This window comes from Malaciobacter marinus (assembly GCF_003544855.1).
GTDB classification, from domain to species: Bacteria; Campylobacterota; Campylobacteria; order Campylobacterales; family Arcobacteraceae; genus Malaciobacter; species Malaciobacter marinus.
In genome coordinates this window covers 1,153,431-1,211,101 of the sequence record NZ_CP032101.1, presented here as the reverse complement: position 1 = coordinate 1,211,101, position 57,671 = coordinate 1,153,431, and the positions used below count along the sequence as shown (strand labels likewise).

At 27.8% G+C, this 57,671-nt stretch carries 56 protein-coding genes and 1 tRNA gene (2 of these 57 cut by a window edge); 12 read left to right on the top strand and 45 right to left on the bottom strand.

Annotation, left to right across the window (positions count from 1 at the left end; all coding sequences use genetic code 11):
- The 4 genes in view from AMRN_RS06000 to aroB are tightly spaced (each overlapping or abutting the next) and all read right to left on the bottom strand, a layout consistent with a single transcriptional unit that may run on beyond the window.
- Positions 1-40, bottom strand: partial view of an AAA family ATPase gene (locus tag AMRN_RS06000; RefSeq protein WP_099310639.1) — the start only. Its footprint begins 1,436 nt before the window's first position; the window shows 40 of its 1,476 coding nt (coding positions 1-40); its start codon is at positions 38-40; its stop codon lies beyond the left edge, outside the window.
- Positions 21-1,289, bottom strand: a complete 1,269-nt coding sequence (gene mtaB / locus AMRN_RS05995) for a tRNA (N(6)-L-threonylcarbamoyladenosine(37)-C(2))-methylthiotransferase MtaB (RefSeq protein ID WP_099310630.1) — start codon at positions 1,287-1,289, stop codon at positions 21-23. The genes AMRN_RS06000 and mtaB overlap by 20 nt, the downstream gene beginning before the upstream one ends.
- Entirely contained in the window at positions 1,286-2,962 is a 1,677-nt protein-coding gene (locus tag AMRN_RS05990) for a mechanosensitive ion channel domain-containing protein (protein ID WP_099310629.1), read from the bottom strand. Before AMRN_RS05990 ends, mtaB begins: the two co-directional genes overlap by 4 nt.
- A complete protein-coding gene (gene aroB / locus AMRN_RS05985; protein WP_099310628.1) occupies positions 2,962-3,999 on the bottom strand; it encodes a 3-dehydroquinate synthase in 1,038 nt (345 codons plus the stop codon). The genes AMRN_RS05990 and aroB overlap by 1 nt, the downstream gene beginning before the upstream one ends.
- A gap of 166 nt (positions 4,000-4,165) precedes the next feature.
- On the opposite strand from aroB, the gene AMRN_RS05980 reads away from it, so the two are divergent.
- Positions 4,166-5,812 (top strand): BCCT family transporter, encoded by a 1,647-nt coding sequence (locus AMRN_RS05980; RefSeq protein WP_099310627.1) that lies wholly within the window; start codon positions 4,166-4,168, stop codon positions 5,810-5,812.
- Positions 5,813-5,818: 6 nt separating this feature from the next.
- Here the strand turns inward: AMRN_RS05980 and AMRN_RS05975 are convergent, their stop codons facing one another.
- From AMRN_RS05975 to AMRN_RS05960, 4 genes are read right to left on the bottom strand one after another with little or no spacing between them, the layout of a single operon-like run.
- Entirely contained in the window at positions 5,819-6,409 is a 591-nt protein-coding gene (locus tag AMRN_RS05975; protein ID WP_099310626.1) for a TetR/AcrR family transcriptional regulator, read from the bottom strand.
- 1 nt (position 6,410) lies between these two features.
- Complete coding sequence (locus AMRN_RS05970; protein ID WP_099310625.1) at positions 6,411-9,509, bottom strand: efflux RND transporter permease subunit; 3,099 nt, start codon at positions 9,507-9,509, stop codon at positions 6,411-6,413.
- A gap of 1 nt (position 9,510) precedes the next feature.
- The gene (locus AMRN_RS05965) at positions 9,511-10,614 is read right to left on the bottom strand and encodes an efflux RND transporter periplasmic adaptor subunit (protein ID WP_099310624.1); all 1,104 of its coding nucleotides are present in this window, start codon (positions 10,612-10,614) and stop codon (positions 9,511-9,513) included.
- Positions 10,611-11,840, bottom strand: a complete 1,230-nt coding sequence (locus AMRN_RS05960) for a TolC family protein (protein ID WP_099310623.1) — start codon at positions 11,838-11,840, stop codon at positions 10,611-10,613. Before AMRN_RS05960 ends, AMRN_RS05965 begins: the two co-directional genes overlap by 4 nt.
- A 102-nt stretch (positions 11,841-11,942) precedes the next feature.
- On the opposite strand from AMRN_RS05960, the gene AMRN_RS05955 reads away from it, so the two are divergent.
- Positions 11,943-12,419: a MarR family winged helix-turn-helix transcriptional regulator gene (locus tag AMRN_RS05955; protein WP_099310622.1), complete on the top strand. Its 477-nt coding sequence runs from the start codon at positions 11,943-11,945 to the stop codon at positions 12,417-12,419.
- Here AMRN_RS05955 and AMRN_RS05950 read toward each other — a convergent pair.
- From AMRN_RS05950 to AMRN_RS05940, 3 genes are all read right to left on the bottom strand, one after another.
- The gene (locus tag AMRN_RS05950) at positions 12,416-14,581 is read right to left on the bottom strand and encodes a PAS domain-containing sensor histidine kinase (RefSeq protein ID WP_099310621.1); all 2,166 of its coding nucleotides are present in this window, start codon (positions 14,579-14,581) and stop codon (positions 12,416-12,418) included. The genes AMRN_RS05955 and AMRN_RS05950 overlap by 4 nt on opposite strands.
- On the bottom strand, positions 14,582-15,532 hold the full coding sequence (locus AMRN_RS05945) for a substrate-binding domain-containing protein (protein ID WP_228150803.1): 951 nt from the start codon (positions 15,530-15,532) through the stop codon (positions 14,582-14,584).
- Positions 15,533-15,595: 63 nt separating this feature from the next.
- Positions 15,596-16,330 (bottom strand): ion transporter, encoded by a 735-nt coding sequence (locus AMRN_RS05940; protein WP_099310620.1) that lies wholly within the window; start codon positions 16,328-16,330, stop codon positions 15,596-15,598.
- 234 nt (positions 16,331-16,564) lie between these two features.
- On the opposite strand from AMRN_RS05940, the gene AMRN_RS05935 reads away from it, so the two are divergent.
- Genes AMRN_RS05935 through AMRN_RS05925 form a run of 3 tightly spaced genes read left to right on the top strand, consistent with a single transcriptional unit; the run spans position 16,565 to position 18,733 of the window.
- The gene (locus tag AMRN_RS05935; protein ID WP_099310619.1) at positions 16,565-16,939 is read left to right on the top strand and encodes a RidA family protein; all 375 of its coding nucleotides are present in this window, start codon (positions 16,565-16,567) and stop codon (positions 16,937-16,939) included.
- 11 nt (positions 16,940-16,950) lie between these two features.
- Positions 16,951-18,045 (top strand): threonine synthase, encoded by a 1,095-nt coding sequence (locus AMRN_RS05930; RefSeq protein WP_099310618.1) that lies wholly within the window; start codon positions 16,951-16,953, stop codon positions 18,043-18,045.
- 49 nt (positions 18,046-18,094) lie between these two features.
- Entirely contained in the window at positions 18,095-18,733 is a 639-nt protein-coding gene (locus AMRN_RS05925; RefSeq protein WP_099310617.1) for a helix-turn-helix transcriptional regulator, read from the top strand.
- A gap of 11 nt (positions 18,734-18,744) precedes the next feature.
- On the opposite strand, the gene garR is transcribed toward AMRN_RS05925, so the two are convergent.
- The 11 genes from garR to AMRN_RS05870 all read right to left on the bottom strand — a co-directional run bounded on the left by garR (position 18,745) and on the right by AMRN_RS05870 (position 35,856).
- Positions 18,745-19,629, bottom strand: coding sequence for a 2-hydroxy-3-oxopropionate reductase (gene garR, locus AMRN_RS05920; RefSeq protein ID WP_099310616.1), 885 nt, complete (start codon positions 19,627-19,629; stop codon positions 18,745-18,747).
- An 89-nt stretch (positions 19,630-19,718) separates the two neighbouring features.
- The gene (locus AMRN_RS05915; protein WP_152031931.1) at positions 19,719-20,024 is read right to left on the bottom strand and encodes a hypothetical protein; all 306 of its coding nucleotides are present in this window, start codon (positions 20,022-20,024) and stop codon (positions 19,719-19,721) included.
- A gap of 280 nt (positions 20,025-20,304) precedes the next feature.
- On the bottom strand, positions 20,305-24,213 hold the full coding sequence (locus AMRN_RS05910) for an AAA domain-containing protein (protein ID WP_099310614.1): 3,909 nt from the start codon (positions 24,211-24,213) through the stop codon (positions 20,305-20,307).
- Positions 24,214-24,241: 28 nt separating this feature from the next.
- On the bottom strand, positions 24,242-24,628 hold the full coding sequence (locus AMRN_RS05905) for a hypothetical protein (RefSeq protein ID WP_099310613.1): 387 nt from the start codon (positions 24,626-24,628) through the stop codon (positions 24,242-24,244).
- Between the two features lie 11 nt (positions 24,629-24,639).
- Positions 24,640-25,578 carry a zinc dependent phospholipase C family protein gene (locus AMRN_RS05900; RefSeq protein WP_099310612.1) on the bottom strand — a complete coding sequence of 313 codons (939 nt, stop codon included), beginning with the start codon at positions 25,576-25,578 and terminating at the stop codon, positions 24,640-24,642.
- Positions 25,578-27,053 carry a DUF2779 domain-containing protein gene (locus AMRN_RS05895; RefSeq protein ID WP_099310611.1) on the bottom strand — a complete coding sequence of 492 codons (1,476 nt, stop codon included), beginning with the start codon at positions 27,051-27,053 and terminating at the stop codon, positions 25,578-25,580. Before AMRN_RS05895 ends, AMRN_RS05900 begins: the two co-directional genes overlap by 1 nt.
- Positions 27,054-27,061: 8 nt before the next feature.
- Entirely contained in the window at positions 27,062-28,261 is a 1,200-nt protein-coding gene (locus AMRN_RS05890) for an HNH endonuclease signature motif containing protein (RefSeq protein ID WP_099310610.1), read from the bottom strand.
- 16 nt (positions 28,262-28,277) lie between these two features.
- A complete protein-coding gene (locus AMRN_RS05885; protein ID WP_099310609.1) occupies positions 28,278-29,354 on the bottom strand; it encodes a PDDEXK family nuclease in 1,077 nt (358 codons plus the stop codon).
- Positions 29,355-29,363: 9 nt separating this feature from the next.
- On the bottom strand, positions 29,364-31,478 hold the full coding sequence (locus AMRN_RS05880) for an AAA family ATPase (RefSeq protein ID WP_099310608.1): 2,115 nt from the start codon (positions 31,476-31,478) through the stop codon (positions 29,364-29,366).
- A gap of 8 nt (positions 31,479-31,486) precedes the next feature.
- The gene (locus tag AMRN_RS05875) at positions 31,487-34,657 is read right to left on the bottom strand and encodes an AAA family ATPase (protein ID WP_099310607.1); all 3,171 of its coding nucleotides are present in this window, start codon (positions 34,655-34,657) and stop codon (positions 31,487-31,489) included.
- Positions 34,657-35,856: an exonuclease SbcCD subunit D C-terminal domain-containing protein gene (locus tag AMRN_RS05870; protein WP_228199135.1), complete on the bottom strand. Its 1,200-nt coding sequence runs from the start codon at positions 35,854-35,856 to the stop codon at positions 34,657-34,659. Before AMRN_RS05870 ends, AMRN_RS05875 begins: the two co-directional genes overlap by 1 nt.
- A gap of 493 nt (positions 35,857-36,349) precedes the next feature.
- On the opposite strand from AMRN_RS05870, the gene AMRN_RS05865 reads away from it, so the two are divergent.
- The 3 genes from AMRN_RS05865 to AMRN_RS05855 all read left to right on the top strand — a co-directional run bounded on the left by AMRN_RS05865 (position 36,350) and on the right by AMRN_RS05855 (position 38,104).
- Positions 36,350-37,273, top strand: coding sequence for a DMT family transporter (locus tag AMRN_RS05865; RefSeq protein WP_099310605.1), 924 nt, complete (start codon positions 36,350-36,352; stop codon positions 37,271-37,273).
- 477 nt (positions 37,274-37,750) lie between these two features.
- Positions 37,751-37,936 (top strand): type II toxin-antitoxin system RelB/DinJ family antitoxin, encoded by a 186-nt coding sequence (locus AMRN_RS05860; protein ID WP_191282171.1) that lies wholly within the window; start codon positions 37,751-37,753, stop codon positions 37,934-37,936.
- Positions 37,937-37,957: 21 nt separating this feature from the next.
- On the top strand, positions 37,958-38,104 hold the full coding sequence (locus tag AMRN_RS05855) for a type II toxin-antitoxin system YafQ family toxin (protein WP_228150802.1): 147 nt from the start codon (positions 37,958-37,960) through the stop codon (positions 38,102-38,104).
- 329 nt (positions 38,105-38,433) lie between these two features.
- Here the strand turns inward: AMRN_RS05855 and AMRN_RS05850 are convergent, their stop codons facing one another.
- The 14 genes from AMRN_RS05850 to AMRN_RS05790 form a co-directional block, all read right to left on the bottom strand.
- Complete coding sequence (locus tag AMRN_RS05850) at positions 38,434-38,868, bottom strand: hypothetical protein (protein ID WP_079580117.1); 435 nt, start codon at positions 38,866-38,868, stop codon at positions 38,434-38,436.
- A 527-nt stretch (positions 38,869-39,395) separates the two neighbouring features.
- Positions 39,396-39,471, bottom strand: a tRNA-Glu gene (locus tag AMRN_RS05845).
- Between the two features lie 77 nt (positions 39,472-39,548).
- Positions 39,549-39,992: a Sua5 YciO YrdC YwlC family protein gene (locus AMRN_RS05840; RefSeq protein ID WP_099310604.1), complete on the bottom strand. Its 444-nt coding sequence runs from the start codon at positions 39,990-39,992 to the stop codon at positions 39,549-39,551.
- The gene (carB, locus tag AMRN_RS05835) at positions 39,992-43,234 is read right to left on the bottom strand and encodes a carbamoyl-phosphate synthase large subunit (protein WP_099310603.1); all 3,243 of its coding nucleotides are present in this window, start codon (positions 43,232-43,234) and stop codon (positions 39,992-39,994) included. Before carB ends, AMRN_RS05840 begins: the two co-directional genes overlap by 1 nt.
- 114 nt (positions 43,235-43,348) lie before the next feature.
- Positions 43,349-44,029 (bottom strand): HesA/MoeB/ThiF family protein, encoded by a 681-nt coding sequence (locus tag AMRN_RS05830; protein WP_191282169.1) that lies wholly within the window; start codon positions 44,027-44,029, stop codon positions 43,349-43,351.
- A gap of 158 nt (positions 44,030-44,187) precedes the next feature.
- Complete coding sequence (gene hsdR / locus AMRN_RS05825; protein WP_099310602.1) at positions 44,188-46,560, bottom strand: EcoAI/FtnUII family type I restriction enzme subunit R; 2,373 nt, start codon at positions 46,558-46,560, stop codon at positions 44,188-44,190.
- On the bottom strand, positions 46,557-47,717 hold the full coding sequence (locus AMRN_RS05820; protein WP_099310601.1) for a restriction endonuclease subunit S: 1,161 nt from the start codon (positions 47,715-47,717) through the stop codon (positions 46,557-46,559). Before AMRN_RS05820 ends, hsdR begins: the two co-directional genes overlap by 4 nt.
- A complete protein-coding gene (locus AMRN_RS14265; protein WP_228150801.1) occupies positions 47,714-47,968 on the bottom strand; it encodes a hypothetical protein in 255 nt (84 codons plus the stop codon). Before AMRN_RS14265 ends, AMRN_RS05820 begins: the two co-directional genes overlap by 4 nt.
- Before the next feature lie 3 nt (positions 47,969-47,971).
- On the bottom strand, positions 47,972-49,168 hold the full coding sequence (locus tag AMRN_RS05815; protein WP_228150800.1) for a class I SAM-dependent DNA methyltransferase: 1,197 nt from the start codon (positions 49,166-49,168) through the stop codon (positions 47,972-47,974).
- Positions 49,169-49,402: 234 nt separating this feature from the next.
- Complete coding sequence (locus AMRN_RS05810) at positions 49,403-49,861, bottom strand: type II toxin-antitoxin system PemK/MazF family toxin (RefSeq protein WP_099310600.1); 459 nt, start codon at positions 49,859-49,861, stop codon at positions 49,403-49,405.
- The gene (gene radC, locus AMRN_RS05805; RefSeq protein ID WP_099310599.1) at positions 49,858-50,523 is read right to left on the bottom strand and encodes a RadC family protein; all 666 of its coding nucleotides are present in this window, start codon (positions 50,521-50,523) and stop codon (positions 49,858-49,860) included. Before radC ends, AMRN_RS05810 begins: the two co-directional genes overlap by 4 nt.
- A 57-nt stretch (positions 50,524-50,580) precedes the next feature.
- Positions 50,581-50,790, bottom strand: coding sequence for an exodeoxyribonuclease VII small subunit (locus AMRN_RS05800; RefSeq protein ID WP_079577276.1), 210 nt, complete (start codon positions 50,788-50,790; stop codon positions 50,581-50,583).
- A complete protein-coding gene (gene metX, locus AMRN_RS05795) occupies positions 50,787-51,896 on the bottom strand; it encodes a homoserine O-acetyltransferase MetX (protein WP_099310598.1) in 1,110 nt (369 codons plus the stop codon). Before metX ends, AMRN_RS05800 begins: the two co-directional genes overlap by 4 nt.
- A 90-nt stretch (positions 51,897-51,986) precedes the next feature.
- On the bottom strand, positions 51,987-52,433 hold the full coding sequence (locus AMRN_RS05790; RefSeq protein WP_099310597.1) for a protein tyrosine phosphatase family protein: 447 nt from the start codon (positions 52,431-52,433) through the stop codon (positions 51,987-51,989).
- A gap of 108 nt (positions 52,434-52,541) precedes the next feature.
- On the opposite strand from AMRN_RS05790, the gene AMRN_RS05785 reads away from it, so the two are divergent.
- The 3 genes from AMRN_RS05785 (at position 52,542) to AMRN_RS05775 (ending at position 53,790) form a co-directional block, all read left to right on the top strand.
- Positions 52,542-52,976: a copper resistance protein CopD gene (locus tag AMRN_RS05785; protein ID WP_099310596.1), complete on the top strand. Its 435-nt coding sequence runs from the start codon at positions 52,542-52,544 to the stop codon at positions 52,974-52,976.
- 61 nt (positions 52,977-53,037) lie between these two features.
- Positions 53,038-53,292, top strand: coding sequence for a hypothetical protein (locus AMRN_RS05780; protein ID WP_099310595.1), 255 nt, complete (start codon positions 53,038-53,040; stop codon positions 53,290-53,292).
- 3 nt (positions 53,293-53,295) lie between these two features.
- A complete protein-coding gene (locus AMRN_RS05775) occupies positions 53,296-53,790 on the top strand; it encodes a type II toxin-antitoxin system antitoxin SocA domain-containing protein (RefSeq protein WP_079577272.1) in 495 nt (164 codons plus the stop codon).
- Positions 53,791-53,814: 24 nt separating this feature from the next.
- Here the strand turns inward: AMRN_RS05775 and AMRN_RS05770 are convergent, their stop codons facing one another.
- The 4 genes from AMRN_RS05770 to AMRN_RS14320 all read right to left on the bottom strand — a co-directional run bounded on the left by AMRN_RS05770 (position 53,815) and on the right by AMRN_RS14320 (position 55,155).
- Entirely contained in the window at positions 53,815-54,372 is a 558-nt protein-coding gene (locus AMRN_RS05770) for an LOG family protein (protein ID WP_099310594.1), read from the bottom strand.
- Between the two features lie 61 nt (positions 54,373-54,433).
- Entirely contained in the window at positions 54,434-54,790 is a 357-nt protein-coding gene (locus AMRN_RS05765; protein WP_099310593.1) for a DCC1-like thiol-disulfide oxidoreductase family protein, read from the bottom strand.
- Between the two features lies 1 nt (position 54,791).
- Positions 54,792-55,001 carry a DUF2905 domain-containing protein gene (locus tag AMRN_RS05760; RefSeq protein WP_099310592.1) on the bottom strand — a complete coding sequence of 70 codons (210 nt, stop codon included), beginning with the start codon at positions 54,999-55,001 and terminating at the stop codon, positions 54,792-54,794.
- 25 nt (positions 55,002-55,026) lie between these two features.
- Positions 55,027-55,155: a hypothetical protein gene (locus tag AMRN_RS14320; RefSeq protein WP_265734374.1), complete on the bottom strand. Its 129-nt coding sequence runs from the start codon at positions 55,153-55,155 to the stop codon at positions 55,027-55,029.
- A 127-nt stretch (positions 55,156-55,282) separates the two neighbouring features.
- Here AMRN_RS14320 and AMRN_RS05755 point away from each other — a divergent pair, with 127 nt between their 5' ends.
- The gene (locus AMRN_RS05755; protein ID WP_099310591.1) at positions 55,283-55,660 is read left to right on the top strand and encodes a hypothetical protein; all 378 of its coding nucleotides are present in this window, start codon (positions 55,283-55,285) and stop codon (positions 55,658-55,660) included.
- A gap of 19 nt (positions 55,661-55,679) precedes the next feature.
- Here AMRN_RS05755 and AMRN_RS05750 read toward each other — a convergent pair whose 3' ends face one another.
- The 5 genes from AMRN_RS05750 to AMRN_RS05730 all read right to left on the bottom strand — a co-directional run.
- The gene (locus AMRN_RS05750; protein WP_099310590.1) at positions 55,680-55,943 is read right to left on the bottom strand and encodes a hypothetical protein; all 264 of its coding nucleotides are present in this window, start codon (positions 55,941-55,943) and stop codon (positions 55,680-55,682) included.
- Between the two features lie 106 nt (positions 55,944-56,049).
- Entirely contained in the window at positions 56,050-56,385 is a 336-nt protein-coding gene (locus AMRN_RS05745) for a hypothetical protein (protein ID WP_228145278.1), read from the bottom strand.
- A gap of 108 nt (positions 56,386-56,493) precedes the next feature.
- Positions 56,494-56,919 carry a hypothetical protein gene (locus AMRN_RS05740; RefSeq protein WP_079577266.1) on the bottom strand — a complete coding sequence of 142 codons (426 nt, stop codon included), beginning with the start codon at positions 56,917-56,919 and terminating at the stop codon, positions 56,494-56,496.
- 99 nt (positions 56,920-57,018) lie between these two features.
- A complete protein-coding gene (locus AMRN_RS05735; protein WP_099310589.1) occupies positions 57,019-57,225 on the bottom strand; it encodes a hypothetical protein in 207 nt (68 codons plus the stop codon).
- Positions 57,226-57,332: 107 nt separating this feature from the next.
- Positions 57,333-57,671 carry the 3' portion of a hypothetical protein gene (locus AMRN_RS05730; protein WP_099310588.1) on the bottom strand. 12 nt of this gene lie beyond the right edge of the window, so 339 of the gene's 351 nt are visible here — the last part of the coding sequence; the start codon falls outside the window, past its right edge — the gene reads right to left on this strand; its stop codon occupies positions 57,333-57,335.

Here is a 57,671-nt window from a genome sequence, read left to right as displayed (position 1 = left end):
TTAAATTTTTGTCTAACTTATTATTTGAATCTTGCGACATTTTTATCTTGCCTTCTTTCATAATCATCAAGGAAAATCCAATCTCCTGTTAAATCAACACTACTTTCAACTTCAATTTGATTAAAGAATTGATCTAATCCTATGTATTTTCCATTTTTTTCTTGTTCTATCAAGACCTCTAATGTTTGAGTATTATTTTTTCTAAACTCATAGTTTTTCTTCTCTATTATAAATGTTAATTCATTATATCTTTCTTTTGCAATATTACCTTTTACAATATCTTTCATAGATGCACTTGGTGTTCCATCTCTTTTTGAATATGTAAATGCATGAACATGAGTTAAAGGAAACCTTTTTAAGTTCTCCATAGCTTCAGCCCAAAGTTGATTAGTCTCGCCTGGATGACCTACAATAAAATCAGTTCCTAAAGCATAACCATTCTCTTTTAAAAACTCAAAAAGTTCTAAATCTTTTAAAACTTTATTTCTTCTGTTCATTATTTTTAACATCTCTTTTGAAGTATGTTGAAGTGCAATATGCAAGTGCTTTGCCATAAAAGGTTCATTTATAATCTCTTTAAATTCATCATCAATTTGAATAGGTTCAATACTTCCCATTCTAATACGTCTAACACCTTTTATTTGTGACATTTTCTTAAGAAGTTTAGCCAATGATGTATGTTGTTTTTTTCCATAACTTCCTACATTCGTACCAGTTAAAATAAACTCACCAAAACCATTACTTGCAAGTTTTTCTATTTGTTCTAAAATCTTATCTTCTTTATAACTTCTTGCATCACCTCTTACGTGAGGAATAATACAGTAGCTACATCTAAAGTCACATCCTTCTTGTATTTTTATAAAAGCTCTACTTTTACCTATAAACTCTTCAACAATAGTATCATCAATATGTTCTAAATCTCCAGCTTGAAAAAATCTCTCTTCTTTTTTCAAAAGTTCATTGATTTTCTCTTTTTCACTATGACCAAATAAAGAATCAACTTTATCTTCTTTAAATAAATTCTCACCTTTAGTCCATACTCCACATCCAGTAAAAATAACTCTTGGTTTTTTAGGAAATCTATTTAATTGATTTATATAACCCCTTGCAGTTGAATCTGCACTATTTGTAACTGTACATGAATTTATAACTACAATATCAGCTTGCTTTTCATCTTTTGTTACTTCAAAATCTTCTAAATTACTCATCATAACTTGAGTATCAAAAACATTTGTTCTACAACCAAAAGTTTTAAAATATACCTTTGGTTTAGTCTGTGAAAATATCATATAATTTTGCCCTCTTCTGGTAAATCTGCTGGTTTTTCTCTTTTTTCATTAAGATTAATACTTTGAGTAGGATAAGCAATATGGATATCATCTTCTGCCATAAATGCTTTTAAAATTTCAGGTGACATTGTACTTCTAAGCACCAATGCAGCATATGAGTTAGTAAGATACCAAGAAGATATTACAATACCATAAGGTTCAACAAAAGTATAAACTCTAGGTTCAACTCCTGTTGCTCTTAATTGATACTTACTTCTCATTTTTGATAACTGTTTTCTAGTAATATCAGTATATCCTTTAGAATAGTGTTTTAAAATCTCTTTTGCAATATGCTGAGCTTTTTTATGGTTTGAATCAAAGGTAATAGTAATATCAATACCATCCCAAACAGTTCTAAGACCTGAGTGTGTATAGTTTGCAATCATCTCTGAGAAAACATAATTATTAGGAATAAAAAATATTCTTCCCGTTCTTCTATTTACCATATATGATGTTAAAGTTATATCCTCTCTAATAGTAATTTTAAATAATGAAATATCTAAAACATCTCCTACAACTTCAAGACCATTTCTAGTAACTTTAATTCTATCTCCTACTTGAATAGAACCAGATGTTACAATTACAAGCCATCCAAATATAGACATAAACCAATCTTTTAAAGCAATCGCAATACCAGCTGATGCGAAACCTAAGATTGTTACTACATATGAAACATTATCTATATATGAAAATAAAACTATTAAAACTATTATAAATACAACTAGAAAATTGATAATTTTATTTGTGAGATAATAACTCTCATTTTGAGAAAAGTATTTTTTTAAACCTAGTTTTATTAAAAAAGATATAAAAAATAGTAAAAAAACAATTATAAAAATTGTAAAAATTTTCTCTATTTGACTTGAAATTTGTGATTTTATTTCTAATGTTACTTGTTCAACTTTTCTTGTATAAACTTCTTCTGTTGTTGATACAATTTCAAGTACCATATTAAAATCTTTTTTTTGCTTATCTAAAAAAGTCAATATCTCTTTATATTGAGTTTTTTGATCTAAATTATATAATTCCAAATATAAAAAAACTTTTTTTCCCAATAAAGATATAAGATTTGCGATATCTTTTTCTATTGTTATAAACTCTTTTTTATTGTTTTCAAGTTTTTTTATATATGACAATGCATTAATTATTCCAAAAGGATTAGTTATATCTTCATATTTTTCAACTTCTGGGGGACTTAATAAACTCCCAATTGGTGAACCTTTATACTCAGATATAAGTTCTAACTCATTTTGTTTAATTCTAATTTTATTATTTAATTGAGAATAATGTTCATCTGTTTTGCCTTCACTTTTTGCACTTTGTTTTAATAGTTCAAGCTCTTTAGATATTTTTCTATAAGCTAAATAATTACTATATCTTTTTAATAAAATATTATCTTTTAACTTTTCATTTAACTCTTCTATTCTTTTTTGCAATACACCAATTTGAGCAAGATCTTGCATACTTCTTTCTTTTAAAGCCGCTTGTCTTTGAGCTATTTCTTGGTTTGCTAAATCTTGTGCTGTTAACTCTTTTGGTTCATCTAAAATATCATCATCTAATTCATTTGCATAAACACAAAAGTTAAGAAGCAATAAAGCTGCAAAAATATAAGTAAAGAAACCTTTTTTCATTAATTAAAAACCTTTAAAACTTCTATTACGTCATCTTTATTTATTTCATCTGTAATTAGACAACTTCCTATTTTTTTTGGAAGAATAAACTTAATCTTATTATCAAGAGATTTTTTATCCAAAAAGAAATGCTCATAAAACTCTTCAACATCTACAATTTTGTAACTTGTAGGAATATTATACTTTTCTAGTAATTTTTTTACTCTTGAAGCTTCTTCTTGGCTTATATGACCTAACTTTACTGCAAGTTCATTTGCCATAACCATACCAATACCAACAGCTTCACCATGTAAATATGTTTTGTATTGGGTTTCATTTTCAATTACATGTCCAAAAGTATGCCCATAATTTAAAGCTGCTCTAATGCCATTCTCTTTTTCATCTTGAATAACTACATTTGCTTTTGTTTCAACTGATTTTTGAATTGCTATTTTAATATTCTCTTCTTTTGTTAAATCATTTTCTTCTAGCCATTGAAAAAAATCTTTATTAAAAGTTACAGCCATCTTAATAATTTCTGCAATACCTGCACCAAACTCTCTTTTTGGCAAAGTTGTTAAAAAATATGGATCAATTAATACCTCTTTTGGTTGATGAAAAGCACCAATAAGATTTTTCCCATACTTATTATTTATTCCTGTTTTTCCTCCAACACTTGCATCAACTTGAGAAAGCAGTGTTGTTGGAACTTGCACAAAATTAATTCCTCTTTGATAAATAGAAGCAGCAAAACCTGTCATATCTCCAATAACTCCACCACCAAAAGCAACTAAAAGTGACTTTCTATCAAGTCTATTCTCAAAACAATGATCTAAAATCATATCAATTGTTTGCATATTTTTATACTGTTCTCCATCTGGCACAGTAACAACACTTATCTCTTTTGCTGTAATTTTTTCTTTTAAATACTCTAAGTGAAATGAACTTACAGTTGGGTTTGTAACTATGACAACTTTTGTATCATAATATATTTCATTTAACCTATCAATTGTAATATCATAAGAAGTGTTATTTGGTAAAGTAATATTTACTATCATATATAAAATCCATTTAGTATAATTTGATAAATTTTATCTAAAAAGAGCTAATTCTAGCTTTAAAAATATGATTACCTAGGCATAGTTACACAAAAGTGATTTCTTAATTATATGTTAAGATATTTATGTTATCTTAAAAAATTCTATTTTAACTATAAGGAATCTTATGGAAATTTCAAATATTGGTATATTTAAAGGAATGAATAAGAAAATGTCAATACTAAGTATTTTTTTGATACTTTTAAGTGTTGCTATTACTGGATATTTTCCTTTAAAAAGTGCTATTTACTTAAAAGATATAAGGGAATTTTTAAACCCTTTTTTAGAGTGGTATTATGTTTTATTAGTAGCATTTTTATTAGCTTTTATGATTTGGCTGGGAATGGGAAGATATAAAAATGTAAGACTTGGGGGAGATTTAGAACAACCTGAATTTACATTTTTTTCTTGGGTTTCTATGCTTTTTGCAGCAGGAACAGGTGTAGGTATCCTTTTTTGGTCTGTAGCACAACCAATAATACAATTTCAAAATAATCCCTTTACAAGTTCAGCTATGACTCCAGAAGCTGCAATTACAGGAATGAGTCTTAGTTTTTTTCATTGGGGTTTAAATGGCTGGGCGATTTTTTCATTTATTGCACTTACAATGGCATATTTTTCTTTTCGTCATGACTATCCTTTGACTATTCGTTCTGCACTATATCCAATATTTGGAAGAAAAGTGGATGGAATTTTAGGTGATTTTGTAGATATTCTTGCAGTATTTGGTACTGTTTTTGGTATTGCAACAACTCTAGGCTTGGGAGTTGAGCAAATGAATGCTGGATTAAAAGAGGTTTTAAATATTAAGCCATCTTTATTTTTACAACTAGGAGTAATGACTGCAATTATGATTATTGCAACTATTTCTGTAGTCTCAGGAGTAAATAAAGGAGTAAAACTTTTATCAATTGGGAACTTTTGGTTAAGTATAATAGTATTGCTTTTTTTACTAGTATTTGGACCTACTCAATACTTAATTGGAGTAACAGTAGAAGCAACAGGTCACTACATACAAAATATAGTTAGATTAACTTTCCATACTAATGTAACACATGATACAAATTGGCAATCTGTTTGGACAGTATTTTTTTGGGGTTGGTGGATAGCTTGGTCTCCATTTGTTGGGATGTTTATAGCAAGAATTTCAAGGGGTAGAACTATTGGTGAATTTGTAGCAGGAGTACTACTAACACCAACACTTATCACAATTGTTTGGATAGGACTATTTGGAGGAACAGCTTTATATGAAGAGTTATTTTTAGGAAAAGATATAGTTGCAGCTGTAAACAATGATATATCTTCTGCACTATTTGTTATGCTTGAAAATCTTGAAGTTGGTATTCTTGGAGAAATAATGTCATTTTTAATGATTGTTTTAATTGCTACTTATTTAATCACTTCTGCAAATGCAGGAACATTAGTAATAACTACAATCTTATCAGCAGGCTCAACAACACCACCTGCTGTACATAGAGTTTTATGGGGAATAATTTTAACATTATTAACAGGTGTACTTATACTAGCAGGAGGATTAGAAACCTTACAAGCAGCAGTTATAACAGCTGCATTGCCCTTTTCAGTTATTATAATCATTATGATAGCTGGATTATTAAAAAGTCTAAGTTTAGAAAACACACCAGCACGATCTGGTAATGAACAATTAAGCGCAAGAGAACCATGGATTTTAGATGAAGATGTGGGTGAAGAACCAACAATAATGGATGAGTTTAATCCAAATATTAAAAAACTTGAAAAACCAGAGTATAAATAGTTTTATTTATACTCTTAGCATTAAAAAAAGATTATTAATATATGAATCAATGGAATTGATGGTCTTTTGTAAGTCTGATTTGGAAAAAGAGAGCATAAAGTATCCTACAAATGTACTCAAAATACTATCTATAAAAATAGTTGAATTCTCTTTAATCTCTTTATTTTTTATAGCTTTTTGTATATATTTATATAAAAGTTGATAATTTTGCTTATACCAATGATTTTGAAAAAGCATAAAAGCACAGTTTGTTTTGTAGTAAGAAACACCTATTAACTCTTTGAAAATTTTTCTATACTCAATAAATCTTTTTTCATAAGAAGTTAAAATCAACACTTTAATTTTATCTTCAATACTATTTTTTTTTGCTGCTAATTTGTAAACTTCGTCAAGATACTCTGTATGAAGTATATTTGCCAATTCTAAAACTATATCTTCTTTATTTTCAAAATACTCATAAATAGTACCTTTTCCAATATTAGCCTCTTTTGCTAAACTTGAAATTGTTAAATCTTTTAAGCCTTCTTGTAAGATTAAACTCTTACAAGAAAAGGCTATTGATTCTCTTTTTTGATGTTTACAAATTTTTTGTGCCATTTTATTTTTGTTTTTTACTTAACTTTGAGACTAGAATATAAAATAATGGAATAAATATAATAGCTATAAATGTTGCTGATATCATTCCACCAATTACACCAGTACCTAATGAATGTCTACTTGCTGCACCTGCTCCACTACTTAATGCTAAAGGTACTACTCCTAAAGTAAAAGCAAGTGAAGTCATAATAATAGGTCTTAATCTAATTTTTGCTGCTTCAACAGCAGAATCAACTAAACTTAAGCCCTCTTTTTGTTTTTGTAAAGCAAACTCTACAATCAAAATTGCATTTTTAGCTGCAAGTCCAGTTAGAACAAGTAATCCAACTTGGAAATATATATCATTTTCCAATCCTCTTAAATGTGTAGCTACAATTGCCCCAAAAATTGCAAATGGTACTGCAAGAAGTACAGAAATAGGCATTAGCCATTTTCCATATTGAGCAGCTAAGATTAAAAACAGTAAAACAATACCAAAAATAAATGCTTGTGCACTACTACTAGAAATTTGTTTTTCTTGATATGCTGTACCAACCCAACTAATTGTATATCCTTGAGGAAGTACTTCTTTTGCAACTTCTTCAATTGCATTTAAAGCATCACCTGAACTAAAACCAAATGCAGGTTGTCCAGAAACTTTAGCTGCTTGGAAAAGATTAAATCTTTCAACAATATCTGCACCAACAATTGGTTTTACAGTTACTAAAGAACTAATAGGAACTAGTTGTCCATCTTTGCTTCTTACAAGTACAAATTTAAGATCTTCTACACCTTTTCTATACTCACCTTTTGCTTGAAGATTTACTTTATATGTTCTTCCATATAAATTAAAATCGTTAACATAGTAACTTCCAAATGTTGCACTTAAAGTGTTATAGATTTCATCAACTCTTACACCTTTTGCTTTTGCTTTTTTAATATCAACTAATATTCTATATTGTGGAATATTTGGATTTAATGATGTTCTAACACCTTGTAACTCTTCTCTTTTGTTTGCTTTAGAAACAATCTCATTTACATATTTACTTAAATTCTCTATCTTTCCACCACTTCTATCTTGAACATACATTTCAAATCCACCAGAAATACTCATTCCCATAATTGGAGGTGGTAAAACACCAAATGTAAATCCATCTGAAGTAGCCATTAGTTGTTTATTGAATTTTTCATTAATTACAGTTGCATGTTGCATAGCATTAGGTCTTTCTTCCCAATCATTCAATTTAATAATTGTAGCTGCTGCATGTGTTCTTTGACCAAATGTAACTAAATCCAAACCTGCTAAAGAGACTACTTCTTCAACATTTTCATTATCCATTACTATTTGATTTATTTCTTTAGTTAATTTTTCAGTTCTACTTAAAGAAGCCCCTGGTGGGTTATAACTAAATAAGAAAATCGTTCCTTGATCTTCTTGTGGAACAAGTCCTGTTTTTAAATCTTTTAACATATCATAAGATACAAAAATTAATCCACCAAATAATAGAATACTCAATATTGAATATCTAATTGTTTTTTGAACCAAAACTGAATACTTTTGTGTTGCTTTGTCAAACATGTTATTAAACCATTTGAAAAAACCTTTTGGCTTAGTATGTACATCTTTAAGCATAATTGCACAAAGCGATGGAGTAAGTGTAAGTGCTACAAAACCAGAAATTGCAATAGATACAACAATAGTAATTGCAAATTGTCTATACATTTCACCACTTAATCCTCCCATGAATGCAACAGGAATAAATACAGATGACAATACTAATACAATAGCAATTAAAGCACTTGATACTTCTTTCATTGCCATAAAAGAAGCTTCTTTTGCACTTTTTCCTTCACTCATATGCCTTTCGACATTTTCAATAACAATAATAGCATCATCTACAACAATACCAATTGCAAGAACAAGTCCAAATAGTGTAAGTAAATTAATACTAAATCCTAAAGCATACATTCCTATAAAAGCACCAATAATAGATACAGGAACTGCTAAAACTGGAATTAATGTTGCTCTCCAATTTTGTAAAAATAAGAAAATAATTGCAATAACCAAAATAATTGCTTCAACAAATGTTTTTGCAACTTCTTTTATAGATATCTCAACAAACTCTGTACTATCATAAGGTATTTTATACTCTAATCCTGCAGGAAAAGTTTTACTTGCATTTTCAAGTACATTTTCAACAGCTTTTGCTGTTTCTAAAGCATTAGCCCCACTTTGTAAAAATATACCAATAGGAATAGCTGGTTGATTATTTAACTCTGTTGTCATATTATAACTTTGTGCACCAAGCTCAATAGTTGCTACATCTTTTAATGTTAAAGCACTACCATCTTCATTTGCTCTAATTATAATATTTCCAAACTGCTCAGGAGTACTCATTCTTTCTTGTGTTTGTAAAGTATAAGTAAACATTTGTTTATTTACAATTGGTTCTGCTGCAAACTTACCTGCTGCATATTGTGCATTTTGCTCTTTTATTGCATCAATAACTTCTGCTGTTGTTAGCTTTTGTTTTGCTAATTTTTGAGGGTCAATCCAAACTCTAATAGCATAATCTTTTGCACCAAAAATAGTAGCATCACCTACACCACTAATTCTTTTTAAATCATCAACTATATTGATTAATGCATAATTTGACAAATACTTAATATCATGGGCATTTGATGGTGAATGAAGCATAACAACTTGCAACATACTAGGAGATCTCTCTCTTACATTTACTCCTTGTCTTTGTACTTGTTCAGGCAGTTTAGACAAGGCTGCTTGCACTCTATTATTTACATCAATTTTTGCATCATTTGGATTTGTTCCAACTTCAAAAAAGACATTTATACTAATTGTTCCATTATCAGAAGCAACAGAGTTCATATAAATCATATCTGTTGCACCATTTATTTGCTCTTCAATTGGTGCAGCTACTGTTTTTGCAATAGTTTCAGCACTTGCACCTGGATAAGCAGCAGATACAATAATCTGAGGAGGAATAACTCTTGGGTACTGCTCTATTGGTAAATTTATCATAGATACTGTTCCTGTAAGTACAATAATTATAGAAACAACAGCAGCAAACACTGGGTTTTTAATAAAAAATGAAGAAAACATACTATTTACCTAACACTTGAACTTTTGTGTCAGGTCTTACTTTTGCTATATTACTAACAATTATTTTATCACCTGTTTTTAAACCTGATTTAACTACTACACCACTTTGTAATAAACTTCCAAGCTTTATTGGTTTAAGTTTTGCTATACCATCTTGTACTACATAAAGAAAATCCCCATTTGCAGTTTTTAAAATAGCCTCTTCTGGAATAATATGTACATTTTTAACTGTAATATTATTTAAACTGATTTTTGTAAATTCACCAACAATTAAGTTATTATCATCATTATTAAATTTTGCTCTTAAAAGTAAAGTATCTGTATCTAAATCTAATCTAGGAGATATATAATCAATCTCTCCTTTATAAGATTTTCCAAGAACATCTAATGTAACATATACCTTTTTACTTCTTACTTGTTCAATAAAACTTACAACATCATTTTTAGTTAGTGAAAACTCAGCATGAACTGGATTTATTGAAGTTATAGTAACTAATAGTGAATTAGATGCATTTGTTCCAACATAATCTCCAATATCACTCTGTTTTATACCAACTATACCACTAATTGGAGCTTCAACTGTTGCATAATCATACTCAATTTTTGCTTTTTCTAAACTAGCTTTACTACTTTCTAATTGAGCTTTCGCATCTTGATAAATATATACATATTCATCATACTTTTGAACACTAATAGCTTTACTTTTTAAAAGTTTATTTGCTCTTTGATAATCTTTCAATGATTTATTATAATTTGCTTGTGCTTTTTTTACATTTGCACTTGCCATATTTAAATTTGTTTTATAAACATCTTCTTCTATTTTATATAGAAGTTGTCCTTTTTTTACATATTGACCTTCTTTAAAAAACTTTTCTTCTAAAGTTCCTGAAACCCTTGCAATTACCTTTACCTCTTCAAAAGGTGTAATAACAGCAGGATACTCTTTTGAAATAGTTGGTGTTTCATTTTTAACATCAAATACTTTTACTGGTAAAGCAGGTCTTTGTTGCTTCGAGTTTGCTTGTTGCTTTGCTTGAGTATCATCACTGCAAGCATTAAAACCTAAAACTATTAAAACTATTAAGGGTAAAACTCTTTTTCTCATCTAATATATTCCTTTAAATTTTTTCCACTATGATAAATAAGATTTGCTTTTTTAACTTCTATATCATATAAAGCACTTTTTAATACACTTATTGCTTCATATTTTTCACTAAGAGATTCTAAAAAAGCAACATTATCAATTAGTCCACTTTGATATTTTGATTTTATTACTTCATATGCACTATTTGCTGCTTTTAATCCAGCTTGTGCAGAATCAATCTTTAATTTTGCAATTTCATATGCTTTTTTTGCCAATTGTAAATCAACATTTGCTCTATTTTTTTCATACTCATATTTTGATTTTGCACTAATATATTTTCTATATTTTGATTCAAATCTATTTTTTGTCTCTCCAAATGAAAAAATATTCCATTTTAAATTAACTGAAAATATATTTTGTTCATCATAAGGTGCTTTAAAGTCACTATTATCATAATTCATATCTGCATGAGTGTAAGTATTGCTTACACTTATTGTTGGCAAATAATCACTTTTTTGTGCACTTGCATCTTCAAATAAAGCTTTTACTTGAAACTTCAAAGAGTTTATATCTGCTCTATTACTTTGAATTTGCTCTTGTTTTAAAGGCTCTACAAATGAACCATCATCAATGCTTACTGTTTGCCCTGTGATATATTTTAAATTATGAATAATAGTTTGAAGTTCTAACTCTATTTCATGCAAACTTACATTTGCACTTTGAACTCTTGAAATAATTTTTTGTATTTCATCTTCTGTTGTAGTTCCAGCTTCTAAAAATCTATTTAATCTTTCATATTGAGCTTTTAACTGTTCAATTTCTTTATTTTTTGCATCTTTTTTTGCTAATAATGACAAATAATCATAATAATATTTAGTAACATCTAAAGATATTTGATTTTTAATAGAAGATAAATCTTCTTTTTTACCTTTTATACTCATTTCATAACTTGAATATCTGTCGTATTTTTTTCCACCATCATATAAAGTGTAATCAATCGAAGCATTAAGTGTTGTATTATTATCAGGTGTTGAAGCAATTTCTTTATTTGCTTTTGAATAGTTTACACCAAGATTTAAACTTGGTAAATAACCGCTTTTTACACTATTATACTCTTTTTTTAACGATTCTAAATCACTTTTATATGAATCAACTAGTCTATTTTTAATAGATAAATCTATTAGTTCATCTAAGGTTTGTCCCATAAGTAAAATTGGGATAAAAAATAGAAAATAAATTTTTTTCAAAATAACTCCTTTTATCTTGCTAGAAAGATAACATTAATTAGCTTAAATATATCTTTCCAGAAAGATTTATCTTTTTAATCTTATTTTAGATAGAATTTTAAAATGGAAAAACAACATTTAGACCAATTCTTTAAAGAAACAGTTAGCAACCCTCGTTATGAGCAGTTTGCAATAGCACTTCCAATTACTTTAATATATAGAAATTTGTTTAATGAAACAGAACACTATATAAAAGAAAAGTATGATTTAAGCCATTCAGAAATAGATGTACTAGCAGCATTGTATTTTAATGGTAAGACATTATCTCCCACAGATTTATACTCAGCAACAGTTTTTTCATCTGGTGGAATGACAAAGGTTCTAAAAAAATTAGAATGTAGAAAATTAATTTCAAGAATACCATCAGCACAAGACAAAAGAAGTATGTTAGTCTCACTTGAGCAAAAAGGGGAAGAACTAACACTTAAGTGCATGGATGAAATGATTGAAAATAGAAAATACTTTTTTGATATATTATCAGAAGAAGAGACAAAAACTTTAAAAAAGATTCTAAAAAAACTAACATATAGACTTTTTTAGATTTTAAATATTAGATTTGTACAAGCACCTTTATACTTTTTTGAGTTTGCAGTAAAAGTACAATTTGAAACTTCAATCAAAGCATTGTGATGTTCTGTAATAATTTGATGTGCTAAAGATAAGCCAATACCAGTACCAACACTTTGATGTTTTGTAGTAAAATATGGTTCAAAAACCTTATCAATATTATTTTTATCTATTCCTTTACCACTATCTTTTATAGAAACAATCAATTCTTTATTTACAATTTTAGTGCTTATATAAACTATTTTTTCATCATCATCTAACACATTTTCAACAATTGCATCTTTTGAGTTATTTAATATATTCATAATAGCTTGAATAAGTTGATTCTCATAACCTAATATTTCTATATCATCTTCATAATCTTTTATGATTTTTATATTATTATTTAAGAAAGATGAATGAATTATAACTAATGTTTTTTCAATAGTATTAACAATACTTAAAACCTCTTTTTCATTTGTATCTTTTATAAAATTTCTAAAATCATCTATTGTTTTTGAAAGATATTGTGTTTGTTGCATAATATGTGTCATATCAAATAACAAATCATCAAGTTCAACTTTTTGTCCAAACTCATTTTTAACTTTTATACTACTTGCAATTGTTGATATGATATTTAATGGTTGTCTCCATTGATGAGCAATATTACCTATCATTTCACCCATTGAAGCTAGTTTTGCTTGTGATTGTATAATATTTTGTTCTGTAATATCTTTGGCACTTAAAAGAATTGTTTTTTTATCAGGAAGTAATACCAAAGACATATTAACTCTTACTGTTCGTCCATCTTTAACTAAGCAACTTTTCTCAAAATTTATTTTTGAACCATCTTTTAAAACATCATTGATTGCTTCTTGAGTTCTTGATTTATCTTCAATGGCTGTCAAACCTATACAAGATTTTGTCAATAACTCTTTTTTTGTATAACCTGTTAGTTTTAAATAAGCTTCATTGAACTTTAAAAAATTACTTTGTAAATCTAAAAGTGCTAATCCATCTTTTGTATATTTAAATATTGCTTCAAATTCATTTTTTTGATTTGTTAACTCTTTTTGTAAGTTTTTTTCTCGTGTAACATCATAAAACCAACCAATAACAGAATCTTCTTGATCAAACTTAATACTCATATATGAAGCAAGTGCCCAAACTGTTTTATCTTTTATTTTAAATTCAACTAATCTATTAAAGATTTTTTCTTTATTTTTTATCTTTTCAACTATTTGTTTATATTCATTTTTATCTTTATAATATTTTGAGGGGTCTGAATCAATTACATAATCTTCTTTTATCAAAGAAGCATATGTATGATTTGAAAATACAACTTTAGTACCTTTATCTTTTGCAATTCTTACAGCAATAGGACTCATTTCTAATAAATACTTTAGTCTGCTTTCACTTTTTTTCAATATATTTCTTGAAGATTTTATTGAATACAACATTTTATTTGCTGTAATAGCCAGTAAATTTAATTCTTTTGAAAAAGCTAAAGGAAGTTCATTTATAGGAATTCCATCTTTGTCAGTATTATTTAAACTTGATATTATCTTTGAAATAGGTTTCATTAAAAGATAATGAAAAAGAGCAAAAAGACATATTATTAAAAATAAAGATATAAGTATAGTATTATTTATAGTCTTATAAATAATTCCATGTAACTCTTTTTTCATTTTTTCATCAGATATACACAAAGTAATATGACCTAAATCTTTTTTTAACATTGATTTTATATCAAACTCTTTTTTATAATAACAAGTTTTTAAAGAAGAAACATGAGATTTATTTTTCGTATCAAAAGCAACAATATTGTCACCTTGTCTGATTTTTCCAGTTATATAAGCCTCTTTTCCTACAACTTTTCCCATACTATAATCTTTTACAACTATTGCAAAGATTTCTTTATTTTTAATTTCATTATATAAAAGATTTGTGTAATCATTTACTGCATATGATGGAATAAGAATTGCTAAATTATTTTTTAAAGTATTGACTGTATTTTCTGAACTCTCTTTCATGTTTTCTATGATGCTATTTTTGGTACTTACATATGAAAAAGTAGCACTAATACTCATAAAGATAGTTACTATAAAAAAGATACTAATTGCAAATGTAACATAAAGGGATTTGACATTTTTCATCTATTTTTCTATACCTAAAACATTTCTTTTTATAAGAGGTAATTTCTTCTTGATATTATCTTTTGAAATAGCAAGTATTGGCATTTGGATATTTTTTATTATCTCTTTGTTATTAAAATAATTATAAAATTGTTCAATAGCTTTTTGCCCCATCAAATAAGGTTGTTGCATGGCTGAACCTACAAGTATATCATCTTGTATTAACTCTATAAACTCTGGCTCTGCGTCAAATGTCAGTAATAAAACTTCACCTTTTTTATCTAATTCATTTATAGCATCAAGTGCTCCTTGATATCTATCTGAACCTTGTAACCATACAGCTCTTAAATTTGGATATTTTTTAATAAACTCTTTTGTATAAATATATGTTTCTGCTTGAGTCCAAGTTATTTGTTGTTTTAAATCTACACTTTTAATTTTGGATTCACTTAGTGCTTTTAAAAAACCTCTTGTTCTTTCTTGTCCATTTATTCTTTTTTGAGGAATAGCAACAATTGCAACTGAACCATCTTCATAGCCTAATTTTTGCATCTTCTTTACTAAAACTTTTCCTATATTATAAGCACCCGTTTTATTATCAGAAGAGATATAAGATAAATACTCTCCACTATCAGTTCCTATATCTAAAATAACAACAGGAATATTTGCTTCTTTTGCAAGTTTTAAAATAGTAACACTAGCAGATGAATTTGTTGGAGATATAATCAAACCATCAGGCTTACTTCTAATAGCTTTTACAGTATTTTCTAGCTCAATTTTTGCACTATTTGATGAGCTATGTATTTGAATATCATAATCATAATTAGATGACTTACTTTTAATGCCTTTACTCATAATCTCCCAAAAAGGAATTCTAATATCAGAAACAATATAAATTAATTTTTTTTCTGAAGCATTTACATAAGAAGTCATAAAAATAGCAAAAATAATAAGAAATTTGAAGTAAAACACCCTAAACCTTTAATTTTATTACTTAATGATAACATATCATAGATAATAACTCAGAATATTTACTTATTCATTATCTTTTTCTTTTCTTTTTTCATTTATTTTATCTAGTAAACTACTTGTAAAAATACTTCCAGGAATAGCATAAAAAGCAATTCCTAAAGCACTAACAACAGTTGTTAGCATTCTTCCAATTGTAGTAATGGGATACATATCACCATAACCTACTGTTGTAAAAGTAGTAACTGACCACCATAAAGTTGTAGACATACTAGTGAAAACTTCAGGTTGAGCTTTTGTTTCTACAAAATAAACAAGTGGAGTTAATGTAAATAAAAGAATAAAAATCGCAATAACAATATATAAAAACTCCTCTTTTTTCTCTTTTAAAATTTCTGTTATGATTTTATCAAACTCATTAAACTTTGCCAATCTAAATAGCTTAAAAATTCTTATTATTCTAAGACCTCTTAAAAAACCTAAATCAATATTAAAGAAAGTAAGATAAAAAGGTAAAAGTACAATCAAATCAACAATCATCAAAGGAGTTAACATATACTTTAATTTATTTTTATTTATAGAATAGACTCTTAATACATACTCTAAAGTAAATATAAATATATTTACCATATTTATTGTTTTAAATAAATCAAAATATTCATTTAAGCTTTTTTCTGTTTCAAGAAACATAACAACAATACTTACAATAATATTTATATATATAGCAACTTGTAGAAAATATCCATATTTATGTTTTGAGGGATCTTCAAATATTAAGTACAACTGACTTTTTAAATTCATTATGATTAAACCTTATTAAATTAAAATACGCGTAGTTTATCAAAAAAAGCATAAAGGCTTTAATTATAAAAATTTATATACTTTTTTATATAACACACTTTAAAATAAGAATATAATTCATTTTAATAGTGATTTACTAGACAATATTAGCTTTAATATATAATTTTTTATACAAATACTTGACATAATATATAAAAAATTATATACTTTTAAAAATACATAAAAGGTGAACTTATGAAAATAATTAGAAAAGTACAAAATCTAAAAGCAAATGGACACTATGCTTTAGCAGTAATAGAAGAGAGTAGAGTCTATATATCAGGGCAATTCTCTATTAATCCAAAAACTGGAGAAAAAAAGTTTGGAACAATGCAAGAAGAAATAAAACAAGTTCTAAACAATATAGAATTAATTCTACAAGAAGCAGGTTCAGCTAAAGAAAAAGTCTTAAAAGTTAATGTTTATATTAATGATTTGGATGAATGGGGAACAGTTGATAAAATATATAGTGATTTTTTTGCAGAACATACACCTGCAAGAACAATTACAGCTTTAGCAAAACTTCACTTTGGTTTTAAAGTTGAAATTGATGTTATAGCAGCTTGTTAAAGGAGATTATTATGAAATATATTTGTAGTAAATGTGAAAAAACTGAAGATATAAGAACACACAAAGCAAAGTGTGATTGTGGTGGATTGTGGAAATTACACTTTCATGTACCAAAATTTAATTTAGATTTAGTAGATAAAAACACATGGGGACTTTTTCGATATAGAAAGTTTATGCCCATAATAGATGATAGTTACAAAGATATCACTTTAGGAGAGGGAATGACTCCTATTATTGAGTTTGATAAAGATGTTTTATTAAAAATGGACTATTTTATGCCAACACTATCTTTTAAAGATAGAGGTGCAGCTATGTTAATATCTCATTGCAAATCAATAGGAGTAGAAAGTGTTGTTCAAGATAGCAGTGGAAATGCAGGAAATAGTATCGCTGCATATTGTGCAAAAGCAAATATAAAGTGTGAAATATTTGTTCCCAAAGGAACATCTCCTAAAAAAATAGATATGATAAAATCTCATAATGCAAAAGTTACAATAACAGATGGCTCAAGGGATGATTGTGCTGATATTTGCAGACAAAAAGTAGAAAAAGAAAAAGTTTTTTACGCAAATCATGTTTATAATCCATTTTTTTATCAAGGAACAAAAACTTATATCTATGAAGTATATGAACAACTAAACAGAATCCCTAAAAACATATTTGTACCACTTGGAAATGGAACTTTATTTATAGGTGTAATTAAAGCTTTAGAAGAGTTACTTGAAAGTAAACTAATCAAATCTATGCCAAATATCTATGCAATACAAAGCCAATACTGCCCTCCTTTTGTAGAAGCTGTAAAAAACAAAGAATCAAAACCTGCAAAAGTAAGTCTAAAACCCACATTGGCAGAAGGTATTGCAATTGGTGTACCAATGCGTGGAGAAGAGATTTTAGAGTATATTTATAAATACAATATCAAAACAATTATTGCACCAGAAGATAAAATAATTGAAAGTAGAAAAATCCTTGCTAAAAAAGGAGTATATTGTGAACATACAACAGCTGCTTCATATGCAGCATATTTAGAGTATTGCAAAACAAATGAGAAACTAAGTGATTGCTTAATATCTATGTGCGGGGCTGGATTGAAATCTGACCACTAAATAATTTAGCATTTTTTTGATATATTACACTTTGACAAGGAGACTTTTAATGCACTTAGTTCTTAAAGCTTATATACCCATTGCAAATATGATTGTAAAAACATTTGGAAAAAATTGCGAAGTGGTATTGCATGATTTAACACAACCTAAAAACTCTGTAGTTTACGCTGCAAATGGTGATGTTACTGGTAGAAAAGTTGGTCAAAGTTTTGATCATCTAATAAAAATGGTATTACTTAATAAAGATTTTAAAGATGACTATGTAGTTAACTACTTTTTTGAAACAGAAGATGGAAAAAAAATCAAATCTTCATCAGCTTTGATTCGTGATGAAAAAGATGAAGTAATAGGTATGCTATGCTTAAACTATGATTTGACTCTTTCTCATCTTTTGCAAAAAGAGTTGGAAGACTTTTTAGGAGCACCAACAGGGCAAGAAACAAAAGAATCAGAGAAATATGTTCTTGACCAAGATATAGTAAGTATCCTTGACAATCTTATAGAAAAGATTTTTGAAAATACTAACATAGAAAAACTAACAAGAAAAGATAGCCTAGAAATCATCAAATTTATGGATGAAAAAGGCATCTTTTTAGTAAAAGGCTCTATTGATAAAGTCGCAAAATATATGGGCGTTTCAAAAGTGACAATATACAGTTACTTAGATAGCATTAGAGGAAAAAGGTAGAGTATTTTTACTTACCTTTTTACTTCAACTTTTGCCAATCTTTCATAATATCTTATCAAAGCACCATGGTCTAAATGGTCTTCCCCCTCAGCTTTCATAGCTTGCATAATCTCCATAACACTAGCTGTAAGCTGAACAGGTGTTCCAATCTCATGGGCTGTATCAAGTGCATTTTGCAAATCTTTTATATGTAGATTGATTTTAAAACCTGGATCAAATTTTCTATCCATTGCTAAAGGAGCTTTAGCATCTAAAACAGTACTTCCTGCTAGTCCTCCTCTAATTGCTTCATAAACTAACTCTGGCTCTACACCAGCTTTTGTAGCTAAAACTAAAGCCTCACACATACCAGCAATATTTAGTGCAACGATAACTTGGTTTGCTAGTTTTGTAGTATTTCCAGCCCCAACTTTTCCTGTATAAACAACAGAACCAGCCATAGAAAGTAAAATATCGTAACACTTGTTAAATATTTCTTTTTTGCCACCAACCATAACAGAAAGTGTTCCATCAATTGCTTTAGGCTCACCACCACTTACAGGAGCATCTAGAAACTCTACATCTTTTTTTGCTAACTCATGAGCTATACTTTGTGAAGCTAAAGGAGCGATAGAACTCATATCTATAACAATGCTGCCAGCTTTTATGCCATCTATCACACCATTTTTACCTAAAATCACTTCTTTAACTTGTGGAGAGTTTGGAAGCATGGTGATAATTAAATCACAAGATTGAGCAAGCTCTTTAGCACTACTTGCACCAAGCGCACCAGCAGATACTAACTCATCAACAGAAGCTTTACTTCTATTTGTAACAACTAGCTCATACCCTGATTTTAATAGATTTTTCGCCATAGATTTTCCCATGATACCTAATCCTATAAATCCGATTTTCATATTTATTTCCTTAAGTGATTAAAGTTTTTGTATAAATAGTATCATTTATTTAATTATTACAAAATAATAAATAAACAACTAGTAAATAATTAAGATTTTATCCTATATAAAACCTGTCCTACAAAAAAGGCAAGTAAAACACATAAAGACATAAGAAAAGAAAAAAAACTCTTAGGTCTTTTTTTGTGTTCTCTTTGAAACTTATGTAAATCCATCCACTTTTTTACAAGATAAAAAACAAAATCATCAGCAAAACTAAAATGCTTTAGCAAAAAAATCACAGGAGCTAAAACAAACAAGTATCCCCTAAAAGTAAGCTCATCATAAATACAAGCCACCTCAACAGTCTCAAACTCATACTCTTCATCACTTAGATATTTTTTATTATTTAACACACTACAAATAGTCTCTCTTTTTTGCACCCTATCTAAATCAATATAAATTCTCTTTTTATAAAGTACCGAACCAATAAGTGAAATGATAAAGCAAAAAAGTAGCCAGATGGTAAACAATGGTATAGTTATGATATAGGCTATTATTTTGTATATAAGTGTCATGTGTTATCTCTTGCTTAATAAATTAAATTCTATCTTGCTAATTAAAAGGTCATTATCCCTTTTTTGCTATTTTCTTTCTTCAGAAAAAAATCATAAAGAATATATAACGTAAGATTTTTTATTTTTTTGTCTTTTTGTTTTTATATTCATCAATATGTTTTACCATCACTCCAGAAAAAGTTTCACTATTTGATATTGTATTTCTATTCCCAAATAGTACAAATATTTCTTTTGCTCTAGTTACTGCAACATTTATCATATCAGGTTCATCTCTATTAAAAAATAGATTTTGGGCTTTCCCTTGATTTTCTTTATTATAAACGGATGAAAAAATTATTATATCTCTTTCAGAACCTTGATATTTATGCACAGTACCTACTTTAATAATTGGTTCTTTAGCATCGTCTTTATGGCTTCCAATTTTATTAATAATTTCTTTTTTTAATAAATTTTCTTGATTTACAAATGGTGTAATAATTCCTATTGAATTATAATAATCCTCATCAGTAATTTCCTCTTTATTTTTAATTCGTTTTAAAAACTCATTAATATAACGTTCTTTTCTATCTATAATAAAGTTTATAATTTCTTCAATTTCACCTTGATTTGTATTATATGAGCTTTTTTGATGTTCATGTTCTATAAATAACAATGTACTCCAACTCTTATCATGATATTTATCTTTTTTTAATGGTTTAATTTCATTAAAATATGATATTTCATTTGAGATTTGAACAATAGGAGTTTGACATCTAAAATGTTCTTTTAACCAAATATCACCTTCCATTTTACTTTTATTATAAGGAAGGAAATAAGTAACACTTGAATTAGCTATATCCATTGAGTTATTGTTTTTTTTGATTATCGGTTCATTACTCATTTTAGAAGCACATGAGAAATATTTTGAAACAATACTTATATCTTTTTTTGAAGAGTAAAAGTCTTCTAATATTCTATTTTCAATTTTAGTATCATAAGAAAAGACAGGTTTTAATTGTTTAGTATCTCCAAATAGCATCACTTTTTTGGCACAGTTTAATATTATCATTTTAGAAGGAGGTATCGTACCTGCTTCATCGATTAATAAAAAGTCAAAAATATTTTCTTTTATATAAGTATCATTTCTATTAGAAACTATTGTACCAAAACTATTACAAGTGATATTTATAATAGGAAAAATAGGATATAAACTGCTAAAAAGTTCATCATTATTTGTATCGTTTGTAGAAATATTTATAAAATCTTCTGTTGCGTTAACATAGTATGAAATTTCATCAATAGTAGCTTTTGAATTTTTTAATATATATAAAATTTTTTCTTCATCTAATTCTTTAGGTAAATACTTATTATTAAAAGAAAACTTTCTATCACACTTTGAACATTTAATTACACTATCACGTTGAACCATAGAACCTTCATGACATATAGGACACTTGATAACTTTATTATCAAAATTATTTAACTCTATTTTAGTATTCCACATATTTGTATTTGATATAAAATATAGTGCTTCTAAAAGATGTAAAGCAAAATAAAAGTTATCTGTTCTTTGTGTAGTATCATATCTTTCATTTTTTTCATTTAATCTAGCAAGTTGTTTATATGTATCCTCAAATTCAATTAGTCTTTCAATATCTTCAAACTCAAAAATATCATTTGATAAAATACCAAACTCTTTATCTAATAAGTTTTCTATTTGATATAATTTAATATCTTTATCATCTACTTCATTTTCTAATTGATATATCTCTAATTTTAATTCACTATGTTTTACACTAAATTTAGTAATATTTGCATCAATTTTACTTAATTTTTCTTTTAGTTTTTTAATAACCTTACTATGTTTATTTGATATATTTTCTTTTAAATCATTTATAAAAAAATCTTGCTCATAGAAAGTAGTATTAAGATTAGATAATTGTTCTTGGGATAAATTATTTAATAGTTCAATCTTATCTTTTATAGCGCCTTTTTTTAAAAGCCCATAAGAAAGTTTTTCTAATATATTAGCATTTTTAAATACTTTTTCAATATCAGTTTTTAAAACTTCTTTTATATTATTTTTTTCATTAGTAAAGTCATCTCTATATTTATATTTAATCTCTTCATAGCAACTACTATAATATGGAGATATTTTATAATCATTTAAATAAGATTGTTCTATTTTTATTTGTTTATCTATAACCTCAATTTCACTTGCGCTTAAAGATATAGAATCTTCAATCTCTAAGGCTTCTTCTTTATACTCTTTTATTCTGTTTTTTAAATTTTGTATATTTTTTTCTATTTGTTTATACTCTTTTTCAAAAGACCTTAACCTATCCAATGAAGAAGAAAGTTTTTCTGAATGCTCTTTTATTTCAAAAAGTGTAGCTTTTATAAGATCTTCTTGAATACCTTTTTCTATATATTTTGTTACTAGATGTAGTTCAATCTTGGTTAATTCATCTACTTTATCTTGAATAAGAGATGTTAAACTTTTTAATTCTTCTATGTTTTCATTTATTTTATTAAAGAAAAACCTTGCAGCTTTATTTAAAAGGTCTAAAGTTCTTTTATCAACTTTTTCACAAAACATATCTATTTTTCTATATTTAAAGTATTCATTTATAAAAGTTAGAGGATTTTTTGATATTATATTTCCTACTGTTTTCATATCATTTTTAGAGAGTTCATATGTTCTCTTTACTGTACTTCTAACAGAAGGAACAAACAAGTTATTATTAAAGTTTATAGTCTTTTTTTCTAATTTAACATCATCAGTCAACCATCTTTTATATAAATTGCTCTCGTTCTTTTTAGAAGTTTCAATAAAGCCTGAGTCTATTCCCTCAGAAATATTTGTTAAGGCTTGATTGTTTGTAGAGGAGCAAACTATAGGAGTAGAAAATAAAACAACTTTCTCTTTTAAATAACTTTCATAACTTTTAATAGCTGCTTTTACTGTATAATCACCAAATATACCTCTCAATAATGAAGTTTTACCTGTTCCTGGTGCACCATTTACAGGTAATACTTTTTTATCTTCAAGATAACAACTCAATGCTTCTCTTTGTGTTTGTGCTAAAGAATACTCTTTATCAAAAGAACCAAAATGAGAAGAATAAGAATTTACAATTTTCTTTGTAGTTATAATCTCACTTTTTTCTATTTTGGGATAGATTATGTCATTGCTTTTTCTTCTATGTACTTTAAAGTATGACTTTATTAAACTATTAATATTTTGATGTTCAAAAATAGTATCATATATTTTTGTCAATCCCATATTTAGATTTTGAGAAATTCCAATGATAAAAGCTTTATCTTGAAACTCTTTTTCTATATTATATTTATCTAATTCAAGAATAGGCTCTAAAAATTTAATTATTTGCTTTTGAGTATCTTCAAATGATGACAATTTAATATCTGGCGTTTCTAAAAAATATGGTTCAAGTATTTTTGGATTAAATAACAAATAAGGCTTTATCTCACAAGAAAACTCTTCTTCATCTTCTGTCAAGCTATATCCTAGGTATCTTTTTATCTCAATAAATATTTTATCTGGTGTCAAAAAATTAAACTCTTCGTCATAGTTTGGAAAAAGTATCACAAAAGAAGGAACAAACTTAGAATAATTAGAAAAAGGATTTTCTTTTAAAAGATTAAATGCTATTCCATATTGAAAGAAGTTTGAGTCTTTTGAAAAAATAAATTTATTATGTTCATAGATATTTTGAGGATCATATCTTTTTTTAAGTTTTTGTCCTTCAAAATTTACAGTTCTTTCAAAATATGAGACTTCATGGATAAACGATTCTATTGTATCTTCACTAAGATATTCAATAGGCAAAAAACTATTTTTAAAATCACTATCCAATGAAAAATAATGACTCTTTTCTAGCTTTTCATTATATACTTTATCAATTTTCTCACTTACATGATATGAAGATATCTGTTTTTTTGTATATTTTGTTCCAAGAACATTGTCAATTCTAAGTGCTAAATCATAATATTTAAATAAATTGTTTAAAAACTCTTCTTTTTTCATATTTCTATATTGTCCTTTATATATATATTTACTTATCACAACTAGGGTTTATGATATGAAAATCACATAATTTATCTTCTTTTGTATAGTCTTTATCAATTTTCAAATCACAAGACAAATCTTCATAAAGTGCTTTTTCATCTTTACATACAAGAACTATGGTAATTTTATTTTCATACTTAATCTTTAAATCATAATCTTTAAAACTTTCTATTAAAATAGGATTTTTAGTAGCCAAATACTCATTTACTTTAGATACTTCAATACCTCTTCTTTTGATTGCACTATTTGCTCTTTTTGTTAGGTTATTTAACTTAGGTTTTAATTCAATTAAGTCATTACTTTTTAAAGAGCAACCAGTAATTAAATTAGCTACAAAAACAATCAATAAACTTTTTATTAATATCTTCTTCATTTTATTTCCTTTTATGCCCAATACTCTAATTCATCAGACGATGTTCTACCATTATCTAAGTTCCAATCCGCAAAATATTCTAAATGACTATTTCCATTGCCATATACAGATTCATCTAAAACTTTCCAAGTTTGTTGTACTTGTAGTACAGCTTTATTGAAAATATCATCATAATGCATAGTTTTATTACCTGTAACTTCTAAATTCTCAATATACTCTTCAATATTTACTTCCTCAGATTTAGGATAAATTATTCCACCATCTAATCCTATTACATGTCTTGATATAGTAGGAAAGTTTTGTGTCTCTTCCACTGTCGATACTAAATTATGAAATCTACTATGCCAAGTATCAAATTCTGGTTTGTTATTTAAGTATTCTTCTTTATTTAATTCTTCAAGCATTTTCCCCCATACTGAAGAGATAACTTTATTTAGCTTGTCAGTATCACCATCTTGACTACACTCTTTACCAAACAAAGATAATTGTTCAGTTTCAGAAATGTCTCCATATCCTGTAATCTTTTTATAGATATAAACATCTTGATGCATTTCACAGTTTCTGTGTTCTGCTTCATTTCCTTCGTATGGACCAACTTTTAATTCAACAACAGGATGAATAACTACATCTGTAACAATATGCCCTGCAAGTCCACAAAGCCAGGCAAAAGCTTTTCTTTTATCTTCTTCATTTTCTATTGCTTTAACTTCTTCAATACCTTTTAAAATAAAAGATTTTGTTTTCATATCTAGGTGCATTGAGTCTGCCCATTTTTTATGTTTTTCTGTAATTGCCAGATATGGATAATCTGGACTAACAGAACCTAGCTCTATAAAAGTTGTATATTCTTCTAATGCTATGAGGGAATCATTACTAAGTCCTAACTCTTCTAATTCACTTTCCGTACATGCTTTATTTACTATTGTTAAGTGTGCATATGCTCCTGCCATTATGTCTCCTTTAATTTATCTAATATCTTCACCATAGCTAAAGTATCAAGTTTACAATACTCTAAAAGTGAAATTCTCATCTTCTCTTTACTTACCTCATCTAGTTTACTAAGATTTGCAAAAGCATTCATAGCTTGGCTTCCATTTTGTACACCTTCTAACTCTTTGTAGGCTTTTTCAAACTCTGGTACAAGTGCTGGCAATACATACTTGATAGAGTAGCTTCCTTGCATACTTGGTGTTACATACCATTTCTTTTGGAAAGGTACCATTAGGTCTTGCATATTTTCATTTATGGCTAATAAGTGAGTACTTAGATCTGGGAAAAGGTTGGCAAGTCTTTTTATCACACCTTTTTCAAAACTCATATTGTAAGCTAATACTGTAACATCACTTGGGATATCTTCACATAGTTTTAACGCTAACTCATATCTACTATCTACGCTATCTTTACTCAAATACTCTTTATGCTCCAAAGTGCCATCTTCATACTCAATATGAAGTGAGTATTGAAAAGGGATTTGCTCGAAGGGTTTTATACCTTTATATTGTGGTATGGCTTGTTGGTAGGTTTCAAAGTCTAAGTGATAGATTGGGTATGTAAGGTTTTGTAAAAAGGCTTTGATATTTTCTTTGTCTATATAACTTGCTTTTGATTTGTAGTTTGCTACTGCTTGTTTTTGGTTTGCAGTCATATCAAAATCTTCAGGGATATCTTCTATATCTATAATACCTTGATTGTATAATTCTATTTGCTTTTTACTTCCTAGATTGAAAATATTAAAGATAGAGTACTCAGGTATATTTCTTTGAACTTTCCAACAATAGTTTTTGGCATCACACTCATAAGGTTTATTACAATGTTTCCCTATATCTATATCTGGCTCATTTACTTTGTCTTCTAGGTAAGTTTCAAACTCTTTTAATATGCTTGGAATATTTGACTGTAAACTTTGCACTTCACTTGTGACATCAACTATCTTAAAAAGCTTGTCTAACTCTAAAAACTCACCTCTTACATACTCATTGTTTATATGTACTACACTTGCATTTTTTATACTAAAGCCTAAGTTTTGAAGTACATAATACTGAATAGATACATCATGAAGATATATATCTTTTACCTCCGTGGAACTTTTAACCTCATAGATAGATACGCCATCACTTTCTACTTTTAAAATATCTACCATGATAAGTATACCCTCATAACTAAAAGTAGCTTCATAGATATTTGATACACCCTTTTCCATCCACTCTTTTGTAGTAGATATCATCTCATCATAGTTTGTAGTGTATGAAACTTCTCTACCATCAGGGAAAAGCTCGCAAGCTAAATCTCCTACTATATTTCCTGTTTCAAATATAGCCTGTGCTTGTTCATCTGGTGGTGTTAAAACACTTGGCTTATATTTTTTAAGCCAAAGTGCTTTTGGGCATTGGATACCTTTTGTGTAGAGGGATTTAGATAGGTTCATATTTATACTTAAGATTTTTCTTTAATTTCTTGAAGCCATTCATCGATATCAAAACTTGAGTTTTCTAATTCAATATCTTCAAAAAATGGCTCTTCATCAAATTCATAATTAGAATAAAATGAACCTATACGAGAATATTCGTCAGGAAATCCAACTATATAAGGACTGATAGATATTACCCAAATATTATCTTTATCTTTAAATGTATTTTTAACAACACCATAAATAGAATAAACTGTTTTTACCCCTAACCTTCCCAATGCTGATTGAGATAGTGCATATTGTGAATCTATTTTACATTCAATTCTAATATTTTGCTTTTTATAATGAAAAATAACTAATGGTTCATTGCCTTTTAAAGATAATCCTACAGAACGGCTATAAAAACCTCCTGTAAAAAAAACATATTGACCATTTATCTGTTTTTTATTTATTGAACGTATTTTAAAAAAACTTCTTATATCAATAAAATTCTTTTTCTTCGCTATTTTCCTTAATAACTCTAAATAATGAATACCTTCTCCTGCGTTGATATAACTAAATAGCATAGGAGAAGATGAAAGATTTTTTCTTACATATTCTTCATCAAAAAGACCATCATTATTCAAAATTTTTTTATTTTTTAAAGAAGGAGTTACATAAGTATCTGGTATTTCTTTAAAAGTTAATAAAGCTAGTTCTTCTAACCTTTGAATATTGACGAAATCTACTACTTCATCTCTAATATTAATATTCTCACTTGCTTTTATCTCGTTTTTTTTTCTAACTTCTTCTTCCCACTCAGTTTTTAATTTTCTTAATTGTGGTTTTGAAATTTTATTTGTTAACGAAACACCTTGTTTATGAGCAAGATCATGATCAGATGGACATAATACTATTAAATTATCATATGAGTTATCTTGTGATTTTTCATACTCCTCAATATGATGAATTATAAAGCTATGACTTTTTTCACCTTTACATACATTACATATATAATTGCTATTTTTTAATAGTATATCAACAACTTTTTCATCAATAGGTTGTCTTTTTGTAGAAGTTTTTACTATAGATATTTCATTTTCATTTAGTTTATACTTATTTTTTAAATCATTCTGGGATAACACTTTACATTTAGAAACTGTCAAACCTAAACCTACTAATTTTTTTGATAATTCTTCATCAATACCATATTTAATAAAGTTTTCAAATAATATATTATTACTCATATATGTCCTTAGATAATTATCTTACATTATTATGCATAACTGTTTCAAGATTAACATTTAATTTTATTATTCTTGTCAAACCATTTACTTCTTTAATTATTGAAAGTTCAGAGAAATACTTTAATTTTCTTTGCATTCTATCCTTTAAAGACAATTGTGGAAAATCTTTACTCAATAAAGCATTATTTGCTTGAAAATAAAATTTTCTTTGAGAGGAGTCTCGATTTAAAGTAATATAAAATACCCTTTCACCATTTTCATCACTATTTTCATCATCAAAATAAATCATACAATCTTCTGAGTCTGTTTCAAAAAAATCTACATTAAAATTATCATCTTTATTTGGGAATGTATCTTCACTAACTAAATTAATTAAAATTCCTTTCTCATTCGTAGCAAATAGAAATGTATTGATTCTGCTATTCTGTAACCTACTTAATGAATCTTCAAAATCCTCAATATCAAAGATAATTAAATTATTATTTAAATATTCAATAAATCTAGTTATGAAATCTAAATAAGTTTCACTCATTTCAATATCTTCCTCATTAAGAAATTTTTCCACAAATCTTTTTATTGGTTGATAATCATAATGATCATATAAAGTTTCTACAATTATTTTAATTACTTCGATTATATTTTTTAATATTGGCAACCTAGAATGAGAAACTAAATTAATACCTTGTGCCCAAGCTAAATTTACTGCTTCTTTATCAAAGTCACTTGCTGAGAAAATAACAGGTACATCTAAAAACCTATTTGTTCTCCCTCTCATAGAAGAGATATAGTTTTCCGAAATATCCTTGTGTACACCGATATATTGTCTTATAAATGATTTATCAACCTTTTTTTCCCAAAACTTACATTCTCCTAATAACCGAATAGGAAAAACAAAAGGAATATTCCTAGTATATAAACCTATAAAATCAATTTGGTGTTGAGTACCACGTCCTTCAATTTCACCATCATTAGATATTATTCCCATATCAATAAATTGTTGAGACCCTTGAGTACATTTTAGAAAACCATTCTTCTGTAAAAGATGTGAAATAAATATTTCGTATAAATACCCTCTCATTTGACTTTTTTTCATTTTAGTGTCCTAAGCAAAAATTTGTTCAAATATTAATTCAAATTCAATTTTTTGTTCATCTATTTTAGAGTATTCTTCGAAAAGTTTTTCTTTTGAATCAATGATTTCACAATACTTTTGTCCTTGAGTAGGCTTATCATCACTAACGATTCCTTCAGGATAATAAGATTCTATATCACCTGATTCTAGTACAAAAATATTTTCTTTTCTTAGTAGTTTTAATAATTCTCTTTTTTTTAAAACAACATCATTAAATTCATTTTCCTTATCTTGAAGAATAACTAATTCAATCTTTTTCTGTTCAAATGAAAATAATTCATCAAGTAATTCTAAAACTTTTTCTTTATCATCATCACTTCTGGCATCTTTTATTTGTTCATATATACTTTTACTATTATTCTTTAATAATTTATCTTTATATTTTCTTGTTGGTAAAGGTTTTACATCAATACTTACTACTTTTTCATTTACAATTGACAATAACTCACTGTGAACTTTTTTTATTTCATCACTTGGTTCTAACTTTTCAAAACCATCTAATAATACATCAAGATCTGCAACAAAATATATATCTAAATCAAACTTCTTAAAAAAATCTTTATATCTCTTAAAACTTCCTTTTCCATTAATTTTGACCAAGTTAATTGAATTATTTTTAAAATCGTATCTAGAATCAATTATTTTTGATATATGAGGAAGTACAATTAGTTCAGTATCCCCTTCAACCAATACAACTCTATCTGAAAAAAATGCATGATTACTAGTTTCAAATGAAATTAATTGAAACTTATCTTTATTACTTATTTCAGTCAAGTCTATATGTAAAGTTTTAGAATATGATTTCTCCCCATCATCAACTTTTTTTATTTTTATAAAAGTTTTAGTAGCATCAGAAGAGAAAAAAAGTGGAGAATGAGTAGATACAATCATTTGATGATTAGCAGATATTTTAGATAATGCTTCAAATAAAATATTCTGAGCTTTAGGATGTAAGTATAACTCTGGTTCTTCAAATAAAAATAGAAATCTATCTTTTTGTTTAAATTGTTCTTTATCTTTTTGCCAACCTTCAGAATGAGACAATTCTACATAACTTCTTAGAATACTAAAAGTGATAGCTCTTTTAAACCCATCACCTTTATTTTGTATTGGCCCTTTGACTCCATCATTTGCAATTATATTTGCAGTTGATAAAATAGTTTTTATTTCTGGAGGTGGAACTTCTAAGTCAATTGATACGTTCTTAAATGTCTGGTTTAAATTTCTTTGTATTGTATTTTCAATTCTTTTTACCTTTTCTAACCTTTTATCTGAGATAAGCTTACCATTATCATCATATATTTTATTTAAATTTGTTCTTAATACTTCAAAAACGCTTTTTGCTTCATTTAAATCATCTTCAATAACATCTAAAAGTATATTTAGAAGTTTTCCAAAAGATGCACTATCTTTTGTCTTCATATCATCAGATAAATCTTTTACAGCAGGAATATAAATGGGTTCAGGAAATAAAGCTTTAATTGAATTATCAATTCCTGTATCTAAAGGAACATCTTTTTCTATTAAATCATCTTTAGATAATGTATTGATATATTCTTCAATTAATTCTTTTGCTGCTTTTTGTGTTTTAAGCTTATCAATTTTTTCATCATCTATTTCAGCATAATTAGATTTTAATGTAGAAATTAATTCATCACCTTTTTTACTTTTTAGCAAATTATCTATTTCTTTTTTTTCAAACTTCTTTTCTTTCGGAACAAACTTTATATTCTTTAATTTAGAAGAATAATCTACATGAGAATATCTTCTTACTAACCTAAAACTACCAATACCTTTTTCATCAAAATCAATATTTTTTTCAAGCTTATCTCTATGTATTTCATCAATTAGTTCTAAATCTTTCTTTTTAATATTATCAATTTCCACAAATATAAAGATATCCTTATCTTTATCAAAAAAATCATCTTGTGTTAATTTTGTACCTTTTATAAAAAGTAATAAAGCTTGTATAAAAGTTGATTTCCCTGCATTATTTTCTCCTATTACACAAGTAAAATCTGATAAAGGAGTAGATATATCTTTTAATCCTTTAAAATTTTTAACTCTAATATTTTTAAAAATCATATTGTTCCTTATATTAAATTATTCAAATCCAAACCACTCGTCCCATCACCCTTAGGCTCAACCTTTATCTGCAATGGAATTCGCTCTTTTAGTGCTTCCACATGGGAAATCACACCTACCATTTTTCCTGAGCTTTGTAATTGATTTAGTGCATTTAGTGCTAGTTCTAGGCTATCGCTATCTAGTGTTCCAAACCCTTCATCTAGGAAAAGTGAGTCTATACTTATCTTTTGGCTTGCTAGACTTGAAAGTCCTAAAGCTAAAGATAGACTTACTATGAAGCTTTCTCCCCCTGAGAGTGTATTTACACCTCGGACTGCGTCTCCTTGGAAGCCGTCAATTATCTCTATATCTAAGAGTTTGTTTGATTCTGTATTTCTTTGAAGTTCATATCTTGGGCTTAAGATTTCTAGGTGTTTGTTTGCTAGGTAGATTAGTTGGTCTAGGGTGATACCTTGGGCAAATTTGGCGAACTTGTCCCCTTGGCTTGAGCCTATCATATCGTTTAGTTTTACCCATACTTGGAAGGCTTGTTTTTTCTTTTCAAGTTGTTTTATTTTGTCTTCTGATTTTTTTATATTTTGGGTATTTATCTCTAACTCTTTTGAGATGCTTCCTATGGTTTCTTGTAGTTGGTCTATTGTGCTTTGTAGTTTTTGTAACTCTTTGTTTGTATCATCTTTGTTTTGATTTGTTGGGTTTATCTCTTTTTCTAAGAGTTTGTGTTCCTTTAGTTTTTTGTTTGTGTCTGTTTTTAGAGTTTGTATTTGTGTATATTTCTCTTCTATGGTTTTGCATAGGTTTGTTAGGGTTTCAAACTCTTCTTTTGCTAAGTTTGCTTTTTCAAACTCCTCTTGTGAGTTGAAGCCATACTCTACTAAAGCTTTCTCAAACTTCTCTTTTATGTGTACTAGGTTTTGTTTATCATCTTCTTGTTTTTTGTTTAATTGGATTATCTGTTTTGATAGGGATTCATCTTTTGATTTTAGGCTTGAAAGATGGTTTTGCAAACTGTTAAAGTGTTTTGAAACAGTGTCTAAACTCTCTTGGATATTTTTTTCAAAAAGGTCTAAATCTTCTATATCTAAGATACTTTTGCTTTGGGTTTGAAGCTTTGTTATCTCTTCTTTTAGTTTTGATTGTTCCTCTTTTAACTCTTTTATAGTGTTTATGCTTGTGTTTATCTGCTGTTGTTTTTGTAGCTCTTTGTTTACAGATGTTTGTAGAGACTCTTTTTTTGCTTGTAAAGACTCTTTTTGCTCTCTTAAAGTTACATACTCTTTTAACTCATTTTCGCAAAATTGCATTTGCTCTTGTAGTGTGGCTTTTGAGTCTTCTTGTAGTTTGAAATCGTTTGTTTTGAAGTACTCTTCTATTTGCTCTTTTGTAGTTTGTTGTTTTTGTATTTCTAGGTTTGAGCTTTCAAGTTTTGAGCTAAGTTTTGCTAGGTTTATTTGAGCCTTGTTTAGTTCGCTGTTTTGCTCTTGTAGATAGCTTTCTTGCTCTTTTATTTTAGCTAGTGTTTGACTTATCTCTGTATCTATATTTAAAGAGTGGTTTATATATGGATGCTCTTTTGAACCACATAAAAAGCACTCTTGCCCATCTTTTAGTTTGGCTCTATCTTGCTCGTAGTTTTTGATAAGAAGCTCTTTTTCTCTTGTTTGTTTTAGTGAGTTTAGAGTTTCGTTTATTTGGTTTATTAGTTTTGTTTTCTCTTGGTTTAGTTTTGTTTGTGTTTCAATCTCAGTGTTGTATTCTTTTATCTTGTTTTGCTCTTGTGTGATTTGCTCTTGTAGTGTTTCATAATCACTTAGGGCTTTTAGAAGTGTTTCTATCTCTTTTAGTTTGACTCTTGTGTTTTGCTCTTTTTGGTTTATATCTTTTGTTTGGGTTTCTATTGCTTTGTATTGTTCTATTAGAGTATCTAACTGCTCTTTTTTTGTGTCTAGATTTGATGAGAAGTTTTTGTATAGATTGTCTATTTGTGTTTCGTCACTTAGAAGTGTTTCAAAAGCTATCTCAAAATGATTTGCTAACTCTTGTAGGTGTTGTGAGATTTTTTGACATATTTGCTTATAAAGTTGGTTTTTACCATCACTTTGTGTTTTTATAGTTCTTAACTCTTTTAGTTTTTTATAGTTTTCATTGTATGTTATTTGCTCTTTTTCAAGGCTTTGTTTTGAGAGTTTAAACTCTTGCTCTTTTGTTTGGATTTGTTCTTTTAACTCTTTATCCTCTTTTTGCAAAGACTCTAGGGTTTGTTTATCATTTGAGATTGTGTTTGTTAGTTGGTTTTTCTCTTGGTTCAAAGCTTGTATTCTTATGGCTTTGTTTGCTAGTTCTAGCTTTGTAAACTGCTCTTTGTTGTCTTCTTTTTCTTTGCTTATTTGTTCAAACTCTTGGTTGTATTTTTGGCTATCTGCTTCTAGTTTATCAAGAGTTTCTAGATAGTTTGATAGTTTTTTTAGTTCGGTTTCATTTTTATCTAGTTCTTGTTTTTCTTTTTTATTTGTTTCTAGTTGTTTTGTTTTTTCTTCTACTATGTTTGGCTCTAGTAGTTCTATACTTCCTAGTGCTATTTCATCAGCTTCTATCTCTTTTTTCTTTGACGAGTATGTTTCATAGATACTTTGTGAGATTTGTTTGTAGATATATGTTCCAGTAATCTTTTCTAGTAGATTAGAACGCTCATTTTCTTTGGCTTTTAAAAAGGCATCAAAACTTCCTTGGGCTAACATCATAGATTGAACAAATCTATCAAAATCAAGCCCTGATATCTCTTCTACTACTTTTGGTACTTTTGAAAGGTATGATTCTAGTATTTTGTTTGTTTCTAGTTCTACTATCTCCATCTTTGCAGATTGGAAGTTCCCATTTGGGTTTTTTCTTGCTCTTTTTTGAGCCCAAGAACTTCTATAGACTTTGCCTTTGATTTCAAATTCCACTTCACATAAACACTCACCTGTGTGTCTACTCATCAAGTCATTTGGGTTTGTTAATCTGGCTGTTCTTCCATATAAAGCACAAGTGATTACATCAAGAATTGTACTTTTCCCTGCTCCTGTTGGTCCTGTTATGGCAAAAAGAGATTCATCTTTTAGAAACTCTTGAAAATCTATTTCAAACTCACCTTTTAGGGAGTTTATATTTTGTAGTCTTACTTTTAGTATCTTCATTAGATTTGCTCACTTTCATGAAGATTTGAAACTACTTCATTAAAAGTTTGAGATAACTGCTCTTTAAACTCTTTGTTTTCTATCTCTTCTAGTTCTAATCTTTTTTCAAAAACCTCTTGAACACTTAGTTCATCTAGGCTTATAGCTTTTAACTCTTTTGCTCTTAACTGCTTTTCGCTTTTTTCTATTTTCACTGCTAGGATTGTTAGTTCTAGTTTTGTGGCTAGTTCTCTTATCTCAGTATTTGCAAACATTGGGTTGTCATCTTTTATATGAACTTCTATCCAAGTAGATTTATCTTCGATAGCTTTTAACTCTTTTTTTATAGTTTCCAAATCACCTTTGATAACTTGAAGCTTTCTTTTTAAAGGGATTTCTAATTCTTCTACTTTTACATCTTCTTCTATAGTTACTATATTTACTTTTTGCGTGTTTTTAGACTCTGAAAAACTTAGAGGTATTGGAGAACCTGAGTATCTTACATGTTCGTTTCCTACTGTTTGATTGATATGTAAGTGTCCCAAAGCCACATAGTCAAACATACTAGCTAAATAATCCCCACCAATATCAAGTGTTCCACCTATGTAAATATCTCTTTCGCTTTCACTTGTACGACCGCCTACAGTTGTCAAGTGTCCCGTAGCTATGATTGGAGAGTTTTTGCTTATCTCTTTTGCTTTTTTGTAGGCTTTTTCATAATAAGCTTTGATACCATTGTTTGCAAGTTTTTCTTTGTCGCTTACAGTTTCCCCACCAAGTGATTGTCTGATAACACTATCTCTTAAAAATGGTACGGCACAAACTATCGATTTAGTAGTATCGCCCTCTTTTATAGGTATGATTATATTTTCATCTTCATCACCATTTACTACTACATGCACATTTAGTGCTTCAAGTAGTTGCTTTGGTGCTTTCAAAGTGGAAACAGAGTCATGATTTCCAGCTGTTATAATTGTAGTATTTAAACTATTTATGCTTGATAATTGTTTTAAAAAGTTATAGTAAAGTTCAAGTGCATAGTTTGGTGGTGTTCCTGTATCAAATATATCTCCCGATACAAGTAATACATCTATATTATTTTCTTTTATTGTATTTAAAAGCCAAGATAGAAAAGCTTCATGCTCTTCAATTCTGCTTTTGCCCATAAAATTTTGACCTAAGTGCCAATCTGATGTGTGTAAAAATCTCAACTTTTTCATTATTAAATTATAATTAAACTTTGTTTTATTTTATATCAAATTATAAATTTTTATTATTTATTTATAATTTCTGTAACTTTTTGAATTATATCTTTACAACTTCTATTTTTAATTTAGTAAGATTATAAAGTATAATTTATCAAAATATTTATAACCTTAATAAGATTAGTATGATTTAACAAGAGTGAAAGTTTATGATTTTCATTATAAAAACAATTTAATTAGACTTAAATAAACTCTATTTAGCAGACAATATTTTATTATTAATAGTATAAGTATTTTGAATTATTTATTATTTATTTAACTCATCATATTTTATGACACAATAATTACATATTTAAAAATATGTTAAGACTTTATTTATATAATACAATTTTAATAAAAAATATGATTATTTAATTAAGGAATATGTTGAAAAAGTATTTTAATATACAACAAATATTTATTATAAATGTATTGATAATAAAAAAGCAAATCATAGAGGTAATTAATTGTGCTTAATATAAAATATTATATATTATTATTCTTTGTAACAATTATTTGGGGAACTTCTTTTTTCTTTATCAAAGAAAGTTTAAATAGTTTAAATTCCTTTGAGTTTCTATTTCTAAGATTTTTAGCAGCAGTTATTGTAATAACACCTTTCTTTGTAATAAATATTAAAAAAGTAAGAACATATGATATCCTTTCTGGTGCGATTATTGGGGTTTTGTTATCTTTAGTACTATTAGTAACTAATTTATCACTTGAATACTTATCATCTGCTAAAGTTGCAATTTATACAGGAATGAGTGTAATAATAATTGCAATAATAGATACTTTTATATTAAACAAATGGAATAAAATAATTTTAATATCAGTTTTCTGTTCTTTTATTGGATTGACTTTTATACTTGATTTATCTAGTTTTTCTTTAGAAAGAGGAGATATTTTAGGATTATTTTTATCTATAATCATTGCTTTACACTTTATTGCAACAGAAAAAACAACTCAAAAAGGCAATTCGTTTCTTATTGGTCTTGTTCAAATATATTTTGCTTTGATTGTATCAATAATAACTTTATATCTATTTTCTTCAGGATTAAAAAATATATCTTTCAATCACCTCTTAAATAATGAAAAAATACTTTTTTCTATATTATATACAGGAGGCTTAGGAACAGCTCTAGCTTTTGTAATTCAAACAGTTTGTATAAAAAAAGTTACTTCAATAAGAGCAGCTATTATATTCAATTTTGAACCAGTTGTAGGAGTACTATTCCCATTATACATGTCTTATTACTTAAATATAGGAAAGGAATTTTTTACTTTAAATCAATCTATAGGATTTATACTAATTATTTTCTCTATGTTTTTAATAGTCTTTGAAAATAAAAAAAGAATAGAGTATTCTTTAAAAAAATTTCAAAACAAATAAAAAACTTAAAATACAACTAATATGAATAAATATAAGAAAAAAAAGGGTATAGTACAAACCTATTAATGCAAATACATGATTTTTAGAAAATAAAATTTAAATTATAAAAGTCAAAAATAAATGTGCATATACAATTACAATAAAGTGAAAGGATTAAAGATATGCAGGTTTTTCATAATCCAGGTCTTGATAGTATTATAGATAACTGGGAAATTAGTTTAACTTTTTTTGTTGCAATTATTTTAATATTTTTTATATCTAGAAATAAAGATAAAAAATAAAATAATTATATATTCAACTAGGAAAAATTGTGTAATGCTTAGCTAGTTTTAAGACAAACAAAAAAAAAGTAACTAAAAAATATGCTAAAGTTAGACAAAATGTAACAGTAAGAGTCTTAAAAAAAGCATTTGAATATTATTATAATTATTGATATAGACACACAGTGTGTGTTATAATAATCAAAAAGTATTTAACATGATTGCTACATCAAATAAAAAAAGAACTAATGTTTATCTTGATGCAGATACAAAAACAAAGGCTCAAGAAATATTTAAACAATATGGATTAGGGTTAAGTGATGCTTTTAATATCTTTTTAACTCAATCAGTACTAGAAAAAGGAATTCCTTTTGAAATAAAAATATGTCTAAAGTTGATTTAAGTGATTTTAAAAAGGATTTAGGTGCTTGAAATAGAAGTACACAAAACATTTACAAAAGATTTAAAAAAAGCTCAACTAAATCCAACAAATAGTGCAAAATTATTTACATATATTTCACTACTTCAAAATAATAAAGATTTACCTACTCAAGCAAGAGATCATTTTTAACTGGTGAATATAAAGATACTAAAGAATTTCATATAAGTGGGACACACTCTCAACTTTTTAGATAAAGAAATTCTTAAAAAACCTAATAGTAATTAAACTTCCATACTTTTCTCTTATTTAATTCTTTGATTCAGTTAAAACTTGACTTTAATATCCAGTCATTGACAATTAATGAATATTTTACTATAATTTTACTATATCATTTCTATCACAAAGTACACATATAGTGTATTTGATGACAGAAATGTCTTCTATTAGTGAAGAGGGGTTACGATAGTCTGCGTTAGTTTACCCGTGGAGGTTTAAAGATATATCGTCTCTCTTCCAATTTAATTAATACTGTAAAAAGAAACAACTAATTCATTCTCTTTTTCTGATTTCAATATAATATTATGTTCTTTATCTCTATTTTTATAATTGATTACAATATTATCAGGATTTGTTACACCTACACTATTTAGTTTTAAGCCTCTTTGTATTATTAAATCCATATTTAGAATATCACTTAATGTGATTTTTCCAGGACATTCATTACAATAGTGTTTTTCTAATATATGTTGAAAACCTGCTCCACTATGTCCTTTTCTTAATATTATTTTCATATCTTTTATATAAAAAGTTGCATTTTTAGTGACATTATTAATAAAATCAATCATTATTTGTTGATTAGGCGTGAACTTTTTCTTTTTCTTTTTTCTTTTAGTTACTTCTATAGAAAGTTCCCTCTTTAATTTTGCTAATCTTTGTTGATACAATTGACTCACTAAATGCCTTTAATTTTAATAACATTAAATTTTATCATATATTATATAAATTCTCAATGGACTCTATACCACTATCAGAAGCTGATTTTGCATATCTAAAGTCATTTTATTATCTTTCCCTATTATCTCATATATGTTCTAATCGTCTTTAAAAGATTTAAAGTAAAAAATACTCAAACAATTATAAAAATTACTGCAATAAAATTAACTGTAAATGTACTTTTTATATGTACTAATGTAATTGTAACTTTGTATATGTAGCAAAATATATAATTTAGATACCGTAAAATAGAATATATAAAGATGTAGGGGTAATTATATAATTACTGGGGAATAACTCTATATTTTACTAAAGGGTAACTATATAATTACTAGGGAGTAATTGTAAAATATATTAAAGGGTAATTGTGTACTTACTAGGTAATTTTAAAATTTTAAATATAAATTCATTAAAAAAAGTATCACCCGAAGTATCACCTAGTGAACTTTTTTATTCATTAAAAGTTCTACAAAGCCCATAAAACAGTTGGCGACCCCAGCAAGATTTGAACTTGCGTCATCAGGAGGAAATCCTGAGGTCCTTGGCCACTAGACGACAGGGTCATTGAGATTGAATTATATTTTAGATTTAATTTTACTTTGCTTAAATATTAAATTATTTTTAAAATCTTTTACTAGTTTTATCTAATTTTTCTAACTTTACTCTTTTTTAGTAAATAAATAGATGAAGATGTAGTTTCACTAAAGCCTTCTTTTGTTTCAACTACTATATCTGCACTATTAATAGCGAACTCTTTATCAAAATTTTTTGTAGTGATATTTGCTGAAGTTGAGTATATATTTTTAAACTTTTTTACAAAATCATAAAACTTATCATCTTTTGGTATAACTCTAAATGAGTGTGTATTTGGATAAATAAATGTAGTTTTTTTTGCTTTTCTTATTAGTTTTTTATGTTTTTTTGGAATTCTTGTAAATTGTTTTAACGTAGTGAAACTATCTACTACTTGAAGTATTTTTTGTGTTGAGGGTCGTTTTTTTAAAGTTGAAAGCTTCTCATCATCTGTTGATGAGAAGCCAACTGTTGTATCTGTTTGTACTAAATATACTAGTTTTGAATTCATTAGTCGTTTAAGAAGTCTTGTATAGACTTAACTGAAACTCCATCTTTTTGTTTTAGTGACTTCATTGCTTCTACACAAGCTAGTGCAGCTGCTGCTGTTGTAGCATAAGGAGTGTTTGTTTTTAAAACTGTTCTTCTTATATTTTTTCCATCTTCTTTTGAAGACTCTTTTCCATCACTTGTATTTAATGCAAGTACAATTTCACCATTTGTAATAGAATCATTAATATTAGGTCTTCCCTCACTAATTTTTAAAACTTTCTCACATTCAATTCCAGCATCAGTAATAATCTTGTGCGTTCCACCTGTTGCTATAATTGTAAAGCCTTCATTTACAAGTCCTTGTGCAATTCTTGGAGCATACTCTTTATCTAAATCACATAATGAAATAAACACTTTTCCACTTGTTGGTAAGTCATTTTTTGCTGCACTTTGTGCTTTTGCATAAGATTCACCAAAGTTATCTGAGATACCCATTACTTCACCTGTTGATTTCATCTCAGGAGTTAAAAGCATATCAGAACCACTAAGTTTTGTAAAAGGGAAAACTGCTTCTTTTACTGCAATATGGTCTTTTAATATTGGTTTTAATACACCATTGTCTTCATAAACTATATTTTTATCATATACATCAAGAGCTTGTCTTAGGTTTTCTCCCCACATAACTCTAGTTGCGACTTTTGCCAATGGCATACCTGTTGCTTTACTTACAAAAGGAACAGTTCTAGATGCTCTTGGATTTACTTCAATTAGATATATTTGTCCTTTATGAATTGCATATTGAACATTCATAAGACCAACAACTCCAAGTTCTAAAGCCATTTTTTTAGTTTTATCTTCAAGTTCTTTTATAAGTTCATCACTAATTGATACAGGTGGTAATGAACAAGCAGAATCACCAGAGTGAACACCTGCTTCTTCGATATGTTGCATAACTCCACCAATATATACTTCTTTTCCATCGCAAATACAATCTACATCTAACTCAATCGCTCTATCTAAAAACTTATCAATTAATACAGGTGCATCATTTGATACTGAAACTGCTTCATCCATATATTGTTTTAATTCATCAGTTGAATAAACAATTTTCATTCCTCTTCCACCAAGTACAAATGATGGTCTAACAAGTACTGGATAACCTATCTTTTCTGCTATTTCAATTGCTTGTTCAACTTCAACTGCTGTTCCATTTTCTGGTTGTAATAGTTCTGCTTTTTCTACAAATGTAGAAAACTTTTTTCTATCTTCTGCTAAGTCAATAACTTCAGCAGTTGTACCTATGATATTTGCTCCTGCTTTTGTTAATGCATTTGCTAATTTTAAAGGTGTTTGTCCACCAAAGTGTACTATTACACCATCTGGTTTTTCATTTTCTATTACACTTCTTACATGTTCAAAATCTATTGGCTCAAAATATAAAATATCAGATGTATCATAATCTGTTGATACTGTTTCAGGATTACAATTGTACATAATTGTTTTAATTCCCATTTCATTTAATGCAAATGAAGCATGCACACAACAATAATCAAACTCTATACCTTGCCCTATTCTATTAGGACCTCCACCAATAATTAAAACTTTCTTTTCATCACTTATTGGTTTTTCAATTTTTGGTAGGCTATGTACATTTGTTGAAGAGTAAAGATAAGGTGTAAGTGCTTTAAACTCAGCAGCACAAGTATCAACTTCACTATATTCAAAGTGAATATCCATAGCTCTTCTTGCTTCATAAACTTCTTCTTCTGATTTTTCTAAAAGATTAGCAATCATAGCATCTGAGAATCCATTTGCTTTAACATTTCTCATTGCTAATTCATCTGTTAAGATTGTTTCATTGATTGATTTTTCAATATTTACAATTTGTCTGAATTTACCTAAATACCATGGGTCAATTGCACAAAGTTCAAAAATCTCTTCATTTGAAAGACCGTGTCTCATACCATCCATTAGATATCTTAATCTTTCAGAGTTTGGTCTTCTTATTTCTGCTTTGATTTTTTCTAAATCATCACAAATTGGATCAAAACCTACTAATCCAGTCTCCATAGAGCAAAGTGCTTTTTGAATTGACTCATTAAATGTTCTACCAATAGCCATAACTTCACCAACTGATTTCATTCCTGTTGATAGTGTAGAGTCTGCTTTAGGGAATTTTTCAAAAGTAAATCGTGGAATTTTTGTAACTATATAATCAATTACTGGCTCAAAAGATGCTGTTGTTCCTGTAATGTCATTTTGAATTTCATCAAGTGTAAAACCAACTGCAAGTAAAGTTGCAACTTTAGCAATAGGATACCCAGTAGCTTTTGAAGCAAGTGCTGAACTTCTTGAAACTCTTGGATTCATTTCAATTACAATCATTCTACCAGTTTCTGGATTGATAGCAAATTGTACATTTGAACCACCTGTATCAACTCCAATTTCTCTAAGAATTGCAAAAGATGCATTTCTCATATCTTGATACTCTTTGTCTGTTAAAGTAAGTGCTGGTGCAATTGTAGTAGAATCACCCGTATGAACTCCCATAGGGTCTAAGTTTTCAATAGAACATACAATAATGCAGTTATCTTTTCTATCTCTGATAACTTCCATTTCATACTCTTTCCAACCAAGCATTGATTCCATAATCTCAATTTCATTGATTGGACTTGCTTCAATTCCTGTTGCTGCAAGAGCTTTAAACTCTTCCATATTATAAGCAACACCAGAACCTCCACCAGCAAGTGTAAATGAAGCTCTACTAATTACAGGAAACCCTATCTCTTTTGCAATTTCAATGGCTTCTTCAAGATTATATGCATTTTTACTTTTTGGTAAATCCATTCCAATTTTAATCATTGCTTCATTAAAAAGATGTCTATCTTCACCTTTTTTAATAGCTTCTGGATTTGCACCTAAGAATTTTATTCCTTCTAGCATACCTTTATCATACATAGAAGTAGCAACATTTAGAGCAGTTTGTCCACCCATCGTTGGTAAAATTGCATCAATATTCTCTTGCTTGATAATCTTTGCAACAACCTCTTCTGTAATAGGCTCAATATATGTTCTATCTGCAAACTCAGGATCAGTCATAATTGTGGCTGGGTTTGAGTTAATAAGTACAACTCTATAACCTAACTCTTTTAATGTTTTTGTAGCTTGTGTTCCTGAGTAGTCAAACTCGCAAGCTTGACCAATAATAATTGGACCTGAACCGATAAGTAAAATAGTCTTAATATCTTCTCTTTTTGGCATAATAAATAGTTCCCCATTAGTGTAGTTAAAATTTGGGAAGTATATCTAAATAGTGCTTAGAAACTGGTTATGTAAGATTTTTATATACAAAGTTAACTTAGGGTTTAACCTAAATTAACTTTTTGGAAGGTTGAATTTTTTAGTGTTTAAAACACCCTCTTCATCAAAAGATAAATAGTATAAAATATCTTTTTTAACAGGAAGCCCTGTTAGATATCTAATAGCTAAATTTGCTTGAAGTGAAGCAATATGCATTACAATAGGACAAGCAATACCATTTGGTTTTCTGTCATTTATTTGAAATACTGCTTCATAAGATGCTTCTTTGAAAAAACAAACTTGACCATGAAACTCTTCAACTGTTCCATAAATCCATGGTTGTTTATGATTTATACAATACTCATTTATAGCAGCTCTTGTTGGTAAGTTATCAGTTGCATCAATGATTAAATCAAACTCTAATTCTCTTTTTGCAAACTCATCAAAACCCTCAACATAAGCAGTTGCTTTAGTATAAGGACATCTTGATTCTAAAAGTTCTTTTAGAACTTCAGCTTTATACTTTCCATCATCCCCTACTTTAAACCCAATTTGTCTATGTATATTATGAACACCAACCTCATCAAAATCAACAAGCGCAAACTCACCAATACCAGAAGCACCAAGTGCAATACCTAAAGAACATCCAAGTCCACCACTACCAATAATAGCTACTTTTTTATCTTGTAAACTATCTTGTGTTTGTTCACCCCAAAGTTTTATTTGTCTGTTAAAAAACTCATGAATCTCACTCATGTTATAATCCTTATTAAATAAGTCAAGTTTATTTTTATTATTTGTTTATAATAATAACACATTAAAATTAAATTTTTATGATATAAATCAATAAAAAACTTGACTATTATACTCTGGTTTTGGTTGGATTCCTAATTGAGCATCATAAGCGTTGTTTATTATATCATCATGTAAATACTATCATCATATAAATACTTCTGAAAGCCTATAAAGGTATCTCTTATCTCTGGAATTTCACCTAAAACTTGTTTTGCATCGTCTATTGCATGGTATTTTGTTACAAGTAATGTAGCTAGGCGTTTGTCGTCTAACTCTTTTACTCCGTGGTCTACATACTGTTTAAGTACAAAGTCTAAAAAATCTTGTTTTGCATTATCATAGTGGGTTATTTTTATCTTTGCTTTTGTGGCTCTATCTAGTCTTGGTACTAATGTTTTATGATAAGCTATATAAGCTAGTACATCGTAAAGGTCACTATCTTCTCCATGAACTATAGATTTTAAATCTTCAAGTTGCTCTAAAGAGTAGCCAGCTTCACTAAGTTCTTCTAAAAGTCTTTTTCTAGTATCAGGTATACTCCAAATTCGTCTTAGTTCATCTTCACTTTCAAAGAAGTTTGGCATTTCATCAAAAAGTTTTTTTACAAACTCTCCTGCTGATATTGGCTTTCCCTCAGGGGAGTAAAACATGGTTTTTACCATAGAGTCTAAACTTCTAAAGTTTCCATCTGATAGTTTTATTTTTATCATCTTGTTTAGTGGCTTTTCACATACACAAGGGGTATTGCCACACTCTTCACAAGATTCATCTTCTACTTCGCTAGGAGAGCAAACACAAGGCAACTCTCCACATATTTCACATGGCTCTTTTGGTGGTTTGGGAGTAGGTATTTCTGGCTCTATTGGTTCACCATCCCAAGCTTCATCGTGAAAGTGTTTGTAAGCGTCATAAAAATCAAATATAGTAAAGTAGTCTTTTCCATCAAATAGCCGTGTTCCTCGCCCAATAATTTGTTTAAATTCCACCATAGATTTAACTGTACGTAAAAGTACTATATTTTTTATCTCAGGAGCATCTACACCAGTGCTTAGTTTTCTTGAGGTTGTGAGTATTGTAGGGTATCTTTTTTCATTATCTTGAAAATCTCTTAAAAACTTCTCTCCTCTAGCTCCATCATCAGCTCCCACCCTATGACAATAATCAAGATGTTTTACTTTTACACTTTGATTTATAAGGTTACGTATGGCTAAAGCGTGAGCTTGGGTCTCACAAAATACTAAAGTCTTTTGAGATTGGTTTATCATATCCATAAAAAGATTTACACGATACTTTTCTATATCCATTATCTCTATAATTTTATTTTGTTCCTCTTTTGTGTACTCTTTGCCCTCTTCTATCTCACCCTCTATGATTTCATCTTCATTTGTATAGATATAAGTATCTCCAGTAGTTGAGATATCTTTTACTTTAAAAGGGGTTAGGTATCCGTCGTTTATCCCCTCTTTTAATGAGTATTCATATACTGGTTTTCCAAAATAGTTATAGGTATCACCATTTACATCTCTTTTTGGAGTGGCTGTAAGTCCTAGCTGGAAAGCTGGAGAAAAATACTCTAATATTGCTCTCCATTCACTCTCATCATTTGCTCCACCTCTATGGCACTCATCTATAATAATAAAATCGAAATAGTCTTTTGGATACTCTCCAAAGTTTGGTGTGCCATTTAGCCCTGTCATAAAGGTTTGAAAGATAGTAAAAAATATAGAGCCATTTTTAGGAACTCTTTGTTTTTTTCTTATCTCTTGTGGGTCTATTCGCACCAAAGCATCTTCTTCAAAAGCTCCAAAAGAGTTAAAAGCTTGGTCAGCTAGTATATTTCTATCTGCTAAAAACAAAATTCTTGGTGTTCTTTTAAAATCTTTTTGAAGATTCCACCGTGAATGAAAAAGTTTCCAAACTATTTGAAAAGCTATAGCAGTTTTTCCTGTACCTGTTGCAAGGGTTAAAAGTATTCTTTGCTTTTCATTTGAGACAGCTTCAAGGGTTTTATTCACTGCATTTGTTTGGTAGTACCTTAATTGCCATTTTCCACTACTGGTTTCAAAAGGTATCGCAAATAATCTATCTAAAACAGTGTCTTCTTTAGGATAGGTCATTTGCCATAACTCTTCAGGTGTGGGGAAAGTTTTTACATCGCCCTCTTTTACCTCTTGTATATCTATACCATAAATTTGTAAACCATTTGTAGAGTAGGCATATCTTATCTGTAATCTGTCTGCATACTCTTTTGCTTGAGCTACACCATCACTGTAGTGTAAATCTCGTTTTTTTGCTTCTATTACTGCTAAGCGTCTGTTTTTATAAATAAGAACATAGTCTGCACTAAGTGGCTTGGCTCGTCTTCCATTTCCTATAAGTCTTCCCTGAGAAATCGGATACTCAACTTGAATACGGCTATCTTCTACCACACCCCAGCCAGCTTCACGAAGCTTTGGGTCTATGAGTTCCAATCTTGTTTGTGCTTCATTCATATTAACTCTCCACTAAAAGCTTTTTGTAGTATAGACTTTTTTAGCTCTTCTAGATTTTGAAGTTTTTGTTGGTAGTGGGTTTCTAGTTGTTTTGTTTGTTGTTTTAAACTATCTAATTCATCAATTATTTCATTTTGTTTTTTTAAAGATGGATAGTCTACTTTATATTCTTTTATCATTGGAACAGTTAATTGAGGAATTGCACTTCCACTTCTTAATATATCTAAATTATCAATTATGTATTTTAAAAATATTAAACTCATTTTTTCTGTATTTGGAACTAATACTATAAGTCTTACTATTGGAAAGAAACTTTCCATTCTTATTTCAGTATGTCCAGTTCCACTTCCTCTTGCAGAAATTGTAATTGCACTTTCATTTACTCTTGCTTTATTTGTATAACCATATAAACCTTTGTCTTTTACGGCATTTGCAAAAATTGGTATAGTAAACTTATCAGTTTTTTCCTTTGAAAAGTTTTCTTCTGGCTTATCTCCACCAGCAAAAATATCATTACAAACTTCTAAAATAGTACTTTCTTCCCAACCTTCACCTTTTTGTGAAAATATCTCATTTAGTCTACTTTGAAAAAGCTCTTTTGAGTTTTGGATATTTTTTTCAAGATTCTCTTTTGCTTTATCTATAGCTTCAAAAGCTTTATCTAAAATCTCTACAATTTGTTTTTGTTTTGAAAAAGAAACTACTGGGATAGTTAAATTTCCAAATTTTGCTTTAGAAACACCACCAATCAAACCTGTAAGTTGATCTTTAAAATCTTTTTGAAATATATTTGTTTTATACCAATAAAATACATACTTTCCTATTATCTCATGATTTGGTTCAAGTGTAAATAGTTTATTCACAAAACAAACATCTTGATTTAAAATACCTATTTTTCTACCTGCACTTCCACCTTCTGCACATATCAAAACACTATTTTTTGGAGCAACTCTAAAAGTTTTTATATCACTTAAAGGAATAGATACACCATTGTCATAATTAATAAATGAATTATAATCTATGTCTTTTGTAGCAATATATGGAATTCCCTCATTAATATTAGTATATTTTTCTTCTTTAAGTTTCGCATTTATGCTATTCCCACTAAATATTTTTCCTATTTCTTTAAGCTTTTTATACTCTAGGTTCTTACTCATACCATCTCTTTAATAGAAGCTAAAAGCTCATTTGTCTCTTTATCTAAACTTTTCATCTCTTCAAGTATCGTTTTTGGCGTTCTAAGTTCAACCTCATCTACTACATTTGGATTTTTAACTGATAAGTCAAAAGTGGTTTCATCTATATCGTGTATATTCACACTCCAAGAGTTTTGACTATCTTTTTTATCTTTTTGAAGCTCGATAAACTCTTTCATATCTTTATCGTTTAAGGGGTTTGTTTTCCCCATGTTTCACCCAGGGTTTAGTTTATAGTACCAGATATTTTTTGTGCTTTCACCTTTTGTAAAAAACAGCACCACAGTTTTTACCCCAGCCCCTGTAAAAGTACCACTTGGCATATCTAAAATAGTGTGAAGATTACAGCTTTCAAGAAGATACTTACGCAAAGCTACTGAGGCATTGTCTGAGTTACTTAAGATAGTATTTTTTATCACCACAGCGGAACGTCCACCAGCTTTAAGTGACTTGATAAAGTGTTGCATAAACAAAAAGGCAGTTTCACCTGTCTTTATATCGAAGTTTTGTTGCACCTCTTTACGTTCTTTTCCACCAAAAGGTGGGTTTGCTAAGATTACGTGGTATCTATCTTTTTCTTGTATATCTCGAATAGGTTCTGCTAAAGTATTTACATGCTTTATATTTGGTGCTTCGATACCATGAAGTATCATATTCATAATACCTATCACATAGGCTAGGTTTTTCTTCTCTTTTCCAAAAAAAGTTTTCTCTTGTAGGATTTTTAAGTTATCTACATTTTTATTCATATTTGCATACATGTAGTCATAAGCTTCACATAAGAAGCCTGCACTTCCCACCGCTCCATCATAAACTTTTTCACCTATTTGTGGCTCTATCACATTTACCATCGCACGAATAAGTGGTCTTGGCGTATAGTACTGACCTCCATTTCTTCCTGCATTTCCCATGTTTTTGATTTTGGTTTCATATAAGTGGCTTAGTTCGTGTTTGTCTTTGCTAGATTTAAAAGGTAGAGCATCTGCGTACTCTACTATCTCTCGTAAGTTGTATCCGCTTTGGATTTTATTTTTAAGCTCAGAAAATATCTCCCCTATTTTATACTCTATTGTAAGTGGGTTGTCTGTATTTTGTTTAAACTTCGCAAGATATGGGAAAAGCTTTAAGTCCACAAACTCTACTAAATCTTTACCTGTAAGAGCAATGTTATGGTCTAGGTTTCCATCTTTGTCTTTTGGCATAGCCCATGTATTCCAACGATATTCTTCATCTAGTATAAAAGTATACTCTTCACCTGAAAGCTCTTTTATATCTTTTTTATCTTTTTCAAGGTCATCAAGGTAACGCAAAAACATTATCCAAGAGGTTTGTCCTATGTAGTCAAGCTCACTATCTGCACCTGAGTCTTTCCATAAGATATCGTCTATATTTTTAAAAGTTTGTTCAAACATCTATTATTTTTATCCTAAAATTTATTTGTATTTATATCTAAGCTTATTATTTTACTAAAATTTAGTAGTGTACTGGATAAAATAAAAGATATTTAAAGGATAGTTGTTTTGATTACTGATTTAGAGCATAAAAAAAGGGCACCTTTTCAGTACCCCTGCCATCGGCGAGCCCGCCACAAATTATGACCGCCCAAATTCTTTATGAGTGCATTATACATTAAAAAATTGAAAAAATCAAGCATGTTTAAACATGTCTTGTACTTTTTTTAAAATCAAATGTTTCAATGTTTTATTAATATATTTCTTCTCAACCTTTACAATTCTTGATTTATCAATAAATCTTAATTGATCAAGTTTAATAGTACTCTTTTTCACTAGATTTAAACCAAAATCATTTTTTTCTAAAATAATATTTACATCAGAGTAATTATTATCTCTGTCTTTATATTGAGTAACAGGCACAACTGCAACTACTTTATTAACTTTGTTTGTCAATAAGAATGCCATATGATAATACGAGAATTCATGCAAAAGATTTAATCCATGAGGACAATCATCTAAAGAAAAACACTCTTCTTTTAATTCTCTTTCCATCTGCTTTAAAAATATATGTTTAGTCTCTCCAAATTCAACCCAAACTAAGGAACCTATTTCTATATCATACAACTTTATTCTTTTATTAAACATATTCATAAAACACCCTCTTCTTGAAAACTATAAAATCCATCTTTTGTAAATATCACGTGATCAAGTAGTTCTATTCCTAGTATTTTTCCTGATTCTTTTAATCTTTTAGTTACATTTATATCTTCACTGCTTGGCTTTAGTATTCCGCTTGGGTGATTGTGAGCTACTATGATACTTGCACATCTTTTTTCTATTGCATATGAAAAAACTTCTCTTGGATGAACCAAGCTTTGGTTTAGTGTGCCTATTGTTATAACTTTTGTTTCTATTAGATTATTTGCTCCATCAAGATATAGTGTAAAAAAATGTTCTTGTTGTTTGTTTTTGTATGGTTTTAGTTCTTCAAATACATCATTTGAGTTTGTTATTTTTATATTTTGATTTTTTATTAAGTATCTTTTACTTAAGCTTATTGCACTTACTATTTGACATGCTTTTGCTGTTCCTAATCCATGTATTTGAAGTAAGGTTTCTAAGCTTATATTTTCAAAGTCTGATTTAAATAGTTTGATTATCTCTTTTGATAAAGTTATGACATCTTTACCTTTTACTCCACTTCCTAAAAGTATAGCCATAAGTTCATAATCTTTTAGTGCATCAGCACCTAGTTTTTTGAGTTTTTCCCTTGGTTTATCGATATTTTCAAGGTTTTTTATTGTAGTTTTCATAAACTTCTCCAAAATTTACTTGGAAAAGTTTAGCTAAGTTTTTATTAAATAATAATTTTAGTTATTATCTTTCTCTTTTGTAGTAAATATTAGTTTTGCTTCATCAAGTAGTTTTTGAGCTTCTTCTAGCTCTTTTACTCCTGATTTATATACTTCAATAGAGTTTTGCAGTGTTATATCTTGGCTATTTAGTTTTTCTAAAAGCTCTTTTGCTTTTAAGATTTTTTCTTCAAATGCTAACTTTTCTTCTTGTTTTTCTTCATTCATATTTTTTCCTCTAATATATCTTTTACATAATCTTCAAATTTTTCAACTTCTACTAAAAAGGAATCATGTCCTGATTGGCTCTCTATCATCTTATATGTTACTTGATTTTTTTTACCAATTTTGCACATAATATCATGTATCTCTTCCATCTCTTCTGGAAAAAATAGCATATCATCAGAAAATGATATAAGATGTAATTTTCCTTTGATTTTAGAAAAAGAGTCTTCTATTTTATCTTTGTTTCTTCCCACATCAAATATATTCATTGTTTTACAAATATACAAATACGATAAAGGGTCAAATATTTTTGGAAAGCTATAAGAGTTATATTCTAAATATCTTTCAACCTCAAAGCGTCCAAAAAGTTCATACAAACCATCTGTATGTGTATAGTTTCTTGCAAATTTTTTATTAAATACGTTTGGACTAAGATATGCTATAAGTCCTGCCATTCTTCCTATTGCTAATCCTGGAAGTCCATTTGCTATCAAATCTTTTTTATCATAATGACCGTTGTTAAATGCAGGGTCATGTCTTACAGCTTCCATTGCTATTTTATTTATTGCAATTGCCCAAGGTCTTGTATATGCAGTTGTTGCCAAGGGTATGATTGTTTTTGAAAACTCAGGATGTTCAATCGCATAGCATAATGCTTGCATTCCACCCATTGAACCTCCAATTACTGCTTTTGCATGATAAATCCCCAATGAATCAAAAAGATTTCTTTGTGCTTTTACAATATCTGAAATTGCAAGTACTGGAAACTTAAATCTATAAGGTTCTTTACTTGGATAGTTTGGACTCATAGGGCTTGTTGAACCAAAACATGAACCAATATTATTTGTACAAATTACAAAATATTTTCTTGTATCCACAGCCTTTCCATCACCAATAAACTTATCCCACCAACCAGGCTTAGCTTCATCTGCATATCTTCCTGCTGCGTGATGACTCCCTGCTAATGCATGACATATTACTATTACATTTGATTTGTCTTCGTTTAATTCTCCATATGTTTCATAAGCAATATCATATGATTGTAAAATCCTACCACTTTCAAGATACAAAGGGCTAGTAAATTTTGCTATTTTTGTCTCTATTCTCAAAATATATCCCATATTTTTTGTATATTTAATTATTATTTTATTATAAACGTGGAAATTGTACCAAATTCTATCATAAAAGAGACTTTTATTTTATGCTTGTAACTCTTCAAAAGAGATTTTCATTAATTCTTGCCATTGTGTATTTGGAGTCCAAAAATCAAACATTGACAAATCGATTTGTTCAAAAGGTGTTTTTAAAAAGTATTTATGAAAAACATACATAAATGATGTAACACGGTAGTTCTTTGAACAATGTATCCAAACCTTTTCATTTACAAAACCATTTAGTATATTTAGAAATATCTTCATATTTTCTAGTTCTGGATTTTGGAAATCAACTGGTATATGAATATAAGTAAGACCTAAATCACTCACAATCTTATCTTCATTTTCTAAAGCTAAAGATGAGTCAGATAAAGCAAGATTAATAACTACTTTAAAATCATTATTTGCAATCATTTTAAGCTCATCTTCTGTTGGCTGACCTGATGTAGAGATATTTTCATTTATCTTAATGTAATTTAAAATAGTATCCATGTTGCTTCCTTTTATTAGATTATTGATTATATCTAAAGAAGTTGACAAAAATCAATTTTTATTTTTTTCTTTTTAAGTATAATTATCAAAATCAATAAAGGAGCTACTATGGCTTATAACATCGCGCTTATTATTCATGTTTTTTGTGCTATTTTTTTTGTAGGTTTTATTTTTGCAGATGTTTTCGTATTGAATATCTTAGATAAAAAATACAATACACAAAAAGCAGAAGAGATAAAACAGACTATTTATACAAAGGGTGTAAAAGTCTATCCAGTTTGTGTACTTTTACTTGTACTAAGTGGTGGTTATATGTTTTCAAAATATATAAACTCTACATTGGGATATTTTCAAACAAATATGCAAATTTTACTTTGGATAAAACTATTTTTAGTTTTGGGTATTGCTATTGGAGTTTTATATTCACTATCTTGTAAATTTAGACAAAAAAAACCAATGGCTTTTATGAAGCACTTTCATCTTATTGCACTTATTTTAGCTATTATAATTGTAATTTTAGCAAAAGTTATGTTTTGGGTTTAATGTTTACTAGTTTTATCATTTTTATTTAGTTATACTTTCAAAAAAAGACAAAGGAATAAACTTGACAGCAAAAATCAAAGAGTTAAAAGATTTATTAGAAGATGATGCACTTTTAGAGTTAGATGAAACTATTATTGAAGTATCAAAAAACATCAAAAATGATGAAGACAAAGAAGAACTTCAATACTTAAAAGATTTAAAAAAATATTTCGAAGAGACATTAAGAGCAATTGCAAAAGATGAATTAACACAAGAACAAGCAGTTGAAATTCTTGCTGTTTTAGAAGAGATGCAACTACATGAAGAGGACATCTAATTTATGGGTTTTGATATTACAAAAATTGCAAACTTTATACTATATATGTTAGAAAAAGATGCACAATTTATAAATCAAAAGAAAGTTTCAACACTTTTATTTTTGGTTGATTATGAGAACTTACAAAAAAATGGTGAAAAAATATTTGCAGATGATTATATCAAAGAAAAAAGAGCGCCAACTCCTAAAATCATGCAAGAAATCTTTACAATTATTGAAAACAATGAAGATTTAGATGAAGAAGATGAAATGCTATTTTTAATTAGAGAACTTCTTGAGTATATAGATATTGAAACAATTAGTAAAAAGACTCATACAGAATTAAGATTTATCAAAGTTGAAGAAGAGTTTGACAGTTCACTTTTTGAAAAAGAAGAGCTAGATACTATTAGAAAAATAGTTAAAAAATATAAAGATACAAGCCCAAGAAATATAGCAAATGATACATTTCAAATTGAACTTGTAAGAACAACACCACAAGGTGAAGCTATTATTTAAAAAGAGTGTTTTTCACTCTTTTTGTTACCATTTTTGATTTGGTGATTTATAGTTTTCAATAGCTTTTAACATCTGTTTTTTATCATCTGTTTTAATTAGCATATTTACATACTCTTCTTTTAAAAACCCTTCTTTTACCATGTTATCCATCATATCAAATAAACTATCGTAAAATCCATTTATATTAAAAAATATACAAGGCTTTGAATGAAATCCAAGTTGAGCCCAAGTCCAAACTTCAAAAATCTCTTCTAAAGTTCCAGCTCCACCTGCAAAAGCAATAAAGGCATCTGCATTTGCTGCCATTTCTGCTTTTCTTTCATGCATATCTTTTACTACTTTTAGTTTTGTAATACCTGTATGAGCAAGCTCTTTTTCTTGTAGTTTTTCAGGAATAACACCATAAACTTTGCCACCATTTTGCATAACACTGTTTGCAACTGCACCCATAAGTCCTACTTTACCACCACCATAAACTAACTCTATGTCATTTTTTGCAAAAAACTCTCCAAGCGCTTTTATTTCTTCTATATATTTTTCATTATTTCCAACACTTGAGCCACAAAAAACAGCTATTCTCATGATAATTTTCCTTTATTTTATAAATAGGCATAAATTATAGTCAAATTAACTTAACTATAAATCAACTTCTAATATTTGTATTTTTTCTTAGTAAAAAGAGTATTGTTTTTCTCAAAAACTTAAAAATAGGATATATAAAAAACATTAGTTTTGAACTTCTAAAAATAAATAATCTATTTTTTGCAATATTATCAAGATAAGCTAAAGCATCACTTCCTTGAATCAAAACTAAATCATCAATCAAAATAATAAAGCCCCTATTGATATCAAAACCTTTTTTATAAAAATCATTCATCAACTCTTTATTATCTCTTGCGTTATAAATAGTTAGTTTATGATTTTCTTTTAGTTTTAAAAAAGTAGCATACTTTGAACAAAAAGGACAATTTTTATCATAGTAAAGCTTTATATCTTTCATATTAGTATTTATTAATAAGACTTATTACTAAAGATAATGCAATACTTATTAATATCATCGATGTTAAAGGAAACATTACTTTTGTGCTTTCAGTTTCTATATGTACATCTCCAGGAAGTTTTCCAAACCAACTAAAAACATTTGGAATAAAACGCAAAATCAATCCTACTAAAACAAGAGCTAAACCCGCTAAAATAAACCAACGTTCCATATAAAACTCCTTTACTTCAAGTTTATTATTTTATTTTCTTTTGCTGATTGATTTTTTCATTTGTTTGTTTTACATTGTCATAATTATTTTTCATCATAACAATCATATAACCAATAGCAATAATAATCATACCAATAACTAAAATATTCTTCATAATCTCTCCACAATATTTTGAATATGATAACAATTAAATATTTAATCTTTGTTAATAAATATATTTATAATTTAACCCTAGTTTATAATATGTTAAAATCACACAAAAGATAATACAAGGGAAAAGTATGACGCATAATGAACTTGATTTTATTGATAGCAAAATCAAAGAGCTTATAAATGACAAAACTTTTTATGACTTTGACACATTAAAACAAAAAATAGAAGAAATACTTAAAACTAGTAAAATATTTTTAGTTGAAAATCAACTAAATACAAAAGCAGTTGATATGTACTTAAAAAAAGTTATAACAAAAAGAAATGAGATTTTAAAAACTAAAGAGAAATCAAAAATAGAAGATGAAACTCAAACAAAATACTATCTAATAGAAACTATTTGTAAAAAGTATGAATTTCACAGCCAAAAAAAGCTTATTGAGAAGATTGAATATTTAGAGAAAAAAACATTATCCCAACTAGAAAAAATAGCAATGGAAGTTGAGTAAATAATTACTCATAAATATATTATTTTTTTGGTGGTGGCAATAAACGATTAAAATCGTATGGAACTATATTTTTTTCTATTTCTTCTGAAAAATCATATAGTTTTATTACAACTCCAAACAGTATAAACCAAGCAAATATTTTGTTTATAATAGGTATTGAACAAACTAATCCAAGTAATACACCAGCTGCACCAGCAAGTATCATATAGCTATCAATCTTTTTTTCTTTTGCCAACTTATAGTAATATTTAATTTTATTGATATATTTATTATTTTTTAACATAATTATTCCAATTCTTATTTATATACTAAATCTTACTATTATAAAAGTTAGACTATTATAAAATCTAAAAGAACAATAGAGATTATTATTTTTTAAAATCAAAAAACTATTCAACTGTTTTTATATCTACAAGTTCAACAAAAGAGTCTTTTTTTAGTAGCTTATTATTTGTAGCATGATCTTCAGCAAGAGCAATAATATCTGCAAAATCATCTTTTAAAGCACTAAAAGAGTAATGCTTCTTTATAGTTTCAACTTTGATTTTATCACTTAAATCTGAATCAGTTTTAATATCAATATTTCGATATCCTTTTGCAAACTCACTTTTTATAGCTTTTACTATTTTTTCATTTTTCAAGAGTTCTTCTAAACTAATAGTTAAATTTAAATCGTTTTTATTTACTATTTTGTATGTTACTTCTATATTACCTTGCACTTTCATATCCTTCTTTCTAATTGTAGTAACCTCTGTTTTATTTATAAAAGTATACAACAATTAAAACTAAAGTATCAAAAATATTACATATTGTAATTTGATTTGTTATAGAGTTTACTCTTCAAATAAATAAAAAGTATTTACACCTAATTGCTTGTCATAATCTTTACTTTTTTTATCTTGAAATTTAGAGATGATAGAACGAGCTTGTATAGATGAGTTTGCAGTTGAAATAATCTCTTTAGTATCATCTGCTAAAATTAGTTTTTTGTCTTTGCTTTTAGCAAACTGTTTTGCTCTTTGTTCATCTTTAAAAGTTATTTTATAAATATCTATTGATCTTTTTAAATCAATTCTAGCTTTTTTATTTTCATCATCAAATCTTAATATTCTATTTCCATTTGAAGATACCTTCATAGTCTTTGCTGTTTGAATATCTTTTGTTGTTTCAAGAATAACATATTCTCTTCCATTTATTAGAATTTCATCATTTTCTAATAGTTTTATTTCTTTAATAACTGTTTTTTTACCTTTTGGCATATATATCCTTATATTTTAGGCATTATAGCGAATTTTTAAATTTAATAAAAGCTTTATAAATTTTATTGAAAAATTCACTTATATTACTATAGCAATCTACTATCTTGCTTTTTTTCTAGATTTTTTTGCCATTTTAGCTTTTTTCTTTGCTTTTTCTTTGTTTTGACTTGAAGCTTTTCTTGCATTTACAACTTGCTCTTTTACTGCTGTGTCTTTAGAAAATGCTTTTGGAGTAGAGTTACTACTTAGTTTAACTAAATCAACTTTTGAACTTTTTACACTATTATTGTTTTGACTTTTTGCCATTTTTTAGCCTTGAATTTTTGAGTTTCGTATTGTAGTGAAAAATTAATAAAAAAATAGAAAACCTCTTGTTTGTTTTTTAGTTTGTAACTCAAGGTGGCAACTGACCCCTATTTCAATGATTTGTTATATTTATTGTTTGCTTTATATTTCTTCTTAATTAATCTATTAATAATATCATCTTTATACGTATTGAAATATTTTGTTAAGAATAGATTTATTAAAAAAATACATATAACTGATATAAATGTAACTAAATCAATATTAGTTTTAAACCAAATAAATATTTCTGAAGTTCCTGTGAAAAATCTGTAAATTAACATATTAATACTTATTGATCCAAGTATTAATGATAGTGTAGTTTTATCATTATGCAATGTAACATTATTAATGTATTTCAATTCTTCTAATAATAACTCCTCATCCATTTTATTTAACATTTCTTGTTT

Coding starts and splice junctions, on each gene's coding strand:
- mtaB (WP_099310630.1), bottom strand. CDS start 1,289: ATGATATTTTCACAGACTAAACCAAAGGTATATTTTAAAACTTTTGGT.
- AMRN_RS05990 (WP_099310629.1), bottom strand. CDS start 2,962: ATGAAAAAAGGTTTCTTTACTTATATTTTTGCAGCTTTATTGCTTCTT.
- aroB (WP_099310628.1), bottom strand. CDS start 3,999: ATGATAGTAAATATTACTTTACCAAATAACACTTCTTATGATATTACA.
- AMRN_RS05980 (WP_099310627.1), top strand. CDS start 4,166: ATGGAAATTTCAAATATTGGTATATTTAAAGGAATGAATAAGAAAATG.
- AMRN_RS05975 (WP_099310626.1), bottom strand. CDS start 6,409: ATGGCACAAAAAATTTGTAAACATCAAAAAAGAGAATCAATAGCCTTT.
- AMRN_RS05970 (WP_099310625.1), bottom strand. CDS start 9,509: ATGTTTTCTTCATTTTTTATTAAAAACCCAGTGTTTGCTGCTGTTGTT.
- AMRN_RS05965 (WP_099310624.1), bottom strand. CDS start 10,614: ATGAGAAAAAGAGTTTTACCCTTAATAGTTTTAATAGTTTTAGGTTTT.
- AMRN_RS05955 (WP_099310622.1), top strand. CDS start 11,943: ATGGAAAAACAACATTTAGACCAATTCTTTAAAGAAACAGTTAGCAAC.
- AMRN_RS05950 (WP_099310621.1), bottom strand. CDS start 14,581: ATGAAAAATGTCAAATCCCTTTATGTTACATTTGCAATTAGTATCTTT.
- AMRN_RS05940 (WP_099310620.1), bottom strand. CDS start 16,330: ATGAATTTAAAAAGTCAGTTGTACTTAATATTTGAAGATCCCTCAAAA.
- AMRN_RS05935 (WP_099310619.1), top strand. CDS start 16,565: ATGAAAATAATTAGAAAAGTACAAAATCTAAAAGCAAATGGACACTAT.
- AMRN_RS05930 (WP_099310618.1), top strand. CDS start 16,951: ATGAAATATATTTGTAGTAAATGTGAAAAAACTGAAGATATAAGAACA.
- AMRN_RS05925 (WP_099310617.1), top strand. CDS start 18,095: ATGCACTTAGTTCTTAAAGCTTATATACCCATTGCAAATATGATTGTA.
- garR (WP_099310616.1), bottom strand. CDS start 19,629: ATGAAAATCGGATTTATAGGATTAGGTATCATGGGAAAATCTATGGCG.
- AMRN_RS05910 (WP_099310614.1), bottom strand. CDS start 24,213: ATGAAAAAAGAAGAGTTTTTAAACAATTTATTTAAATATTATGATTTA.
- AMRN_RS05905 (WP_099310613.1), bottom strand. CDS start 24,628: ATGAAGAAGATATTAATAAAAAGTTTATTGATTGTTTTTGTAGCTAAT.
- AMRN_RS05900 (WP_099310612.1), bottom strand. CDS start 25,578: ATGGCAGGAGCATATGCACACTTAACAATAGTAAATAAAGCATGTACG.
- AMRN_RS05895 (WP_099310611.1), bottom strand. CDS start 27,053: ATGAACCTATCTAAATCCCTCTACACAAAAGGTATCCAATGCCCAAAA.
- AMRN_RS05890 (WP_099310610.1), bottom strand. CDS start 28,261: ATGAGTAATAATATATTATTTGAAAACTTTATTAAATATGGTATTGAT.
- AMRN_RS05885 (WP_099310609.1), bottom strand. CDS start 29,354: ATGAAAAAAAGTCAAATGAGAGGGTATTTATACGAAATATTTATTTCA.
- AMRN_RS05880 (WP_099310608.1), bottom strand. CDS start 31,478: ATGATTTTTAAAAATATTAGAGTTAAAAATTTTAAAGGATTAAAAGAT.
- AMRN_RS05875 (WP_099310607.1), bottom strand. CDS start 34,657: ATGAAGATACTAAAAGTAAGACTACAAAATATAAACTCCCTAAAAGGT.
- AMRN_RS05870 (WP_228199135.1), bottom strand. CDS start 35,856: ATGAAAAAGTTGAGATTTTTACACACATCAGATTGGCACTTAGGTCAA.
- AMRN_RS05860 (WP_191282171.1), top strand. CDS start 37,751: ATGATTGCTACATCAAATAAAAAAAGAACTAATGTTTATCTTGATGCA.
- AMRN_RS05840 (WP_099310604.1), bottom strand. CDS start 39,992: ATGAATTCAAAACTAGTATATTTAGTACAAACAGATACAACAGTTGGC.
- carB (WP_099310603.1), bottom strand. CDS start 43,234: ATGCCAAAAAGAGAAGATATTAAGACTATTTTACTTATCGGTTCAGGT.
- AMRN_RS05830 (WP_191282169.1), bottom strand. CDS start 44,029: ATGAGTGAGATTCATGAGTTTTTTAACAGACAAATAAAACTTTGGGGT.
- hsdR (WP_099310602.1), bottom strand. CDS start 46,560: ATGAATGAAGCACAAACAAGATTGGAACTCATAGACCCAAAGCTTCGT.
- AMRN_RS05820 (WP_099310601.1), bottom strand. CDS start 47,717: ATGAGTAAGAACCTAGAGTATAAAAAGCTTAAAGAAATAGGAAAAATA.
- AMRN_RS14265 (WP_228150801.1), bottom strand. CDS start 47,968: ATGGGGAAAACAAACCCCTTAAACGATAAAGATATGAAAGAGTTTATC.
- AMRN_RS05815 (WP_228150800.1), bottom strand. CDS start 49,168: ATGTTTGAACAAACTTTTAAAAATATAGACGATATCTTATGGAAAGAC.
- AMRN_RS05810 (WP_099310600.1), bottom strand. CDS start 49,861: ATGAATATGTTTAATAAAAGAATAAAGTTGTATGATATAGAAATAGGT.
- radC (WP_099310599.1), bottom strand. CDS start 50,523: ATGAAAACTACAATAAAAAACCTTGAAAATATCGATAAACCAAGGGAA.
- AMRN_RS05800 (WP_079577276.1), bottom strand. CDS start 50,790: ATGAATGAAGAAAAACAAGAAGAAAAGTTAGCATTTGAAGAAAAAATC.
- AMRN_RS05790 (WP_099310597.1), bottom strand. CDS start 52,433: ATGGATACTATTTTAAATTACATTAAGATAAATGAAAATATCTCTACA.
- AMRN_RS05785 (WP_099310596.1), top strand. CDS start 52,542: ATGGCTTATAACATCGCGCTTATTATTCATGTTTTTTGTGCTATTTTT.
- AMRN_RS05775 (WP_079577272.1), top strand. CDS start 53,296: ATGGGTTTTGATATTACAAAAATTGCAAACTTTATACTATATATGTTA.
- AMRN_RS05770 (WP_099310594.1), bottom strand. CDS start 54,372: ATGAGAATAGCTGTTTTTTGTGGCTCAAGTGTTGGAAATAATGAAAAA.
- AMRN_RS05765 (WP_099310593.1), bottom strand. CDS start 54,790: ATGAAAGATATAAAGCTTTACTATGATAAAAATTGTCCTTTTTGTTCA.
- AMRN_RS05760 (WP_099310592.1), bottom strand. CDS start 55,001: ATGGAACGTTGGTTTATTTTAGCGGGTTTAGCTCTTGTTTTAGTAGGA.
- AMRN_RS14320 (WP_265734374.1), bottom strand. CDS start 55,155: ATGAAGAATATTTTAGTTATTGGTATGATTATTATTGCTATTGGTTAT.
- AMRN_RS05755 (WP_099310591.1), top strand. CDS start 55,283: ATGACGCATAATGAACTTGATTTTATTGATAGCAAAATCAAAGAGCTT.
- AMRN_RS05750 (WP_099310590.1), bottom strand. CDS start 55,943: ATGTTAAAAAATAATAAATATATCAATAAAATTAAATATTACTATAAG.
- AMRN_RS05745 (WP_228145278.1), bottom strand. CDS start 56,385: ATGAAAGTGCAAGGTAATATAGAAGTAACATACAAAATAGTAAATAAA.
- AMRN_RS05740 (WP_079577266.1), bottom strand. CDS start 56,919: ATGCCAAAAGGTAAAAAAACAGTTATTAAAGAAATAAAACTATTAGAA.
- AMRN_RS05735 (WP_099310589.1), bottom strand. CDS start 57,225: ATGGCAAAAAGTCAAAACAATAATAGTGTAAAAAGTTCAAAAGTTGAT.